We start from the raw sequence: 57,671 nt of genomic DNA, 5'->3' as shown, positions 1-57,671 counted from the left end.
TATTCACACCTACAACTTTGACATAATTCTGATAAAGTTGTGATGCCACCTTGTAATTGGCTTTTTGTAAATTTAAATTCGACAACTCATATAACGCAATTGCTGAATTCGGATTGACTTGTAATGCGCTTATAAATGCTTTTTCTGCATTGACCTGATCATTAAGCTTTAAATACGTTTGACCTAAATTTTCAAGTGACCAAGCGCGTTGATTATAACCTAACGTGGTTCCTGCTATTTTAAATTCTTTAGCCGCTTCAGTATAACGACCCATTTGATACAAATAACGACCATAATTATTACGAATTTGTGCATCACTGCTGTTCAGTGAAACTGCACGTTTAAAATATTCGTCCGCTTTCGCCAAATTGGTTGGACTGCCCTCTTGTTGTAGCAACACGCCCATCATCATATGCGCCAATGGGTCATAGCGATCTTTGGCTAATGCTTCATCTAAAGAGCGTTTGGCAGCATCAAGTTCGCCTGTACGAATATATTCAGCAGCGATTTGCGTGCGTACTTCTGCCGATTTACGCGGATCTGCTTTATTACCATCGCTGGTTGTTTGACAACCTTGCAGTAAAAAGACAGCGATTAAACCACAATGAACTGCAAGCGCATATTTTATTCGTTTCATTTAGGCACCATTTTAATCCCAACAATTATCCTTGAGAGCGAACAATTTCATTTTGCTGGGCAACTTTCTTTTTCCATTGCTCAGCACGTCGCGTTCGGTCTGCAACTTGACCTACCAACTGACCACATGCTGCATCAATGTCATCACCACGGGTCTGACGAATGGTACATACAAATCCTGCATCAGATAAGATTTTTTGAAAAGTCATGATCCGATTTCGACTTGAACGCCCGTATGGCGCATGTGGAAATGGGTTAAACGGAATCAAATTAATCTTACTTGGTAAGTCTTTTAATAAACGTACCATTTGCTGTGCATGAATATCTTGGTCATTTACACCTTCTAACATAACATATTCGATGGTGACATGCTTACGTGCGCTCTCATTACCATCTTTACGTATATAACGTTGTGCAGCAGAAATAAGTTGTTGTAAAGGATATTTTTTGTTAATTGGCACAAGTTCATTGCGTAATTCATCATTTGGCGCATGCAATGAAATCGCCAATGCTACATCTAATTCTTCTGATAACTTATCAATCATTGGCACAATACCTGATGTTGACAAGGTTACACGGCGTTTTGACATACCATATGCAAAGTCATCTAACATAAGAGACATCGATTCAACCACAGGTTTAAAGTTCAACAGTGGTTCGCCCATGCCCATCATCACCACATTTGTGACTGAGCGCGTGCGCTCTGGAATATCAACATCTTCCATGTAAGATTGATTGGCAATCCATAACTGACCGATAATTTCATCGGTTGATAAGTCGCGTTGAAAGCCTTGCTTACCTGTTGAACAGAAGGAGCAATCTAAAGCACAGCCCACTTGTGATGAGATACATAATGTTTTTCGTGCACCTGATTTATCATCTGCGGGGATCAGTACTGTTTCAACCAATGAGCCTGCGCCTTCGCCAACACGAAATACCCATTTACGTGTGCCATCTTTTGAATAATGACGATGCACCACTTCAGGTGCTTTAATTTCACAGCGCTGTTGTAATTTTTCTCTCAGCTTGCCTGAAATATTGCTCATTTGAGCAAAATCAGTGACAAAGTATTGGTGAATCCATTTAATAATTTGCCCTGCACGAAACTTTTTTTCACCGATTTCTTCAAAAAAGCGCTCTAAATTCGCACGCGACATTCCCAATAAATTAATTTTTTGGGTGCTATGTTGAACAGGCTGAGTCGATGTGGTATCGCTGCTTTGTTCATCTACCAAAGACGAACGAACTACGTCATGAGCCATAATATTACCTAATCAAATTGATAAATGTGGAAAAGCGTGCTCGGATATGAGCAGCAAGAAAATGAAGAGAATAAAAAACCAGATAAGTATTATAGCACTTATCTGGTCTTCTCGTCTCGGAATTAACGAGTACGTGGATACACTTCAGTTTGTGCAAAGAAGTAAGATACTTCACGTGCAGCAGATTCAACTGAATCTGAACCATGTGCTGCATTTTCGTCAATGCTTACTGCAAAGTCAGCACGGATTGTACCAGGTGCAGCATCTTTAGGATTTGTTGCGCCTAGAATATCACGGTGTGCAAGTACTGCATTCTCGCCTTCTAATACAGACACAACAACAGGACCTGATGTCATGAATGAAACAAGGTCAGCAAAGAAACCACGTTCTTTGTGCTCAGCATAGAAGCCTTCAGCTTCAGCTTGAGACAAATGCTTTAATTTAGTTGCAACAATTTTTAAACCCGCTTTTTCGAAACGAGAAAAGATGTCACCAATGTGGTTTTTACCAACAGCATCTGGTTTAACAATTGATAATGTACGTTCAATAGCCATTGATCGGCTCCTTAAAGTCACTGTAAAAAATTTTTTGCATTATAACGAGATCAGCTAAAATAATCTGCTTACAATATGTAAAAGTTTGATTTTTTTAATCCGTTTCGTCAATCCAAGCCATTTGAATCGCCTCAAGCACCCCTTCTGTTGATTTTGCAGGGTCATCTTCAAAATGAGGCAAAGCACAAATCCATGCATGTAAATCTGTAAATCTCACCCACTGCGGATCAACATCTGTATGAATCTCTGATAGCTCAATTGCGATATCTAATGTATCTGTCCAACGTAATCCCATTAATGATTCCTTTGATTGATGTTCAAAATAAATTTGAACGACTTTAATAAATTTTAAAATTATTTCATATATGACATCGCGCTGTTATAACAAAATCTGCGCATAGCTGGCAAAACCAATCACACCAAAAGACAGCAATGTACCAAGTAAAGCACCTACCAAGACATCTGTTGGATAATGTAAGCCCAATACCATTCTTGAAATGGCAACTAAAACTGTAAATGGCAACATAATTAAAAGTAAGGCGGGCTGTATATAACCAAATACAATGGTGGAAATCACAGCATGTAAAGTATGTCCTGATGGAAAGCTAAAGTGATCAAGCGGGCGCTCACCTAAAATAATGACTTGGTGAACTTGATACGGTCTAGGTCGCGTTGTTTTATGTTTTAATGCTTTATATAACAAGGTTGTTAAAAAGCTCGCACTGGCCAAATACATCACTTGAATGTAATAACTTTTAGGTTGCGACAAATAGATCAAACATAAAATCGCAAACCAAAATGTGCCATCACCTAAGCGACTAATTAATTTAAAAAATAAGGCAACATGATGATTTCTAGAAAGTTGATTTAAGTAGATACAGCCTTTTAAGTCCAATGCTTGAATTTTTATGATGAGTGTTTGTAACATAAATCACCCCAACTTTTATTGTTTTGTTTTTATGTTTTGCCTTAGTTTTTCAATAACAAGGTCGATCATTCATTACTTTTGCTACATGGCTATCATAACTAGATTTATATGATAGTGATATGACATCTCAAACAATCATTACAATAAAAAACCCCACTGAGGTGAGGTTTTTTATTGCTCAAAAACGACTTAGTTTTTATCTTTATCGATAATTTTGTTCGCTTTGATCCAAGGCATCATTGCACGCAATTTATTACCTGTTACTTCAATGCCATGCTCTGCATTTTGACGGCGACGAGCAGTCATTGATGGGTAGTTTAAAGCGCCTTCTTGAATGAACATTTTTGCATATTCACCTGATTGAATACGCTTCAATGCATTACGCATTGCTTCACGTGATTGTTCATTAATCACTTCAGTACCTGTTACATATTCACCATATTCAGCATTATTTGATACTGAATAGTTCATGTCAGCAATACCGCCTTCGAACATTAAGTCAACAATCAGTTTTAACTCATGTAAACATTCAAAGTAAGCCATTTCAGGTGAATAGCCTGCTTCAACTAGGGTTTCATAACCCATTTTTACAAGTTCTACTGCACCACCACAAAGTACAGCTTGCTCACCAAATAGGTCAGTTTCTGTTTCTTCACGGAATGAAGTTTCGATAATACCTGTACGACCACCACCTACACCAGACGCATAAGATAATGCAACATTACGTGCATTGCCTGAAGCATCTTGATGAATTGCGATTAAGTCAGGTACACCTGAACCACGTTGGAATTCTGAACGTACTGTATGACCTGGTGCTTTTGGTGCAACCATAATCACGTCTAAATCTTTGCGTGGTACAACTTGGTTGTATAACACAGAGAAACCATGAGCAAATGCAAGCGTTGCACCTTCTTTGATATTTGGCTCGATCACATCGCGGTATAATTGTGATTGGAATTCATCTGGCGTTAAGATCATTACCAAGTCAGCACCTTGAACTGCTGCAGGTACTTCAGATACTTTTAAGCCTGCGCCTTCAGCTTTTTTCCATGAAGCAGAATTAGCACGTAAACCCACAGTTACATCAACACCAGACTCTTTTAAGTTCAGCGCGTGTGCGTGCCCTTGTGAACCATATCCAATAATCGCTACTTTTTTGCCTTGGATGATTGAGATGTCACAGTCTTTATCATAGAAAATTTGCATTTGTTATCTCCAGTAAAAATTTATTTATTTAAATACTTAACACTTTTTCGCCGCGTGCAATACCCGATACGCCTGAACGAACCACTTCTAAAATGGTATTTTCAGCAAGCGCATCGATAAAGCCATCAAGCTTTTCAGTTGTCCCTACAATTTGTACCGTATACGTGGTTGGGGTCACATCAATAATGCTGGCACGAAAAATATCTGCTGTACGCTTAATTTCATCACGTGCTGATCCTTGTGCTTTCACTTTAATCAACAACAATTCACGCTCAATATGTGCGCCATCGCTTAAAGCCACCACTTTAACCACTTCAACCAATTTATTCAGTTGTTTGGTAATTTGTTCTACTTTATGGTCATCGCCATATGTTGTTAGCGTCAGGCGGGATAAAGTTTCATCTTCAGTCGGCGCAACATTTAATGTTTCAATGTTATAACCGCGTTGGCTAAACAAACCAACCAAACGAGATAACGCACCAGATTCATTTTCAATCAATACTGAAATAATATGTCTCATGCTGTACGCTCCCCTTTGCTTAACCACATATCTTTCATTGCTTGAGCAGGAACTTGCATTGGATAAACATGCTCTGAATCTTCAACCATGACTTGAATAAATACACATTTATCTTGAATTGCCATTGCTTCAGCAAGTTTCGTCTCTAACTCATCAGCATGATGAATAGTGATTGCAACATGGCCATAAGCTTCCATCAATTTGGCAAAATCTGGCAATGATTCAACATACGAATGTGAATGACGACCTTCATAGTTCATATCTTGCCATTGGCGAACCATGCCTAATGAACCATTGTTTAAGCATAAAATTTTGACGTTAATATCGTATTGTTTACACGTCGATAGCTCTTGAATACACATTTGTATTGAACCATCGCCTGTGACACATACCACTTCCTGCTCAGGGAATGCAACTTTTGCGCCCATTGCATATGGCAATCCAACACCCATAGTGCCAAGACCACCAGAATTGATCCATTGACGAGGGCGATTATATTTATAATACAGTGCACTAAACATTTGATGTTGACCCACATCCGATGTAATGATGGCATCACCATCTGTCACTTTATATAACGCTTCAATCGCTTGCTGTGGTTTAATTAAGCCATCTGTGTTTGACCCATAGCGCAACCCATGAAATTTACGCCACTCATTAATTTGTGTCCACCATACTGCCAAATCATCTGGATTTGGTTTAGACACATTCAATTGCTGTAGTTGTGCAAGCATTTCTTCTAATACTGGCTTAACAGCACCTACAATTGGAATATGCGCTGAAATGGTTTTAGAAATAGTTGCAGGGTCAATATCAATATGAATGACTTTTGCATTTGGACAGAATTTAGTTGGGTTATTGGTCACTCGGTCATCAAAGCGTGCACCCACTGCAAAAATTACATCTGCATGATGCATAGCCATATTGGCTTCATAATAGCCATGCATACCAAGCATGCCTAAAAATTGCGGATCAGTCCCCGATACTGCACCCAAGCCCATGAGTGTGCTTGTCACTGGGTAGTTCAGTAAATGTGCAATTTCTCGAAGTAACTCAGAACCATCACCTTGTACTACGCCGCCGCCGGTATAGATAACAGGACGTTTTGCTGACAAGAGCTCATCAACCGCTTTACGGATTTGACCTGAATGGCCACGGTAAGGAGGCTGGTAAGAACGCATTTTAACTTTTTCAGGATACGCATACGAAAACTTATCAATTGGGTTTGTTACATCTTTTGGAATATCAATCACCACAGGACCTGGGCGGCCACTTGATGCGATATAAAAAGCTTTTTTAATGATTTCAGGAATTTCGCTGGCATGACGCACTTGAAAGCTGTGCTTTACAATCGGACGTGACACACCAATCATATCTGTTTCTTGGAATGCATCTTCACCAATTAAATGCGATGCAACTTGCCCTGACAAGACAACCATTGGAATTGAATCCATATATGCTGTTGCAATTGGTGTGACTGTATTGGTTGCACCTGGGCCTGATGTCACAAGGACAACACCTGTTTTACCCGTCACACGCGAATATGCGTCTGCCATATGACCTGCAGCTTGCTCATGACGTACAAGGTAATGTTGGATACGGTCTTGCTGATATAACGCATCGTAAATATGCAAAACAGCGCCGCCAGGATAACCAAAAATACACTCAACACCCTCGTCCGCAAGTGCGCGAACAAGCATTTCACCACCAGAAAGAAGTTCCAACGTGATTCACCCTATTTGTTTTTTGCACCATTAAAGGTACGCTTAATTCTCAAAAGTGACTGTACTACTTTGTTATAGCAGAGCCGAAATCATGTATCTTGCAATAGGAGTAACAAAGACGCAACAACAGATTAAGCTGATGAAACATCGACTAAATATAAAAACATGCTGGGATAAGCATCCTTTTCAAACATAACATCTCGGCTAGAGTGACATGCCTATTGCAACCATTTTATTTAAAGGGTGGTTAAACAAAATAATTACCTTGCATTTTTGTTGTTTCAGCTAGGATTGTCAAGGCTTAAGGTGATATTTCGTAATTCTTATGATAGAAAGTGATATATACGAAAAATAAGCGAAAGAAGGTCAGAATTAATTCATACCTTTCGTAAAATTTACATTAAAATAAATAGAACACAGAAATTTTTATCGTGTTTAAAGAAAATGCTTTTTAAAATGAATTTTTATGGGGAAAGTAATTCAAATGGTTAAAATAAATATCTTGCTGCTTCCGATTCTCTGCCTAATGAGCATGTCTCATGTTTATGCACAGTCTTTTTATAAATGGGTTGATGAACATGGTACAACGCACTACACAGAAACGCCCCCTCAAACAAAAAAAGGGGTAAAAACCAAAGGACAAGTAAAAACATATGGCCAAACTGCACAGGGTTCAAATCAAATGCCTGTCACGTTGCCAACCAAAAATGATGTAGCGCAGGTAAAGCAACCCGTTGTTGAAAACAAAGCGACACCAACAACACCGCTGCTACCGCCGAAAACAGCCGATCAGAACGGGCCAGTTTCAAATTTTTAAAAAAAAGCCTCTTACACAGACAATTTATTCGGCAAAATTCACTTTTTAGTCCATTTTGCGCTATGCTGTACCTCAATTATTTCACTTTACTTTGTCGTCGATTAAATTTTTATGACTACATCAACTATTAATCCAGAATATCAAGCCAATACGATTGAACCTCAAGTCCAAGCAGACTGGGAACAGCGTAAAGTATTTAAAGTCGCCAACACGGTTGAAAACAAACATCGATATATCCTGTCTATGTTTCCATATCCAAGTGGCAAACTGCACATGGGTCATGTGCGTAACTATACGATTGGCGATGTGATTAGTCGTTTTTATCGACTGAAAGGTGAAACTGTTTTACAGCCTATGGGTTGGGATGCTTTTGGCTTGCCTGCAGAAAATGCAGCTATTGCTCATCAAATTGCACCTGCAAAATGGACCTTTGATAACATTGCTTATATGCGCAATGAGTTCAAACGCTTAGGTTTATCGGTTGATTGGGACCGTGAAATTGCAACATGTACACCTGAATATTACCATTGGGAACAATGGCTATTCGTCCAATTGTATAAAAAAGGGTTAATTTATCGAAAGTTATCAACAGTGAACTGGGACCCTGTGGATCAAACTGTACTTGCAAATGAGCAAGTCGAAAACGGTCGTGGTTGGCGTTCAGGTGCATTGGTTGAAAAACGCGATATCCCAATGTATTACTTCCGCATTACAGATTATGCACAAGAATTACTTGATGATTTAGACCAACTCAAAGACGGTTGGCCACAAAAAGTATTAACCATGCAAAAAAACTGGATTGGTCGTTCAGAAGGTATGGAAGTGGTATTTCCTGCTGCTGATACAACGATTTATTCAGATCCACTGACTGTTTACACCACACGCCCTGATACCTTAATGGGGGCAACTTATGTTGCAGTTGCTGCTGAACATCCTTTGGCCAAAAAAGCGGCCGAATTGCGTCCTGAATTAAATGCATTTATAGATGAATGCCGCCAAGGTTCAGTTTCAGAAGCAGATGTTGCAACCACAGAGAAAAAAGGTGTAGATACTGGTCTTTTTGTTCAGCATCCTATCACTCAAGAACATATTCCTGTATGGATTGCGAACTATGTCTTGATGTCTTACGGCTCAGGCGCTGTTATGGCGGTACCTGCCCATGACGAACGTGACTTTGAATTTGCTAACAAATTCGGGTTACCAATTCAACAGGTCATTCAAAGTCCAAATGCAGAAGACGCCTACTCATCTACAGCATGGCAAGAATGGTATGGCACAAAAGATGGCACACTCATTCATTCAGGTGAGTTTGATGGTTTAACCTTCCAAGCAGCATTTGATGCATTAAATGAGCGTTTAAGCGCAAAAGCACTTGGCAACAAAAAAGTCCAATTCCGTCTACGTGATTGGGGCGTTTCTCGTCAACGTTATTGGGGTTGCCCAATTCCAATGATTAACTGCCCATCATGTGGTCAAGTACCTGTTCCTGAAGAGCAATTACCTGTTGTATTACCAACAGATGTGGTTCCTGATGGTTCGGGTAATCCTTTGGCAAAAATGCCTGAATTCTATGCAACCACATGTCCATCTTGTGGTGCTGATGCACGCCGTGAAACAGATACACTTGATACCTTTGTCGAGTCATCTTGGTATTATGCACGCTATGCATCACCTGAGTTCACACAGGGTTTGGTTGAGCCTGAAGCTGCAAAAACATGGTTACCTGTCAATCAATATATTGGTGGTGTTGAACATGCTATCTTACATTTACTATATGCCCGCTTCTTCCATAAGTTAATGCGCGATGAAGGTGTGGTTCAAGGTGATGAGCCATTTAGCAAATTATTAACCCAAGGGATGGTACTTGCTGATACATTCTACCGTGAAGATGCACAAGGCAAAAAAACATGGTTCAATCCAACAGAGATTGAGTTTGAACATGATGACAAAGGCCGTGTATTGGCTGCACATGCCAAAGCAGATGGCTTGCCTGTGGTCATTGGTGGCCAAGAGAAAATGTCAAAGTCTAAAAACAATGGCGTAGACCCTCATGCCATCATTGAACAATACGGTGCCGATACTGCACGTGTATTTACCATGTTTGCAGCTCCGCCTGATCAATCATTAGAATGGTCAGATTCTGGTGTAGAAGGTTCAAATCGCTTCTTAAAACGTGTATGGCGTTTGGCAGCAGGTTTTGTTGAAGCTTATCCAAATACAGTTGTACTAGATCAAAGTCAGTTGTCTAGCAATGCACAAGATTTACGTCGTAAAACACATGAAACCATTGCTAAAGTGGGTGATGACTTAGAACGTCGCTATGCTTTCAACACAGCGATTGCAGCACAAATGGAATTTTTAAACAGCATTACCAAGTTTGAAATTCAATCTGAGCAAGATGCTGCTGTTGCACGTGAAGCAATTGTGACTTTACTGACATTATTATCACCATTTGCACCACATTTAAGCCAAACCTTATTGGCATACTTTAACCTTGATTTAACTGATATGCAGTTCCCTACAGTTGATGAAAGTGCATTGGTTAAAAATACACTGACCATTGTGGTACAAGTCAATGGTAAACTGCGTGGTAAACTTGATGTTGCAATTGATATTGCAAAAGATGAGTTGTTAACCCGCGCAAAAGCACTCCCTGAAGTGCAGCAATTTTTAACTGGTCCAACCAAAAAAGAAATTGTGGTGCCAAATAAACTTGTTAATTTAGTTGTGTAATTAAGAGGAAGACGCATGCACTTGGTCCATCGTTTATCAGCGGTCATTTTAACTTTAGGTCTAAGTGCAAGCTTAGTCGGCTGTGGCTTTCACTTAACTGGTGTCGGCCCTAATGCAACCCCTATTGCATATCAGCATATGCAATTAAACTTACCAACAGAAGCAAAGCGTTTAGGTGACAAACTGACCATTTACCTCACTGGCAGTGGTGTTAAATTTGATAAAGCACCGAACGCCTACACGCTGCGTGTTCTTGATTATACCTATCGTCGTCAAAAGTTAAGCGGACGGGTAGCAGAAGTTATCCTACACTTAAATGTCACTTTTCAGATTGAAGATCGTCAAGGCCGCCCTGTCACCCAACCACGAACCATTGCTGGTGTTAAAAACTATCAATACAACGTAGCTACCGTGAATGTTGATGACAATGAAGAAGAATACTTGGTTGATTTACTGATTGATGATGTTGCGCAGCAAATGACACGTCAGATTTCAAGTAATCGCCTACCTGCAGCCAATTAATTGATTTTCTTGGCTATAGATTGATATGAAGATTGATTATTTTCAAGCACTCAAAAAAGTAAATGGTTCCTTGGGTGCTTGGATTTTACATGGTCAAGAACCGCTTCTTGAACAAAATCTACTTGATCAATTTCGAACATATTGGCAGTCCAATGATGTGGAACGCCAACGTTATGACCTTCAAAGTGTCAGTGATTGGAAAACGATATTCCAAGCTTTAAACAGTTTGTCTCTATTTTCACAAAGCTTAGCCATTGAAGTACATGGCAATATTAAACCTGATGCACAGCATCTCAAATTACTTAAACAATTCATTCAAACCAATGAGCTTAATACGCTATTGATTGTCATGCCTAAGCAAGATAGCCAAAGCATGAAAAGTGCGTTTTTTCAAACTGTTGAAGCAAATGGTACCGTGGTTGCCTTGAGTGCACCCTATGACAAAGACAAACAACGTATTTTAGATTTAGAAGCACAAAAAATTGGGCTTCAGCTCGCGCCATCCGCTTGGCAATGGTTATTAGACCATCATGAACATAATTTATTGGCTGCAAAAAACAGTCTATTACGTTTAAGTGACCTCATCCCTGAGCAAAAAACCATTCAAGCAGAAGATTTAATCAGCCATTTACAAGATCAATCTCGATATAGCACATATGATTTAAGCGATGCACTCCTTGCAGGTGACTTGGCGCATGCAGTTAAAATTTACCAATATTTAATTGCTACAGGTGAGCCAATGAGCTTGATATTATGGACACTAAGCAAAGAAATGCGATTACTGATGCAATTATTTGAGCAACCACACCAAGCCACGCAATTGGGCATTTGGCGAAATAAAGTGGGTTTATATCAAAATGCGCTAAAACGTTTTCAGCCGCAACAGTTCTTGCAATGGCCACAATTATTATTGCAAATGGACTTGGCAATCAAAGGCTATTCACACCAACATGCAGAGCTACTGATGATTCAAATTATTGGTGAATTGTGTGGCAAACCTATCTTGAAATAAAACTTCTTTAAAATCATAATAGATTAAAATATTCATACAATATTCACGATTCTTAATTAATCTCGTTCGTTATTTATACTTTTATTGGCGTTGTTGGTATTCATGTTAAAAAAAATTAAGCCGATTAAACTGGTCATTCTTATTTTTGTATTTCTTCTTGTCAGTTTCTTTTTATGGCAATGGCTAAAACCCAAAAATGAACAACCACAATATATTACTGAAGCTGTGACTCGGGGTGATATCGAAAGCACTGTTTTAGCCACAGGTACATTAAATGCTAGCCAAACCTTGAGCGTAGGTGCGCAAGTCTCAGGTCAAGTTAGACATATGTATGTGCATTTAGGTGATCAAGTTAAACGTGGTCAAGTCATTGCTAAAATTGACTCTGAAACCCAAGAAAATACTTTACAGAACAGCAGCGCCAATATACGCAGCTTGCAAGCACAGCGTTTACAGCAAGAAGCTTTACTCCAAGAAGCACGCCTAGCTTATGTTCGCCAAAAATCAATGTTGTCACAAGATGCAACATCGCGTGCTAATTACGAAGGTGCAGAATCAAAATTTAAAGCAGCTGCAGCGCAGCTTAATGTGATTGATGCACAAATTGAACAAGCACGCTTATCAGAGTCAACAGCACGTACCAATCTTGGTTTTACACGTATTATTGCACCTATGGATGGTACCGTTGTTGCCATTGTGACCAATGAAGGGCAAACCGTAAACGCCAATCAAACCACACCGACCATTGTCAAATTAGCCAAACTCGATCAAATGACAATTAAGTCACAAGTCAGTGAGGCCGATATTATGAAAATCGAGAAAGGCCAACAAATTTACTTCACCACATTGGGTGATGAGAAAAAGCGTTATGCCACGCTCACCCAAATTGAACCTGCGCCAGACTCCATTACCAGCGATACAACCTCAACCACCAATACTGCTGTCTATTATAATGCACTTTTTGATGTACCCAACAGTGACGGCAAACTGCGTATTAACATGACAGCACAAGTGTATATTGTGTTAAATGCAGCGAAAGATGCTGTTTTGGTGCCCTCTTCTGCTTTGAGTTCTTCAAAATTGGTTTTAGGTGCGAATGGCACTGCTGCATCAGACCCGAAAAACAAACCTAAAGTAAAACCGCTTGAATTAACAGCTGCACAAAAAAGCTTAATTCAAGCAGGCAAAGCGTCCCTTAATAGTGTGCGAGTGTTTGATAACGATCAAGTGTATCCACAACAAGTTCTCATTGGTATTAACAACCGTGTTAGCGCTGAAGTTCTAGCAGGGCTCAAAGAAGGTCAGCAAGTTGTGATTGCTGATAGCAGTGACTCATCTGCTGCAAATGCCAAAGCCAGTAATAACCGTAAACGCAACGGTCCACCAATGGGAATGTAACCATGACCAAACAGGCATTGCTTGAAGTCAAAAATTTAATTCGTGAATTTCCTGCTGGTGAAACAACCATTCAAGTCCTGAAAAATATCAATCTCACCATTTATGCAGGTGAGTTGGTCGCAATTGTTGGGCAATCAGGGTCAGGAAAATCGACTCTCATGAATATTTTGGGATGCTTGGATCGCCCAACTGAAGGCTATTATGCAGTCAATGGACATGAAACTGCACAATTACAGCCGGATCAATTGGCAAAACTACGGCGCGAATACTTTGGTTTTATCTTTCAGCGTTATCACTTATTAAATGACTTAACCGCAGAAGAAAATGTTGAAATTCCCTCCATTTATGCAGGCGTAGAACCTTCCATTCGTCGTGAGCGTGCACAGCAACTGCTAAAAGAACTTGGACTTGCCACTAAATTACAGAATCGACCTAACCAACTTTCAGGTGGGCAACAACAGCGTGTATCTATTGCACGCGCACTCATGAATGGTGGTGATGTCATTTTGGCAGATGAACCCACAGGCGCACTTGATTCGCAAAGCGGTATTGAAGTGATGCGTATTTTAAAACGCTTAAATGCTGCAGGTCATACTGTCATTTTAGTTACGCATGATATGGATGTTGCAAAAAATGCCACACGAATTATTGAGCTTAAGGATGGTGAGGTCATCGCAGACCACCCCAATACGCCATCTCATTCTGATCCACAGCCTACTGAGGAAAACATTGTCCAAACAGTGACTGATCAAACCTCTGTTTTGGCTTATAGTCAGCAAAAAAGTGCTAAAGCATCGCCATTACAATTAATCATTGATGGATTATCTGAAGCCTTTCGTATGGCACTGTTGTCAATGAATGCCCATCGCATGCGTACCTTTCTGACCATGCTTGGTATCATTATTGGTATTGCATCGGTCGTAACCGTCGTCGCTTTAGGACGTGGTACACAAGAAAAAATTCTCAGTGACATTAGCAGTTTAGGCACCAACACCATTACAGTGTTTCAAGGCAAAAACTTTGGGGATAATTCAAAAACAGCCAATCAAAAGACATTGGTTCCAAGTGATGCCGATGCGCTACTCTCGCAGCCTTATGTCACTGCTGTCAGCCCTGTTGTGACATCTTCACGTACTATTCGTTTTCAAGAAAATGAGGCCAACGCAACGATTAATGGGGTCAGCAATGATTTCTTTTTGGTTAAAGGCTTAGTGTTTAAAGAAGGGCAAAGTTTTGATCGCTCAAGTATTCGAACACGTGCACAAGATGTCGTAATAGACACCAATACTGAAAAACAATTTTTTGGTCATTTACACAGTGCAATCGGTCAAGTGGTTTTATTGGGCAGTGTACCTGCTCGGATTATTGGTGTGGTTGAACCACAAAATAGCAATATGAACAGCAGTGATACATTAAATGTTTATATGCCCTACACTACAGTGATGAGTAGAATGCTCGGTCAGTTACATATCCGAAATATTGTGATCTTGGTGAATGATAAATATTCAACCGATGCAGCAGACAACGCGATTGTTAATTTAATTAGTTTACGTCATGGCAGCCAAGATATTTTCACCATGAACAGTGACAGTATTCGACAAACCATTGAAAAAACCACCAATACCATGACCCTGCTTATTTCAGCGATTGCTGTCATTTCTTTGATTGTTGGCGGCATTGGTGTGATGAATATTATGTTGGTTTCAGTCACTGAACGAACACAAGAAATTGGCGTTCGAATGGCTGTTGGTGCAAGGCAAAGCAATATTTTACAACAGTTTTTAATTGAAGCCATTTTGGTCTGTTTATTGGGTGGTGTACTCGGTGTATTACTGTCATTGGGGTTAGGGCAATTGATCAGCCACTTGTCTAAAGGAACATTTGTACTCTCCTACTCGACCATCTCCATTGTTTCAGCATTTATTTGCTCTACTTTAATCGGCATGATTTTTGGTTATTTACCTGCAAAAAATGCAGCAAAACTCGACCCAGTGGCCGCATTAGCAAGAGAATAAGGAAACCATCATGCAAGCTTTTAAATTGGCAGTCATTACCAGTTGCCTGTTAAATCTAGTTGGCTGTGCTGCCTTGATTAAATCACCGTATCAAGCACCTTCAGTACAAACCCCAAATGCATTTCAATATAGCCAACCACAACGTAACCCCATCAATATTGATGTCTATGCTGACCAATGGTGGACATTATTTAATGATCCTCAGTTAAATGAATTGGTTGCTCAAGTTTTGCTGAGAAATAATAATTTAGCAGTGGCAGGACTCACTTTAAAACAAAGTCAAATCCGAGTTGGTTTAGCAGAAAATCAGCAAGGGTTACGTGTCAATGCATCAAGCAACACAGGTCACCGCTTCACCCCTAAAACAGGTGAGGATGAATCTCAAGGACTTTCAATCAATGCAGGTGTAAGTTATCAATTAGATTTGTTTGGTAAGTTAAGCCGACAAACTGAAAGTGCCCAATGGGAAGCATTGGCCACTGAAGAAGACTTACAAGCGACAGCACAAACGCTCATTGGTACAACAGCATCATTATATTGGCAATTGGCATATTTACATGACAGTTTATCAACAGCACAATTTAGTTTAGATACCTCAAAAAAACTCTATAACTTGGTCAATATTCAATATCAAGCAGGTGAAGTATCTCGTGTTGAAGTGACCCAAGCAGCACAAGCTGTACAGAGCCAATTGGCAAATTTAAGCCGAATTGAACAAAGCTTGGTAGAGACCCGAACAGCAATTGCTGCGTTATTGCATCAGCCTGTACAGCAGTTAAAGTTAACTGAGCCGCAAAAACTGCCTGTGCTTCGATTACCTGAAATTTCTGCAGGACTGCCTGCTGAATTGATCTCAAGACGACCTGACCTACAAGCTGCTGAATTGCGCCTGCGTAAGGCATTGGCCGATAAAGATGCCGTCAAAGCAGGTTATTATCCTTCTATCAGCTTAACGGGTAATTTAGGTGCGAGCAGCACGTCTTTGACTGAATTAATTAAAAATCCAATTCTCACCTTAGGCGCAAATTTGAGTCTACCGTTTTTGCAATATAACGACATGAAACGAGATATTGCAATCAGTCAAATCGAATATGAAAAAGCCATTCTGCAATATCGACAAACCTTGTATGAGGCTTTTTCAGATGTGGAAAATGCTTTATCCAATCGATTGCAATTAGACCGACAAGTTAAGATTCAGCAAGATAATTTAGCGTTATCAGAAAAAGCAGAAGCACTCATTTTAGTTCAATATCGTTATGGTTCTGTGCCGCTTCGGAATGTTTTAGATCAACAAGAAACCACACGTCAAGCGCGGCTAAGCTTGGTGAATACCAAACAGAACCAATACAACAGCTATGTGACGCTCATGCAAGCATTGGGTGGAAGTCCAATAAAAGCACTTTAAATGTATAAAAAAGTGGCCATCAGGCCACTTTTTTATTTAGACATGATTTACTTAATCATCGCCCATCAAATCAGGGCTCATACCAACAGTGTTAAAGCCACCGTCAACATACAAGATTTCACCTGTAATACCTGACGCCCATGGTGAGCATAAAAACAATGCTGCATTGCCCACTTCTTCAATCGTGACATTACGTTTTAATGGAGAAATTTTTTCATTCGCATCTAACATTTTACGGAATGATTTAATCCCTGATGCCGCTAGAGTACGAATTGGTCCAGCTGAGATGGCATTCACACGAATACCCTCTTGACCTAAACTTGATGCCAAATAACGTACACCTGCTTCAAGTGATGCTTTTGCCATGCCCATCACGTTATAGTTTGGCATAACACGTTCAGCACCTTGATATGTCAATGTTAATAAACATCCTTGACGTGCTTGTAATAATGGCTTTGCTGCACGAGCCATTTCTACAAAACTATAAGCACTAATATCGTGAGCAATTTTAAAGCCTTCACGATCAGTCACATCAGTAAAATCGCCATCTAGTGTATGTGCAGGGGCAAAACCAATCGAATGCACAACACCATCTAAGCCATCCCATGTTTTTGCAAGTTCAGCAAAAGCAGCATCAATATGTCCATCGACACCAACATCACAAGGAAAAACCAGTGTTGAACCAAAAGACGCTGCAAAATCATCAACACGCTTTTTTAATTTGTCATTTGGATAAGTGAATGCAAGCTCTGCGCCTTCACGGTGTAATGCTTGAGCAATGCCATATGCAATTGAAAGTTTGCTTGCAACGCCAGCAATTAAAAAACGCTTACCCGTGAGTAATCCTTGTGCCATCTTGTTGTCTCTCATCAAAGATAATTATACATTGAGTTAATCATGCCAATTTTGTGATGCATTGCAAATTGCAGAAAGCATCTTTTTTCATATTTTCAACATAGAATCGAAAAGAGCTGCTTTAATTCATCATTAAAGCAGCTCTTTGGGAAGACTAAATCATATTAGTCATTGGATATTAAGCCAATCAAACGTAAAAATGAAAAGTACATCCATACCAAGGTTGCAAGTAATGCAACTGCACATGTCCATTCAAATGTTTCAGGTGCTTGTTGAGCAACTGCATTTTCAATTAAATCAAAATCTAAAATTAGGTTTAAAGATGCAATTACTGCAACAAATGCTGCAAAACCAATTCCTAACCAATTGCTTTCAAACACATAAGGTATAGAAGAGGAAAATGCTAAGCTCAATACAAACTGAGCCAAGAACACCACAGCGATTGCCATAGATGCAGAGATCACTACTGCTTTAAATTTCTCTGTTGCGCGAATAATTCTCTTTTGATAAAGCGCAAACATAATAAATGTGGTTACAAAGGTTGCCAATAAAGCTTGTAATGGCGCACCTGGATATTTCATTTGGAAGATAAAAGATACACCGCCTAAAAAGGCACCTTCAAATAAAGCATACGGTATTGCTAAAGAACGCGTACTATTTGACTTAAATGTAATAATTAAAGCCAAAATAAATCCACCAATTCCGCCTACAAGAGCTGACATATAAGCAATACCAGCTTGCATGGTCAGAATGGTGTAGAAAAACACGGCTAAACCCACCGCTGCAGAAACAGCCGTAAGCAATACTGACTTACCAATAGTGCCCTGAATAGACATTGGCTTTTCATAATTCGCGTATGTTTCAGCACGCGTTAAAATCGGATTATTACTTTGCATTATTCAACTCGTCGATCTTAGTCGTTGATGTCAACCTATTTTAAAAACAGGTTTACACCAATAGATATTAGTTTACATATTAATATTTGTAACTTTATCGAACGATTGCAAAATAAACAACCTACTTAGTCACAAAAACACCAATAAAAGTGAATAAATGCCAAATTAATCTTGGTTGGTAATGAAAAAGTATTCACGATAATACTTTAATTCACGAATTGAATCTCGAATATCGTCTAAAGCCAAATGCGATGCCTCTTTCTTCAAACCACTCATAATTTCAGGACGCCAGCGTTTTGCCAATTCTTTTACCGAAGAAACATCAAGATGACGATAATGAAAAAACTGTTCAAGCTCTGGCATTAAACGGTGCATAAAACGACGATCCTGACAAATCGAATTACCACACATTGGTGATGATTTTGGCGAGACCCATTTCTTTAAAAACTCTAAAGTTTGTTTTTCAGCATCTTCAACTGTCAGTTGACTGCGACGTACCCGCTCAAGTAAGCCTGATTGACCATGATGACGGGTATTCCACTCATCCATGGCATTTAAAATTTGATTCGATTGGTGAATAGCAAGAACTGGACCTTCAGCAAGCACATTTAAGTGATCGTCCGTGACAATCGTTGCAATTTCAATGATTTTATCATTGTCTGTATCTAACCCTGTCATTTCAAGGTCAATCCAAATTAACCGTGTGTCTAATGTGCTGCTCATGAACTCAATTCTTATCACCTGAAAACATGAATAGTAGCAAATTTCTTCTGTCTTGGCTGTAATTGAACACGTCTTCATGCTATTTTGCAGCTTCTTCTTTTTTGTTTTAGGGTTTGAATGGCTCTCATCCGTAAACGTCGTTTGACAGACCAACAAAAACGCCGCATTGAAAAGCAGCAACAGTCTCGTCAAGACGAATATGATACATCGAATGATTTAGATGGTTTAGTTGTGCAACATTATGGTCGTCAGCTAGAGGTCAAAGCCCTCTCGACACCCAAAGAACACCCATTAAGACCTGTCATTCAACCTGGAGAGCCAGAACCTTTTTGGAAACCCATTGAACTTGGTAGTGTATGGCGCTGTCATACCCGTACCAATTTAGAACTTTTGGTCACAGGTGACCGAGTAACATGGCAAGCCGACCCCAATACTGGTTTAGGTATTATTACTAGCATTTCACCAAGAACATCACTGTTAACCCGCCCTGACCGCTACCATAAGGTTAAACCTGTTGCGGCCAATATCAGTTTAATTGTGATTGTATTTGCAGCGCTACCTGAGCCTGCACCCATGCTCATTGACCGTTACTTGGTCGCATGTCAACATGCCAATATTCCAACCCTCTTGGTACTAAATAAAGTCGATTTGCTCGATGCCAATAGTCATATTTACACCTTATTAAAAGAATATGAAGATTTAGGCTATGACACCATCACGACCGAAGCCAAAGGAGATATTCAAGATTTCATCGAACGTTTAGACGGTGAAACTGTTGCCTTTGTAGGGCAATCAGGTGTCGGCAAAAGCTCATTGATTAATGCCATTTTGCCGGATGCCGATCAAAAAATTAATATCATTTCTGAAAATTCAGCTTTAGGGCAACATACCACGACTTCAACTCGTTTAATCCATTTTGGTGAACATGGTGCGTTGGTGGACTCGCCTGGTATTCGTGAATTTGGTTTATGGCATTTAACTGAACAAGCGATTTATGATGGCTTTCCTGAAATTTACCGCTTAATTGGGCTCTGCCAATTTAGAAATTGCACCCACAAACAGGCTAAAAACTGCGCTTTAGAAAAAGCAGCTCAAAATGGTGAAATTTTACCAAGACGCCTTGAAAGCTTCTTACGATTATGTGATGAAATTGAAGAAGCTCAACAAAAAAACTAATTTTATTTACGCTAGCCCTTGAAGCTAGGTTTTTGATCACGATTAATATAGGCTATACTCTAGCTCATTTTTAATGGTAGTAAGGTGAATTGTGGAACGTTGGTTCGAATTCATGGGGAATCACCCATTTTTATTTGGTCTTCTAGCAGTCCTTGTTGTACTGTTTTTTGTACTTGAAAGCAAACGTAACGGCCGTAAGATTGCTCCACAGTCCCTTGGAATTTTGGTTAAAGCTAAAAATGCAATGCTGATTGATTTACGCGATGCCAAAGATTACCGTGCTGGCCACATCAGTGGTAGCCGTAATATTCCATATAGTAAACTTGCAAGTCATATTGAAGAGCTTAAAGATGCTGGACGTCCATTGGTCTTCATTTGTAACTTAGGTCAAGTTGCTGGCAGCGCACTTTCACAAGTGGGACATGCAGACAGCTACCGTTTAGATGGCGGCGTAGCCAATTGGAAAGCTCAAGGTTTACCTTTAGTTAAGCCAAAATAACCATCAAACTTCAGGAAAGATTTATGGCAAATGTTGTTATATATTCAACCACAGTATGTCCTTATTGTGTTCGTGCAAAACAATTGCTTGAGCGTAAAGGCGTGGTGTATAAAGAAATTAACTTATCACAAGAAGCACCTGAAGTACGTGTTGAGCTAATGCAGCGCACACGTCAGCGCACTGTGCCACAAATTTTCATTAATGATCAATTCATTGGTGGATTTGATCAACTTTACGCATTAGAGCGTGAAAATAAACTTGATGAACTACTGACTTAATTTAACCAATATTTATTAAGGATTTTACAATGAGCGAAGAGAAACAACCACAATTGGCGCTTGAACGTCTTTATACAAAAGATGTTTCGTTTGAAATTCCTGGGGCACAAGTTTTTACCAAAGAATGGCAACCTGAATTAAACATTAACTTGTCATCTACTGCAGATAAAATTGATGCAACCCACTTTGAAGTCACATTAAAAGTATTGGTTGAAGCAAAAAATGCAGGCGAAGTTGCATTTATTGTTGATATTACCCAAGCGGGTATTTTCTTAATTGATGGTGTTGAAGAAGACCGTCTACCGTACATTTTGGGTGCATACTGTCCAAACATTTTATTCCCATTCTTACGTGAAGCGGTGAATGATCTTGTGACTAAAGGCAGCTTCCCACAATTGCTTTTAACACCAATTAACTTTGATGCAGAGTTCGAAGCCAATGTTCAGCGTGCGCAAATGGCTGCTGCTGAAGGCGAAGGCAAAGCATAATGTAAATAAGGGCACTGAATCATTTCACTGCCCTTTTTTATTCGATCTATGAAAACAGTATTGTTAACAATCTGACAAAACCGTCATCAATAGACCAAAGATTAGACAAAAAATTTAACAATTATAAAGCACACATTTCGAACAAAGCTCGTTATGATTTATTGAACATATTGAATTTACTTAAATACAAAAGGCAAAAATATGGCAAAGTCAACAAGCTCTCCTAGCCGGCGCTTTTTGAAGCTCGCAAGCATGACTGCAAGCATTGCCACCAAAACAGTTTCCAATTCAATTCGTCACATGACTTCTGATGAAGATAAAAAAGTCTCGGCACGTCAGCAACTATTCCAAGATATTGGTTTGCAAATTGCTGATACCTTAGGGGAAATGAAAGGTGCTGTGATGAAAGTAGGGCAAATTGCATCACAATATAAAGATGTTTTTCCACCTGAAATTTCTAAAGCAATTTCAAAGCTACAACGCCAAGCCCCACCTATGCCGTATGCTGAAATTAAGCAGCAAGTCGAAAGTGAATTAAAACAGCCGATCCAACAACTCTTTAAACACTTTGATGAAGTTCCTTTTGCAGCAGCATCCATCGGTCAAGTTCATAAAGCCACCTTGCTAAGTGGTGAAAATGTGGTGGTGAAAGTACAATATCCGGGCGTGGATGAAGCATGTGAAAGCGATTTAAAACAAGTCCGTTTAGCACTACGCATGATGGGCATGCTAAAGATTGATAAAAAATTACAAGACCAATTGTTTGATGAGATTCAAGACAGTTTATCAAATGAACTAAATTATGAAATTGAAGCTCAAAACCTTGAAGTTGCAGCCTCATTTCACCAAGCGCTTGACTCTCATATTGTGATTCCTAAAGTCTACAAATCACTATCTACACGTCATATTTTGACATTAAGCTATGAACCGGGCGAAAGCATAGAAACTGCAAGTACATGGCCACAAGATCTGCGCAACACATTAGGTCGACGCCTGTTCCGTGCTATGGGATATGAAATCTTCCATTTACGACGCTTTCACTGTGACCCACATCCGGGTAACTTTGCATTTAGAGAAAATGGACAAGTGGTTGTCTATGACTATGGCGGTGTCAAAGTTATTTCCCCACAAATTATTCAAACATTTAAAGCATTAATTAATGCATCACAGCAAAAAAATATTGCTGAAATTGAAAACCAAATGGTTGAGCTACATGCCCTGTCTGAAAAAGGGGTATTTCCTGAAGACCTGTATCAAGAATGGTTAGAAGTTCTATTACGCCCATTAACCACCTATTATGATTTTGAAGAAAACAGTGCGCATCATGATGGTGTTAAATTAGGCAAGCGCTCATTAAAATATTGGGATTTATTTAAACCATCTCCTGATACCTTAATGATTAACCGAACTGTGTCTGGGCATTATTGGAACTTGATTCACTTAAAAGCACATGCTGACTTAAGCGATATATTTACAGAGATTATACCTTCAGCACAAAATCATAAATAATTGTCATATATATGTAGTGTTTCCGCGTTACTATAAACTTTAAGAAGCCTAAGTCCTCCAAATTAGGCTTCTTTTTTTATTTTCAGCGCAATATAATATTTCTTTAAAATAATATTTGGCAGAACAACATGGCTCAAGAATTACTGAATCAATTAAAAAACAAACAAGCCCAATTTGCAGATGTAATTGCATATATTGATGAACGTTTTACACATACGCCAACTGCATTTCAAAATGGTGAGCAATCCAACGCAATCACTGAAAATCAAGGCAGTGCCAAAGTATTCACTTTCGCTCATTTTCATAAATTAAATAAAGAAGATACCTTGGCTTTATTTGCTGAGCATTATCAAAGTGTATTGGCGTCACCAAATGGCCAAGATCATCAAAACATTCGTCAATTTATAATTCACGGTTGGGATGCACTACGTTTTGATGGTACAGCATTGGCGCAAAAGCACGCTTAAATTCAATTAGTTTTGGCTGATCCATTGATATGTCAGCATACCTAAAAAGGTAAATGCCAAAGCACCAATCACATGGATACTAATGGCAGCCATTGCCATGCCAAAACGTCCTTGTTGTAACAACGCCACAATTTCAGCTGAAAAAGTTGAAAATGTGGTTAAGCCACCACAAAAGCCTGTAATTAAAAATAATTTATAATTTGCACTCATTTGGCTTTGAGCAAAAAATGCAATTGCAAAACCAATAATAAAGCCGCCTACCAAATTCACACATACTGTACCAAGAGGAATAGCAGGATAAATTGTGTTTAATCTTAAACCAATGAACCACCGTAACCAACCACCAAGCACAGAACCTAAAGCAATTGCCAATAAAGGGTAAAACATATCTTTTTCCATATGACAGCTAATACAAGGGTTATAGCCGATTGTTTATTATTAGAAGATTTTAACCAAAGCAGCTTAATTGGAATTTAAAGCATTAGATTGGGTTAGAAATTGAATAACGCCCTCACCTGCAACACGTCCACTTGCAAAGCATGCTGTCAATAAATAACCACCTGTCGGTGCATCCCAATCAAGCATTTCGCCACAACAAAACACACCTTGATGGCTTTTTAACTGCAAATGCTCAGTGAGTGCATCGCTTAACACGCCACCTGCACAACTGATGGCTTCATCAATCGGGCGAAAACCATCTAACGGAATGGCGAGTGCTTTAATATGTTTTGCCATTTTTTCAGCAGATGACCAATCCGATTTTGTAACCAACTCTCTAAGCAAGCCCGACTTTACCGAATCCAAGCCTACTTTACGCCATACATTTGCAATAGATTGCTTATTCTTTGCTTGCAATTTGGTGATGAGTTCTGCTTCTGTCAGTGAAGGTAATAAGTCTACATAGAGCACTTTTGGCTGATTAACTGCCCTTAAATAACGATTTAAACGGTAAATGACCCCACTTTCTAAGCCATAGTGAGTGATAACCACATCGCCTGTTATCATTTCTGTATTTGCCTCAGCCGTCCACGCAGTAATGCGCTTTAAAGGATGACCAAAAAAAGGCTGCATAAATTCAGACCATGGCCGAGTTACACCAACATTACTGGCTTGAAATGGTTTAAGTTCAGATGGCGAAAGCCACTGCTGCCATGCACCATCACTGCCTAAACGTGGCCAAGAGACTGCACCACAAGCTAAAACAATGGCATCGAATGCATAACGATGCTCTACCTCTACTTTATTTTTTACATACAATTGTAAGTTTTGAATACCTATACACTGATGACGGTAATGAAATTGAACACCTGCATGACCCAAGCGTGCTAACCATGCACGCAATAAAGGGGCAGCTTTCATCTCTACAGGAAAAATACGCCCTGATGAACCAACATAAGATTCGACCCCCAATGTTTTCATCCATGCTTGAATCCACGGTGCATCACATCGCTGTAGCCAAGGTGCGAGCCATTGCGGTTGATCATAACGGCGAATAAAAGCCGTCAATGCTTCAGCATGTGAAATATTTAAGCCGGTTTTCCCTGCCATTAAAAATTTACGTGCTGCAGATGGCATTTGTTCAAATACATGCACATCATATTGATTTGATGCACTTAATACCTCTGCTGCCATAAGCCCTGCTGGCCCTGCACCAATAATTGCAACCGATGGCTTATTCAGCATGCTGTTTCCCATGTAATGGTAAAAACGTATCAAATCGAGTGTGATAGCCATGGGGTTTACTGATCACCAATTGCTGACACAATTCACCACGTTCTAAATATTTCACTTCAAAGTGTGTCCGTGCAGAGTCGCTCGAAATTTTTTCTTTAACATAAGGCAATTGCCACACCCTGTTTAATTGGGTTTCTGCCTCTGCAATATACTCTGCAATATTACTTGCTAAAATAATTGTGCCGCCTGCACGCACTCTTGATAATAACAATTCAAAGAAAGGCATATTTAACCAACGTTGTGCGGAATTATGCGGCTCAGGATTAGGATACAAAATAAAACATGTGTTGACCTGTTCAGGGAAAATCGCATGTGTAATCCAAGGAATAGCGTCCGCATGAATAGGATGTAAATTATCTAAGGCTTGTGTTTGATGTGTTTTTGCCATGAAATTGAATTTTTCTTTTGTTCTTTCAATTGCATATAATGTACTTTGTGGATGACCTTCGCAAAACATCACTGCATGCTTCCCTTTACCTGCGCCAATTTCTAAATCTATTGGACGATTTTCAATTGGTTGAAAATCACGAGGTGCAGACATACGCTGTACTTGAAATTGACGAATTTGCATAATCAGATCAAAATATAAAAATGATGATCAGTCTAGCAAGAGCTAGCTTGATTTCCTATATTCCTTCATCAAAGATAGGTCATTTATGAGTCGTTCTTTTCCCTGTTCGCGTTGTGGTCAGATGACCACTTGGCAAGATAACCCATTTCGACCATTTTGTTCAGATCGTTGTAAATTGATTGATTTGGGTGCATGGGCAAACGAAGAATACCGTTTACCCACACAAGACTCGCCGCAATCTGAAATATCCCGCGAGAAAGACGAATATTAATTCGTTTGAATAAATGGGTTATGTGCTCGCTCATGTCCAATATGGCTGACTGGGCCATGACCTGGAATAAACTGAGTTTCATCAGGTAAGCTTAAACATTCACGTTGAATCGAGTCTAATAATTGCTGATGATTTCCTTGCGGAAAATCAGTCCGTCCAATTGACTCTTTAAATAAGACATCGCCTGCCCACAGTAATTGCTGTGCCTTGTTATAAAACATGACATGTCCTGGCGTATGCCCGGGCGCAAAACGTATTTCAAAGGCATGTGAGCCCAAATGAATGACATCACCACCATTTAGCCATTGATTAACAATCACAGGTTCAGGTGTAGGTAAACCGTAATTTTTACATGCAGCTTCAAGTTGATCTAACCAAAATTGGTCTGCTTGATGCGGACCAACCACAGGAACCTGCCAAATTCGTGCAAGCTCGCCTACAGCGCCTGCATGATCTAAATGACCATGCGTAAGCCATAGCTGCTTTACTGTTAAACCAAGATCATGCACCTGTTTTTGAATTTTATCCGCATCACCGCCTGCATCAATTACAACAGCCTCTTTGCTCTCACTGTCCCATACAATCGAACAGTTTTGTGCAAATGGGGTTACGGGTACAATTTGTACGTGTAACATGACGTCTCCGATGTCAATCTTAATGTGCTAAAGTAACATTCACTGCATCAAGATGTGCATTGACTAATGTTTCAAAAAATTTCAAATGCAATTCATCTGTATTTAAAGCTGGGATATAGTCAAACGATTTCCCACCTGCTTTTTTAAAGTTCTCTGCATTTTCAACTGCAAGCTCTTCTAATGTTTCTAAACAATCTGCCGAAAATGCAGGGCTCATAATTTGTATTGACTCTACACCATTTTTTGCCCATTCATCTAACAGTTCATCGGTATATGGACGTACCCATTCTTGCAATCCAAAACGAGATTGGAAACTGATCGCCCATTCATGGTCTTGAAGTTTTAATTCTTCAGCCACTAAACGTGCTGTGGTGCGGCAACGCTCTGGGTATGGATCACCTTTGTCTGCAAACGGCTGAGGAATACCATGAAATGACATTAACAGTTTGTCTGCTGTGCCATGGGCTGCACGATAGCGACGTACGCTTTCTGCAAGCGCTTGAATAAACAAAGGATGCTGATAGTAATCGCGAATAATCGTAATACCCGGTAAATTACGCTGTTTAAGTGCCCAACGTGACAACATATCATATTGTGGCGCAGTCGAAGTCGCTGAATATTGCGGGTATAACGGAAATAAAATAATGTGGTCAGTATCACTACCATTTAATTGATTTAAAAAAGGTTTTAAACCGGGATTGCCATATGTCATGGCAGGAATAATATTTAAATCTAAATCAGGGTATTTAGCAGGTACATTTTCTTGAATGTATTTCACTTGCTCAAGCATAATTTCACGCATTGGTGAATCTTTTGACCACACCGAGGCATAAGCTTCTGCAACACGCTTTGGACGTCTTGGTAAAATAAATAAACGTAAAATAATTTGCCACAGTATTTTTGGAATTTCAATTACACGTGTGTCAGATAAAAATTCTTTTAAAAAACGACGTACTGCAGGTGCAGTCGGCTCATCGGGTGTACCTAAATTGGTCAAAATAACAGTTACTTTAGGTTTATTCTGTGTAGTCATCGCTGTCATCGCTCATTGTACTTATCTTTAATGTAACGTTTTTTAATTTTGAATAAAACAAAACTGTTACTCATTTTTTTGCTTAAAATAATCGTAATTTACAATATCTGTTATTGCCGTGCTTCTTGCTCTTTCTTGAGGAGAGCTTGCGTTTCACTTGTCACCTGCCAAATCAATTTATAACGATGGTCCCGACCAATGGGAATAATCCACTCGTTTTGTTTCATTTGGATTTTAATGGTGTAAAGCGATTTCACATGGACTTCAATATCAGAAATCCCTGTAATTTTAGCATCAAATAAATAATGCTCATTCCATACCATTTGGGTTAAATAATAATTTAAACATTGCTCAAACTGTTCTTCTGCTTGTGGCTGAATAAAACATTGCCCCAATATTTTGACTAAATCCAACCAAACAATACGCTTGCTGCATTTAATTTTTTGATAGCGATCGCTTTCATTTTTATATGCATTGACATGATATTCTAAATCAAAAATATCCGTGAGCTGAACAGATGTAAATTGGCTAACCAATCCCGTTTGCAACGCTTGCCGACGTTCAAATTGTTTAATACGGTGTTTCAACTGCTGAATTTCGTCATGTAATGCACGCGTATTGGCTGAACGAACCCAACCTTGTGCAGGATAGTAAATATCCATTTCTGGCATTCTTGCTCGAACTTTTGACTCTAAGTCATCTAAACCATAATACGGAAACACACAGGTTAAATCATGTTGAATTAAATGTCGAAATACAGGCAAAGGTTGTCGCTCATCACGCTTATACTGTGCATCAATTGCAAGACACGCATCAGACATGTCAATAAAAGCAACCACAGGTTTCTGCCGTGCCATGGCATAAATATATTCTAACTGCATATAACTTAAATGTGATGATGAGAGATCCCCATAAGATTGACTAATCAACACCACAAAATAATCACACTCATCAATTTGACGGCGTGCAAAGTGCTCTGTGTCTTCACAGCGCTGCTGCAAACCCCATGCAAAATAACCCATGGTCACCAATGTCTGACAGAGTATCGAATATTCAGGCGCCATTTCTGGGCCTGAAGTCGATATAAATACTTGAAATTTTCTATCATCCATGAGGAAAACTCGGGCACATACCGTGCTGGTTATAAAAACAATTTATTAAAATTAGAATACGAATCAATATGCTACAAATGGTGCAATATCCCAAGTAATTTCTTGTATCAATAAACGTTTTAGCGTCAATTGAAGTGAAGCATGCATTCCGCCTGTAAAATAACAGGTCACTTGCGGTTGAAAAAATGTCTGCACAGGTGCCATAAGCTTGTGTTGTGCAAGTGTTCGACCAAGATGATGTGCCACAGCACGACCTGAATCTACTGTGGTAAATTGCGATGCAAATACACTTTCAATAGTGGTTTTTAAAAATGGGTAATGCGTACACCCCAATACCAAGTAATCTGCATTACGGTCAACAGCAGGCTGTAAAATGTTTTGCAACAGTTGTGCTGTGGTTGCATCACGTTCACGCCCTTCTTCAACAATAGGAACCAACTCTAAACTGGTGATTGGCAACACATCTACACCCAATGGCTGCGCAAATGCTTCAATCACATCATGAATTAACCGTCCTCGAAAAGTCGCTGGCGTAGCAAGCACAGCCACAACTTTACTTTGACTGTTTAACACAGCAGGCTTTAATGCAGGCACTAAACCTAGAATTGGGAAGTCAGGCCCATATTTTTGTCTTAAAAAATCTAAACTAAATGCAGATGCTGTATTACAGGCAATCACAACTGCTTTACAGCCTTTTTGATATAACCAATCTACCGCGCGTGCTGTTAAATCTTGAATATCTTCATCTAACCTTGCACCATACGGTACATGTGCAGTATCTGCTAAATACACCATACGTTCATGAGGTAAGTGTTTAAAAATTTCATCCACTACCGATAACCCACCTACCCCTGAATCAAACACACCAATCGGTGCAAAAGCACGGTCTTTGGGTGGTTGCATCACGGTGTCTATCAAGTGAACTGCATTTTTCATTATACGGAAAAGAATTAATATGAATAGCTATGAATCTTAAACTTCAGGAATGTAAATGCAAGCAAAAATCACCACTTTGTAAAATCAGAATGGTTTCACCTGCTTCATTCTCAATCAACTCACCTTCTTCGATCAAATGATAAAAGGCATGGCGCTGAATTAAAGCCAATAAGCCATGACGAATATAAATATAAGGGCGCATTTCACCCTGATAATCACGCATAAATGGTGCATGGGTTTCATCAATGACAACATGATCATTGTCTGTGGTCGATAGACAAATGAGTGCTTTGCCATCAACCATGATACGTGCAACACGATCGACAAATAAAGCTTCATCTTCGACGTGGATTAACATTTTTTCTGTCGGCGTTTTTAAATAATATTGCTCTTGTTCTTTACACAGAACACGAGAAAATAATTGAATTAAACTTGTTCTGTGAATTTGACGACCTTCATGCCACCATTCCCCATTGGCACGAATGCATAAATCCATCTCACCACAATGCTTCGGTTGCCATTGATCTAAAGGTAAACGAGCCTGATATGCGCTATCATAGGCAAGTTGACCAAAGCGAAGTTGTAATTCATTTTCATTCATGGGTGAATTTGTTTCTTTTTTGCACAACTCAGGATAAATATCATGATTTACCATCGCTTTTATACCTCATTTGACAGAAAATACACAACGATTCAGTGTGAATTTCAATCATGCATTATTGGTCTAGTTTAACTTAAATCATCTTAGGCATAAAATCTATGCCTATGATTCATAGAAAACACTCATGGCAGCACCAATTGATTTGGTTGCCACCTTTTGTAGTATGAGGAGTCCTACATGGAGCACATCGAACGCGAATCGATGGAGTTTGACGTTGTGGTAGTTGGTGCTGGACCTGCGGGTCTTTCTGCTGCCATTAAACTGCGTCAATTGGCAATAGAAAGCAACTTATCCGATTTGACGGTGTGCGTTGTAGAAAAAGGGTCTGAAGTTGGAGCACATATTTTATCTGGTGCTGTGCTTGAAACACGTGCATTAGATGAACTATTTCCAAATTGGAAAGAACTCGGCGCCCCGCTACATGTCCCTGTCACAGAAGATCGTACTTACTTCTTGACCTCTAAAGATGCTCATCAGCAAGTGCCTGATTGGGCAGTGCCAAAAACCATGCACAATAAAGGCAATTATGTCATTTCATTGGGCAATGTGGTGCGTTGGTTAGGTGAAAAAGCAGAAGAACTTGAAGTCGCTATTTTCCCAGGCTTTGCAGCATCAGAAATTTTATATCATGAAGATGGCAGCGTAAAAGGCATTCAAACTGGTGACATGGGTGTTAGTAAAGAAGGCGAAGCTACTGCTAATTTTACACCAGGCTATGAATTGCATGCCAAATACACGATTTTTGCTGAAGGCTGTCGTGGTCATTTAGGCAAACAACTGATTGAAAAATTTAAGTTAGATGAGCATGCTGATCCACAACATTATGGAATTGGTATTAAAGAGCTTTGGGATATCGACCCTGTCAAGCACCAACCAGGTCTAGTCATGCATGGCGCAGGTTGGCCATTGTCTGAAACCAAATCATCTGGTGGTTGGTGGTTATACCATGCTGAGAACAATCAAGTTACGTTAGGTGTCATTGTTGATTTAGCCTATCAAAACCCGCATATGTATCCATTTATGGAAATGCAGCGCTGGAAAACTCATCCTTTAATTAAGCAATACTTAGATGGCGGAACACGCGTATCTTATGGCGCACGTGCAGTGGTCAAAGGGGGGTTAAACGCGCTACCAAAGCTAACTTTCAATGGTGGTTGTTTGGTAGGTGATGATGCAGGATTCTTAAATTTTGCAAAAATTAAAGGCTCACATACCGCCATGAAGTCAGGTATGCTTGCAGCTGAAGCTGTATTTGACGCGATTGCACAAGGTGTTGAACAAGGCGGTGAGCTTGGCATAGCACGTGTTACAGAGGGTGAAGATGTCTTTATTCTTGAAACCAAAGCCTATACTGATAAATTCAATCAAAGCTGGTTAAAAGAAGAATTATATCAGTCACGTAACTTTGGCCCTGCGATGCACAAGTTTGGTCAATGGATTGGTGGTGCATTTAACTTTATTGATCAAAATGTATTTCGTGTTCCATTTACATTACACGACTTAACCCCTGATCATGTATTAACACCAGCATCTCAAGTGCACTTCAAACCTGACTACCCTAAAGCAGATGGTGTGCTGACCTTTGACCGTTTATCCTCTGTATTTATTTCAAATACAGTGCATGAAGAAAATCAGCCAGCACATTTAAAATTAAAAGATGCGACCATTCCTGTCAATGTAAACCTACCGACATGGGATGAACCTGCACAGCGATATTGCCCTGCAGGTGTATATGAAATTGTAGAAGATGGCGACCAACCACGGTTTCAAATCAATGCCGCCAACTGCGTGCATTGCAAAACGTGTGATATTAAAGACCCATCACAAAACATCACATGGGTGACACCTGAAGGTGGTGGTGGCCCTAACTATCCGAACATGTAATATATTAAAAAAGCCTCTTCACAGAGGTTTTTTTATGCCCCACCTTTTCTAACCAAATAGCGATAGTTTTTTTTACGATGTTCATCTAACTGCTCTTCTTGCAATAACAGTTCATGGTTCATATGCGTACAAAAACGTGGAATATCCCATGATGTTGATGGATCGGTGGCAATCACTTCCACCACTTCACCTGCATTTAGCTTTCGAATCGCTTGACGCAACATCATAATCGGGTCAGGGCAATATAGGCCACGAGTATTTAAATGTACCTGTGGTGAAATAGAGAGATCAGACATAAGAACATTGTGCCAACAAATAAAATTTATTTTATCACAAAGCATGCATTGACTTGAGATTTCTATAAATTCATGCTTTTCAAGCAATACATATGGTTTTATTAATGCAGAAGAGTTTTTTCTTCGGTATGATAATTCATACATTTGTATTCGAAATAATTACACCTATATTAGGAAGGATCATGCAAGAGGAATCAAGCCCATCTTGGGGCATGCGTGGATTAAGAAAGTGGCTGGGTACAGCTCCTGAAACACGCGATGAACTACTCAAAATTGTACAAGACTCTCGACGCTTTTTAGAACCAGATACTGTTGCTATGATTGAAGGCGTATTTGACCTTCCCGCAACAAAAATTCGTGAAGTGATGACACCACGAATTTCCATTGTAAGCTTACAAGAAGATGACCAACTCCTTGACATACTACCTGTCTTGATTGAATCTGCACACTCGCGTTTTCCTGTGTTTTCGATTGACCAACCTGACAACGTGATTGGTATTTTGTTGGCAAAAGATTTATTGCCTTTTTTATCGCAGCACACCACCACAGTAGATATTACCGCACTCATGCGTCAGCCACTGTTTATTCCAGAGAGTGCGCGAACAGACCAAGTGCTTCGTATGCTCAAAAATACACAAACTCATATTGCTGTGGTGATTGATGAGCATGGTGCAACATCAGGTTTAGTCACCCTTGAGGATATTTTGGAAGAAATTGTTGGTGAAATTGAAGATGAGCATGATAACTCAGATCAAGAAGCCCAATATATTGTGCCTGATACAACACAAGGTGCAAAACAAACATGGATCGTTCAAGCAAGAACACCTGTTGAATTCTTTAATGATCAGCTAAGCAGTTCATTTTCTGATGAAGAAGTTGAAACTGTCGGTGGTTTATTGTTGCAAGAAATTGGTCTTGTTAATGATTTACTTGGCCAAGTGATTGAAATTGACGACTGGACATTTACCATCATTGAAGCAGATGCCCGTACGATTCATCTGATTCGAGCGACGCGCCAATGAGTGTTACCACACACTCAAGTAAGAACACACTGCCTTTAGCGTTATGTTGTTTGATTGCACTGATCGCTGGGGGCGTGTTTAGTTTATCTTTAGCCCCTTATGGCTATTGGTGGTTGGCTTTACTGTCACCTGCTTTATTATATGTGTGTTTACATCAAAAGCGTGCCATTCCTGCTTTTTTGATTGGCTGGAGCTATGGGATCGGCTTATGGTTTATCGGTGCATTTTGGCTGTATACCTCTATCCATGAATACGGAGATAAAAGTTCTGCCGTATCTGTACTTTTAATTGCCATTCTCGCCATTATCATGGGCTTGTTTAGCGCAGTACAAACATGGTTTTATCGCCGCTTTTTCCCTGAAACCCCGTTAACTTTTGCCCCAATTTGGGTGTTATTTGAATGGCTGAAAACTTGGCTATTTACAGGGTTTCCATGGTTATTTGTCGGCTATGCCTTCACTGATGCCTATTTAGATCACTATGCGCCATTATTTGGTGTATTTAGTATTTCTTTTATTGCTGTTCTCATTGCTACTGCAAGCACAGAGATTCTCAAAAAACGTATTATTTGGGTTTGTCCTATTGCCATTGTTTTACTTGGCGCTTGGGTTGCATCAACCCTTCAATTTGTTACAGCAAAAAAACAAGCCCCGTTATCTGTTTCATTGATTCAAGGCAATATTCCTCAAGACGTCAAATGGCTGTCTGAATATCAAGACAAAACCCTTGAAATTTATGAAAACCTGAGTGCAAGTGAATGGGGCCGTGACTTAATCGTTTGGCCTGAGTCATCAATTCCGATGGCACAAACCACGATCCAACCGTTTTTACATGATATGACAACACAAGCCACACTTACAGGTTCAGCTTGGGCAGCAGGCATGTTGTATTATGATGAAGCCAATTCTTCAGAAGCAGGTAAAATGTTGTTTTATAATGCACTGATGGCAACAGGCAAAGACAGCTCTGGTTTATATCAAAAACAACGTTTGGTGCCATTTGGTGAATATGTACCTTTGCCAAACTTGCTTAAATGGGTTTTGCCTGCATTACAAAACGACCCCACTGGTGGTGGTTTATCAGCAGGCCATTCTGGGCAAAAAGCACTTGATATTCATGGACATCCTTTGGGTGTATCAATTTGCTATGAAGTCGCCTACCCTAACTTAACTCGGATTAATAGCCAAAATACCGAGTTTATGGCAACGGTTTCAAATGATGCATGGTTTACAGGAACTGCGGGGCCTTGGCAACATTTACAAATGGTACAAATGCGTGCCAAAGAAAATGGACGTTGGTTTATTCGTGCAACCAATACTGGGGTGACTGCATTCATTAATGAGCAAGGCCATATTGTGGCCCAAGCGCCATTAGATCAACCTTTTGTATTGCGCCATGATCTGCCTGCATTTGAAGGACAAACGCTTTATAACCGTTTAGGAGACTATCCTATTCTGATTTTCTCTGCTTTGTTGTTAGCATTAGGACTCTATTACCGACCAAAAACGATTGATGTTTCTTTTAAATCAAGACGTTAAATAAGAGGCTTCGATAAGAAGCCTTTTCATATTTCAGCTTCACTTAAATTTATATATTACTGTTTAATTTACATATCACTTCGAGTATCCATGACGCTGCAATCTCTAAATAATCTTCCATGTCGTATTCGTGTTGCAGTACCTGTCCCGATCTATGATTGCTTTGACTATCAGGTGACAGAACAGCAATATCACACCGTCATGCCGGGCATGCGCGTGGTGGTACCATTTGGTCGGCAGCGTTGTATTGGGGTGGTGATCAGCAAAGTGCCGCATGACCAACCTTGCACGTTTAAACTAAGACCGATTGAAGACATTTTAGATGCTGAAGCACTGATTGATGCAGAGATGCTGAAATTATTATCTTGGGCTGCACAATATTATTTTGCGCCCATTGGTGACGTGATTCAAAGCGCATTACCCACCAAACTAAGACAAGGTGGCTCTAATGCACGCTCAACCACAGTTTGGCAAGTTACACCGTCTGCTGACCCCTTCATTACACGTTCTGCCAAACAAAAACATGCTTATGCTGTATTACAATCTCAGCCACATGGCATCGATGAACAGCAACTGACTCAGCATGATATTGAACTAAGTACATTAAAAGCACTCGAAAAAAAACAACGGGTTTATGCTGAAAAACGGCCGCTTGAAATTCTAAATTTACCTACAAAATTGGCCGAGCCTGCGTTAAATGCCAACACAGAACAAGCCGCTGTCATTCAACAAATCACACAACACCTTTCTAATTATCAGGCTTATTTGTTAGATGGTGTCACTGGCAGTGGTAAAACTGAAGTCTACCTACAAGTGATTCATGCTGTATTAAAACAAGGTAAACAAGTCTTGGTGTTGGTGCCTGAAATCGGCTTAACACCTCAAACTGTGGCACGCTTTCAATCACGATTTCATTGCCATATTGTGTTACTTCATTCTGGTTTAAATGACAGCCAACGTTTACATGCATGGCAAGCTGCACAAAGTGGGCAAGCTGATATTATTTTAGGCACTCGATCTGCCATTTTCACCCCTATGCCACGTCTTGGCTTAGTGATACTTGATGAAGAGCATGACCTGTCTTTTAAACAACAAGAGACCTTTCGTTACCATACTCGCGATGTCGCCTTATACCGTGCCCACTTGGCAAAATGCCCAATTGTGCTTGGCTCAGCGACGCCAAGCATTGACAGCTTGGCATTGGTTCAACAAGGCAAAATGCAACATCTTTTTTTAAACACCCGTACAGGTGATGCGATTCTGCCCAAAGTTCACATTCTTGATGCCAAAATTGCTAAAAAAGTTCATGGCTTAAGTCAAGTCTTAATAGGTCATATTCAGCAGTGCTTAGACCGACAAGAACAAGTTTTAATTTTTCTAAATCGACGCGGATATGCACCCGTTTTAATTTGTGAGTCGTGTGCATGGCAAGCAAACTGTCCAAACTGTGATGCTCATTTTACATTACACACCCAGCCTTATGTTCATTTGCATTGTCACCACTGTGGTACTGTGCAAACCAAGCCCAAACAATGCCCTGCATGCCAACACGATACGCTAAAACCAATTGGTATGGGGACAGTGAAAGTTGAAGAAGGACTCAAAGAACTTTTTCCTGAACATGACGTGATTCGTGTAGACCGTGACAGTACCCGTCATGTCGGCAGTCTAGAAAAAATTTATCAAAAAATACATCAAAATCAGCCTTTAATTTTGCTTGGCACACAAATGTTAGCAAAAGGACATCATTTTTCATATGTGACGTTGGTTGCTATTTTAGATATTGATGCTGGGTTACTAAGTGTAGATTTTCGTGCACCTGAGCGGACAGCACAAATGATTACTCAAGTTTCAGGACGTGCTGGACGCGGTGAAAAAAATGGTGATGTCTATTTACAAACATTAAGACCAGACCACCCACTGCTTAAAACCTTGGTCCAATTTGATTATCGTGCTTTTGCAGCAAAAACCTTACAAGAGAGACAAAGTGCCTGTCTTCCGCCTTACCGCTATAGTATTCTAATTCGTAGTGAAGCAAAAACTGAGCATGACGCAGTCAATTTCCTGAAAGAACAAGCACAGATTTTAACCACATGTAGCCAAAATAGTTTACAGATTTGGGGGCCTATTCCTGCACCAATGCAGCGAAAAGCAGGCAAATATCATGCACATATGCTGCTCTTTGCCGATCATCGTGCTCATCTCCACTATTACACACAACAATGGTGGTATGACATGCTAAAAACCGTGCCTAAACACATTAAAATTTCAATTGATGTTGACCCTCAAGAGTTAAACTAATATTCATTATTCGACATTAAATACACCAAATGCTGATTCAATCATTATATAACGACACAAAAATCACACGTATAGTGGTCGTCAGCTGAGTCAATACTTCAAGGAAGCCGTATGTCTCTATTGCTTCAAATTATTATATTTTTAGGGGCCAGTTTAATTATTGTGCCATTAACCAAAAAGTTGGGTATCTCCACAGTGCTTGGCTATTTAATTACAGGGGTTATTTTAGGCCCCAGTATTTTAAATTTGGCACATGACTCAGCTGCCATTATGCAATTGGCCAATTTTGGTGTGATTTTTTTAATGTTTCTAATTGGGCTTGAGTTACGCCCACAACGCTTGTGGCAAATGCGAGAAGCTATCTTTTTTATGGGGAGCTTACAAGTATTCATCACAGGTGGCATATTCATGCTCATTTTATGGTTGCTCTTACAACAATCGATTGCTGCAAGTTTTGCTTTGGGCTTTGCTTTGGCCTTGTCATCGACCTCATTTGTTTTACAATTGCTGACTGAAAAACAAACCTTAAACACCACGTATGGACAAAGTTCTTTCTCGATTCTCTTGTTTCAAGATATGGCTGCCATTCCTTTACTTGCAGTGATTCCTTTATTGGTGGGCACTTCATCTGCACATCATGGTATTGCTTATTTTGCAGCAATTATTGCCACATTTAGCGGATTGTTTTTATTTAGTCGATTTGTGATGCGTCCTTTTTTCCGCTTTGTTGCACAAAGTGGTGCAACAGAACTCATTACGGCGGTTGCTTTATTTATCGTCCTAGCTGTGGTGTTGCTGATGGATACTTTAGAAATCAGTACCACTTTAGGGGCATTCCTCACTGGGGTATTGTTGGCTGACTCTGAGTTTAGGCACGAATTAGAAGCAAGCATTGCCCCTTTTAAAGGGCTACTTTTAGGTCTATTTTTTATGACCGTGGGTATGATGACCCAATTGTCTGTACTATTTACCCACCCTATTTTAATTCTTGGTGGTGCCCTTGCCCTCTTGTTAATTAAAATGGCAACGCTCACTGCAATTGCACGGTATTATCGTTATAATTGGAAAAATAGTATTTTAATTGGTGCTGCATTGGCACAAGGTGGAGAATTTGCCTTTGTAATTTTTAATGCAGCCTATGGCGAAAACATTATTTCTCATGCCATCTTAGAGCCAATTACATTAATTGTGACTTTATCAATTATTCTCACACCGTGTTTACTGTGGTTACTTCAGCGCTTTGTGATGCCTAGAATTGAATCTAAACCGACCAATATGCCTGAAGTCGAGGACGTACCAAACCCTCACCCACCAATGATCATTGCTGGATTTGGTCGTGTCGGTCAAATTATTGCGCGAATTGCCCATTTACAACATATTCCATTTACTGCAATCGACTCCAATTTAAAACAAATTGATTTTGTGCGAAAATATGGCGGTACACTCTATTATGGTGATGCCACACAACCTGATTTACTGCGTGCTGCAGGTATTGAGCATACTCAAATTTTAGTTTTAGCCATTGATGATGTGGAAGATGCATTAAACACTGCACGCCATGTTTTACTCCATTACCCACATGTCACAATATTGGCACGTGCAAGGGATCGCCATCATGTCCACTTATTAAAAGACTTGGGCGTACATCATATTTGGCGTGAAACATATTTATCATCATTAGGGATGGCACATCGCGTGCTTCGTGTTCTTGGTGTAGATGAGAAAGAAGCGATGCAAAAAATTGATCTTTTTCGTGATGAAGACGAAAAGCTTTTGGCTGCACAGCAACAAGTTTATACCGATGAACATAAAGTTTTTGAAACTTATCGCGATGCATTGGCTGAACTAGAGCACTTATTTGAAAGTGATACACAAAAAGCCATTTCAGAGCAAGATCATTTAGAATCATCAGACACTCACCCTAAAGAACGTATCCGCATTGCAAGAAATCAAGCAGAATAACTTGTGTTTTAACGCAATGACTCCATGTAGGGTACATATTGGAGAATTTTATGTCGAACTTACGTCAACGTTTTTTTATTGCAGATTGCCCAATTCGTGGTGAAGTTGTACAGCTTAAAGATGCTTTACACACGATTTTGAACCAACGCACGTACCCACAAGCGATACAGGTCTTATTGGGTGAAATGCTCAGTGCAACCGCATTATTGGCAAGTACGCTTAAAATTAAAGGACGTATTAGCTTACAAATTCAAGCCGAAGGCAGCTTTAAATGGGCTATGGCTGAATGTAACCATTTGGGTGAAGTTCGTGGCTTAGCAGATTTTGAAAGTGACCCACGTTTCGAACAAGCAACAGACAGCAGCACTGTATTGGCAACGCTAAAAAACCCTGTGCTTTTTATTAATATTGAGCCTGAATTTGGTGAGCGTTACCAAGGAATTATCAGTCTAGACCAACCTACTTTGGCTGGCTGTTTGATGGATTATTATGCCCGCTCTGCGCAAATTCCAACGCATCTTGTACTTGCAAGTGATCCGCAATCTTCAGGTGGTTTGCTTATTCAATTGCTGCCAAGAACAGAAGAAGAAAAAACCACCATTGATGAAGATCTTTGGCCGCGCCTTATTATGCTGACGGATACCATTAAAGCAGATGAGTTAAAACAGTTAGATGCACAAGAGATTTTATATCGTCTGTATAATGAAGAAGAAGTACGCTTACCTGACATAGAGCAGCTTTCTTTTGCATGTACATGCTCGAAACAAAAATGTGAAAACGCACTGATCCAAATTGGTGAACAAGCGGTACAAGAAACGCTTGACCATCAAAGTCCAATTGAAATGGATTGTCAATTCTGCGGTGCGCAATATAAATTTAATGCGGAAGAAGCACTAAGTTTATTTGGTAAGCATTTGAGCTAATTTTAAATACCATAAAAAAAGACGATGCATAAGCATCGTCTTTTTATTTATGAGTTCAAGAAATTATCAAGAGGTGCTAACTGATTGAGTACCACCAACTTCTGACCCAACTCATCATCTGACTTGGCTTGCAACACAGCATCAATCACATCAAGCACTGTTTCCTCTTCATTGTGTCCAACAATATAGTCTGCAACTTTTTTAAGCTCAGGAATGCCATTATCAACCGCAATGCCATATCCTGCCATGGTGACCATTTCGATATCGTTATTGTTATCGCCAATTGCTAAAACTTCATGGTCTGCAACATTCCAACGCTTTTGTAAAAAAGAAAGACCATATGCTTTATGCTGGTTAGGCACAATTAAATCGATAAATCCAAAACCGCTTGATACCATACGAACTTGACCATTTTGAATATATGGCTTTTGGCTTAAATGTTCAGTTAAATCATCAAAGTCATAATCACTGGTATTAATTGTAATTTTGCACGCTTGATCGTCAATTTGCAGTAAATCATCTACAGATTTTAAACGTTTGAAATATTGATGTAACTTTGGCATCGCATGTTCAGGTGTTTGAGGACCAATGTATGCCCCATCTTTACCACAAAAAATAATGCCTTCCGCATAATCATGCGACAAATCGGTCAGCATGGTTACGGTTACATCATGATCAAAATGCGCAAAGTTAATTTCCTCAGTTTGATCAACAACAAAAGCACCATTTTCTGCAACATACGCAATTTGATCTTGAATATCTGAAAAATAATTTTTTAAGGTATAAAGCTGATTTCCACTTGCAGCAACAAAGTGTATCCCTTGCTCTTTTAACTGCAGAAACTGCTGTAAAAAGCGCTGCTTGTTGTACTGCTTTTCTCCATTGAGAAATGTACCATCCATATCCACAGCGATTAATTTAACTGGCATTTGTACCTCGATTTCAGATGAAATATTTAAAGCATATTTGTCATATTTTGAAACTTTCCTTAAAATTATCTTAGCAAAAGATGACTATTTCATGAATGTTATTCTACGAAAGATGACAAAATGATTCCAATTGTTACAGTACTTTATCGATAGGCTATGTAAGTTTACAAATGCATGCGCAGATGATGAACTTACATAACTCATTGAGGTCATTCCGCTTGAAAACCACCTCAAACAGAATAATTTTAAATTAAAGATGCAGCTTTTAATTCCCAATAATTCACATCAAGTACAGCATCACCGCTTAGCTCTAACAACAGCTCATGCTTTGGAAAATAACGTGATGTCATCACCCCTAAACCATCATTAATAAAAATCTCAACACTTGAGCGATCAATTAAAATTTGTAGCTTTTCAACATCACCATCCCAATAACGGACTTCTGTTTCATCAAGGCTCAATGATTGACGCTTTAAAGTGATTCCTTCTGCACTACGTTGAATCCATAACGTATTTGAAATAGTGACTTCATAATCATCCTGACTGTGTATGATGATTTCTGCACTAGATGAATCAAATGTTGGCAAGCTGTTAGCAATCCCTTTGACATGTTGATGATTGACTCGTAATGCCTCTAACTCTTTAACAGGCGATTGATATATTTGACCTTGTTTAATGCTGAGCTCACGTGGTGCAGTCATAATATGAATCCAGCCATGCTTGAGTGTTGGCTGAGAAAATTCATCTTGATCTGGTACGCCCATCCATCCCACAATTAAACGGCGACCATCTTCTGCTAAGGTCGTCTGTGGTGCATAAAACTCATGCCCGTAATCTAATTGAAAAAATTTACTATGTGGATAATGACCTGTCTCATAGTCTAATGTACCCAGTAAATAGCCTGCTTGATGAAGATTCAAATAACGTCGGCCTTCAGGCTCAATGCCTTGCGGACAGCTAATTAATACATCATGACCATCTAAATGAAATAAATCAGGGCACTCCCACATATAACCAAATAAACCCATATCATTGAGTTCACTGCCTGCAATTTCACCCACCAATGTCCATGCTTCTAAATCTGTTGATTTAAATAATAAGACTTTGCCTTGCTTTTTTGGCGCTTGTGCAGCAAGTACCATGTACCATAAATCATTATGCTTCCATACTTTTGGATCACGAATATGCCCTGTATAGCCATCTAATTGACCAATAACCGCTTTTTTCTCAAATGTACCATCTGATTGTTGACGAGCAATACATTGCCATGCCGTTCGATGTTCTAAGTCTTTACCATCTCCTAGCATCACATTCCCTGTGTATACAAGCACTAACTGACCCTGATCATCTACTGCAGATCCAGAAAAACAGCCATCTTGATCAAAGTCCTCACTCGGTAACAACGCAACTGATTCATTGCTCCAATTGACTAAATCAGATGATGTCCAATGTCCCCAAAACTTATTACTGTGGTCAGCAGCCAATGGATTCCACTGGTAAAATAAATGATATTGACCCTGAAATTGAATAAAACCATTGGGGTCATTCAATAAACCCACAATAGGTGATAAATGCCACACGGGGCGATACTGATCATCAGGATGATGCTTATAGTTTTTAATGACAGCGTGTAATGTTTTCCTAAGCAATGGTAATTCTTTCATTATTCACTCTCTTTATCGTATTTAAATGCTAAAGATATAAAAAATGCGAGTCCAAATGAGATCGCTAAACCAATGAACTGATTAATTAATGATGATGCTTGAATAATGGCCAGTCCTGGTAACCCTGTCAAACCAACCCCTGTGGCATATACATGATTAAATACAACCCATGCCCCACCTGCACCACCACCGATCATGCCAGCAATAAATGGTTTTACAAACCTTAAATTCACGCCAAACACGGCAGCTTCAACCGAACCAATCATGGCAGAAAATGTAGCTGGAATCGCAATTTTACGTATTTTATCGTTACGCGATCGAAACCAAACTGCAAGACATGCTCCACCTTGTGCAACATTCGCCATGGACCAAATTGGCAATAAATAATTTACGCCAATGTCTGGGTTACTCAGCAAACCCGCTTCAATCGCATGAAAACTATTTTGAATGCCAGTCATTGCAACAACGGAATATAAAGCACCAAATAGTAGTCCAGCAATCCAACCTGTTTGATCAATAAGAGAAGTTAAAGAAAATGCAATGCCATCACCTAACATACGGCCTGCTGGACCAATCAGTAAGACAGACACAAAACCCGAAATAATTAGGGTTAAAAAAGGCACAAAAATAACTTCGACAGCCTCTGGAATAAAACGTTTGAAAAACCGTTCGATATAACTCATAAACCAAACTGTCAGCAATATAGGAAACACTGTACCTTGATAGCCAATCATTGCAATTTGAAAGCCATAGATATCTAAAGTTTGATAATCTCCTAACCCTCCCCAAACATTTGCAAAACTTGGATGAACTAAAATACCGCCAAGAGTTGCACCAATGTATGGATTACCTTTAAAAATTCGTGCTGCATTAAAGCCAATGAGTACAGGTAAAATAATAAAAGCTGCAGAACTAAAAATTTCCAATAAAGTATAAATTGGGTGTTTTGTATCTAGCCAACCATAATTTTTAATTAAGCTTAATAACCCCATTAATAAGCCTGATGCAATAATGGCAGGAATCAATGGAATAAAGATTTTAGATAAGGTATTTGCAATGCGCTTGAAGTAGCCTAAATTTTTCTCAGACTCTTGGCTCGCTGACTCTTTATTCGCAACCTCATTAATTTGAGTGAAATTAATAAACTCATCGTAAACCTCATTAATTACGCTTGTACTAAACGCAACTTGAACTTGGCCTGACTTACGAAAGCTGGCTTTAACGCCTTTAATTTCATCAATTGCATTTAAATCTAATAAACTATCATCAATTAATACTACTCGTAACCGAGTTGAGCAATGAATTGCTGAATGAATATTATCCTTTCCTCCTAAAAGCGGAACAAGTTGCCTTACGACGTGTTTCACATCCATACTGTTGTATCACCAATGCTAAGTTAATTTAATTTTTATACGTTTTATTGATGCAATTCTTATTCAAGCTTGTGATTAACTGGAATTTATAAATATAAAGTTCACCAATTTACTGAGCTTGTTAACGATCATACTTGAACACATCTCATCTAAATAAATAATATTCTTAATGATGATGTATATATATTCAACAAAAGTATGTGATGTAAAATGTATGATTTAAATATCAATCATTCAATGTATAGATAATTTTATGATTTATTCTAAATAGACCAATTTATCTATTTTCATCATACCACAGTTAAAAACAAACAAATTTAATATGAATAGTTGAATAATTCACTGACTGTAAAAGTACTGTGATGTTTAAACGGTAAATGCTTTTCAGCCGTATTTTTGTTCTTCTATGCTCTACTATCGGCTTTACTATATGACTAATGACAGCTTTTTATGAGTGTCTAATCACTCATATTTAATTCACCACAAATACTCGCCTTATTAATTCTTTCATTAAAAGTTATAATTTAGCCACTCAGTAAAAATATATAAAATAGAATTAAATATTAAATACTTAAAATCTAAAATCCATAAATTAGCATCAAAAAAATCTATATTCTGATGCTAGTTATTTATTCTTTATCCAACCTGTATTTGCATTTTTTTTCATAGCAATATAACCTACCTTTAGTAATATACTAAAGGTAGGTTATGAGTTTCACTCATAAAATAAAGCAAGTGCTTATGACATAAAGCAGGAAAATAAAATGAAAAAGTATGATTTAGCAGTGATTGGTGCAGGATCTGGTGGTTTAAATTCGGGTTTTACTGCTGCAGCTATGGGTAAAAAAGTGGTTATGATTGAACGTCATCAACCTGGTGGTGAATGTACATGGTCAGGTTGTATTCCAAGTAAAGCCATCATTCAAATTGCTAAAGATGTTAAAGCTGCTCAAAAGTTTACAGATATAGACATTGACTCAACAGCGATTATGAATAAAGTGCGGGCTTTAATTCATGAAGCCAATCAAGCAGAAGCTGTACCTGTACTTGAAGATGCAGGTATTGAATATCTTCAAGGTGCAGCACAATTTAAAGATGCGCATACCTTAGAGGTTAACGGACAAATCATTGAAGCTAAAAACATTATTATTTCAACAGGTTCATCTGCCATCGTGCCGCCTATTTCAGGTTTAAACACCATTCCCTATTTAACCAATGAAAATATTTTCGATCTTAAAATTTTACCAAAACGTTTAATTGTCCTTGGTGGCGGTGCCATTGGAATTGAACTGTCCCAAGCATTACAACGCCTTGGTGTACAAATTCAGTTGGTTGAAATGGCTGACCATATTTTAATTAAAGAAGAAAAAGAATTTGCTTTGGCTGTGCAAGAATATTTATCCAGTGAAGGCGTTCAATTTTATACAGTAAGTAAAGCCATTGAATTTAAACAGTCAGATGAAGCTATTGAACTGACCATAGCAACAGCATCAGGTCATCAACACATTATCGGTGATGCTGTGTTATTGGCGCTTGGTCGTAAACCCAACACAGATACCTTAAATTTAGATGATATTGGTATTCAATATGGGCCACGTGGCATTGAAGTCAATGAATATAACCAAACCACTGTGCCACATATTTATGCCATTGGTGATGTCGTTGGGCCTTACCTTTTCTCTCATTCAGGAGGACATCAAGCACGAAGCGTAGTTCGCAATTTGTATGCTAGCAACAAACGAGCTGTTAATTTAGACAGTATTGCATGGTGTACTTTTGTTGAACCTGAGCTTGCACGTTGTGGATTTACCGAAGAAGAAGCCCGTCAAAAATATGGCAACGATATTTTGATATTTACCCAAAATTATGCTGATTTAGACCGAGCAGTGGTCGATCAGAAAACCTTTGGTATGGCAAAAGTGATTTGTGATTCTCAAGGTCATATCTTAGGTGCGAGTATTTTAGGCGAGCGTGCTTGTGAGCTGTTATGTGAATTACAAGTTATGAAACAACATGGTATTCCCTTACAAGGTCTTCAAGACGCAATGCATCCATATCCTGGCTATAGTGAATTATTACTTGCACTCAGCTTAGATGCATATTCCCAATTGTGTATGCCTCATTAACTGTATCCATTTAGCATCATCTAGGTGAGTTGAAGCAGCTTCACCTAGTTATGCTATGATCAGCCTTTTTTAATCATAGGTGAGATGAATGCGTAAACGCATGTCAAAAAGCGACCGCCGAGAACAGCTATTATTGGTTGCTGAAGACATTGTCAAAAACCAAGGCACAGATGCTTTAACATTAATTACGCTTGCTGAGCAGGCAGGGGTCAGTAAACCTGTCACTTATGAACATTTCACCCACCGTGAAGGGTTGTTTGTCGCATTATACCAACGTTATGACCATCAAGTGATTCAAGCAATTCAACAATCCATGCTCACTGCCTCATCCTTAGATTTGGCTGCTCAAGCTGTTGCAACTGCTTATTTACACTGTGCCTTCAATTATGGGCAACAATATGAAGCAATTGTCGCTGCATTACAGGGGTATATCGGTTACAGTGATCTAAAATTTCGTATCCGAAATTATTTTGTTGATGCATATTCAACCATCTTTACACCATTTTTAATTGGTTCAACGCCTCATATTCAAATGAAGTTAATAGCAATTTATGGAGCAACCGATGAAATTGCTATGGCTGCTGTACAAAACAATATGGATCATGAAATTGCGATAGAGCTGATGAAAAAGATGATTTTGGCTATTTTAAATAGTGATTAAGTTTTCACTTATCTAACAAGTTAGCAAATAAAATAATTTAAAATATAAACCACAATGAGTTTTGTAAATGAACTCATTTTTGACAATTCAAAATTTTACTTTCGCTCAATGCTAAATACTCAAAATACACCATCATGAATTTCGCTCATATTTTTGTGAAATAAAATCATTTTTATTCATGTACAGTTTACTGTATAAAATAAACATGTTCTTCTGAATCGCTCAGTTGTTGTATCAATACAAACAGATATCTCACTTCACAGCACATGGTTTAGAAGATGGTGTAAGACACTCAAGCTTCATTTACAAAAATTAGGGTCCAAAGTCATGAGTCAAGAATTTACATTTGCGATTGAAAGCATTAATTTCGATGAAAACTATCATCCCTCAGACAACACGCGTATCACGACTAACTTTGCGAACTTAGCAAGAGGCGAAAGTCGTGAAGAAAACTTACGCAACACCCTAAAAATGATGAACAACCGTTTTAATGATTTAGCACATTGGGACAATCCTAACGGCGATCGTTATTCTGTTGAGCTTGAAATTGTCACCGTGAATTTAAATATTGACTATGAAGGACGCCAAGATACCTTCCCTAGCATTGAAATTTTAAAAACCAATATTGTTGATCACACCACCAACAAACGTATTGATGGCATTGTGGGTAATAACTTTTCGTCTTATGTTCGAGATTATGATTTTAGTGTTTTACTATTAGAACATAATAAAAACCAGCCTAAATTTACTGTTCCAGAAAACTTTGGTGATTTACACGGTAAGTTATTTAAAGGTTTTTTAAATTCAGAAGTCTACCAAGACCATTTTGCAAAGCCTCCTGTCATTTGTATCAGTGTTTCTGATACTAAAATTTATCAACGAAGTGAAAATCATCACCCTGTATTGGGCGTAGAATATATACAAACTGAGCCATCATTAACTGAAAAATATTTCAATAAAATGGGCTTACAAGTTCGTTACTTTATGCCACAAAACAGTGTTGCACCACTCGCGTTTTTCTTCTGTGGTGACTTACTCAATGACTATAGCAATCTTGAATTAATTAGTACGATTAGTACGATGGAAACATTCCAAAGAATTTACCGTCCTGAAATTTATAATGCCAATGCCGCAGCAGGTAAACATTACCAACCAAGCTTAAAAAATCTTGATCATTCACTTACACGTATTGTTTATGATCGCGAAGAACGTAGCCAATTGGCAGTAAAACAAGGCAAGTTTACGGAAGAACAATTTATTAAACCATATCAAGCCTTACTTGAACAATGGGCTGCAAAACACGTTCTTTAAACACTCAAACTGAATAAGATGATTGATTATGAAAAAATTATTACCAACCTCAACTGCAGGTAGCCTACCAAAACCATCTTGGCTTGCAGAACCTGAAAAGCTATGGTCGCCATGGAAACTTGAAAATGCAGGCTTAGTTGAAGGCAAACAAGATGCGTTACGCTTGTCTTTACAAGAACAGCAACATGCAGGAATTGATATTGTTAGCGATGGTGAACAATCACGCCAACACTTTGTTACCACGTTCATTGAGCATTTAAACGGCGTTGACTTTGAAAAGCGTGAAACAGTAAAAATCCGTGATCGTTATGATGCAAGTGTGCCAACAGTTGTTGGTCCAGTCAGCCGTCAAAAACCTGTTTTTGTAGAAGATGCTAAATTTTTACGTCAACAAACTGACCAACCTATTAAATGGGCACTGCCTGGTCCAATGACCATGATCGATACATTGTATGATGATCATTACAAAAGCCGTGAAAAGCTTGCTTGGGAATTTGCAAAAATTCTAAATGAAGAAGCACTTGAACTTGAAGCTGCAGGCGTTGATATTATTCAGTTTGATGAACCAGCCTTTAATGTCTTTTTTGATGAAGTCAATGCTTGGGGTATTGCTACTCTAGAGCGTGCGATTCAAGGTTTAAAATGTGAAACAGCAGTTCATATTTGCTATGGTTATGGTATTAAAGCCAATACAGATTGGAAAAAAACATTAGGTACCGAATGGCGCCAATATGAAGAAGCGTTTCCGAAGTTACAACAGTCAAGTATTGATATCATTTCACTTGAATGCCATAACTCACATGTACCAATGGATTTACTTGAGCTGATCCGTGGTAAAAAAGTCATGGTTGGTGCAATTGATGTCGCAAACCATGCCATTGAAACACCAGAAGAAGTGGCCGATACCTTACGTAAAGCATTACAATTTGTAGATGCAGATAAACTTTACCCTTGCACAAACTGTGGTATGGCACCACTTCCACGTGACGTTGCACGCGGGAAATTGAATGCTTTAACTGCAGGTGCAGAGATCATTCGTAAAGAACTTGCAAAATAACGCAATCTTCATCAGGTGACTGAATTGATCACAATCAAATCAGTCACCTTTCTCTTGACTGATAAAATGCGTTATTTCTGCGCAACGCGTATTTAAGTGATATACCTCGATCACTAAATCATGTTATAGCTCAAGCTCTAGACAAGGTACGGTTCAAACTAGGAACAAAGTAATGATTGAAGTAACAGACTTTAGAAATGCAATGTCTTTGCTCACAAGTGCAGTCAGTGTCATCACCACAGCAGGAGAATCGGGACGTTATGGATTCACAGCATCTGCCGTGTGTAGCGTGACAGATACTCCACCTACATTACTTGTGTGTATGAATACTGCATCTAGCTCTCATGTTCATTTTGTTAATAACAAAATTTTAACGGTCAATGTTTTAGGTGCACACCATCAAGACATCTCGAATGCCTTTGCTTCTAGACTCAGTCCTGCTGAACGCTTTGCATGTGGTACATGGAGTACCTTAACCACAGGCGCACCCGTGTTAGATGATGCCTTAGTCAGTTTTGATTGTGAAATTAAAGAAATTCAAACCGTAGGTACACATGCTATTTTCATGTGTCGAATTGTCGCTATTCAGCAAAGTGAGCATAATCATAGCTTGGTCTATTTTAATCGTGCTTATCACTATATTGGACAAACTAAAGTTCTTTAAACTGCAATTGGCTTGTTTCAATCTGTCTTGAGATCTATATCTTGGTATCAATTTTGCTGCGATATTTATATGACCTCTAAACACTTTAACGTGTATGTATTCAAGCTACAGAGTATTTCAAGACATTGATGAACAGTCCGATGTCTTAACACAACTGAATCAAAGCTATAAACAAATTGAATCGGGACAATACCGAGGAACGCTTTGGTCAATGTATAGTGATCAACATATTGCTGTGCATATTGAATCTGCAAACAGTTCTATGCTGCAAGCAGGGATGACTCCAGCAGACCAAATTTGTTTGGGCATTATGCAACGACAATCTCAAAGCTGTTTAATGAATGGGTTATTGTTGAGTCAAGAGATCGGCATAATATTGCCGCCCAACACCTATTTTGATACGCGTTTTAATGATTCAACACAATTCATGCTGATGTGCTTCCCTGCCCATCTTATTTTGGACAGCCATACGTCTTTGCCATCCTCCATCAAGCCGATTCACCTTGACCTATTGCCTGATTTATCACGTAAACAACTGATATCTGCATTACCATTTCATTTGCTAGACGCACTGACTGACCCTCTTATTTTTGATGAAATACGCACCTGTATTATCGATCAATTCAATGAGCTACCTGTTCTCAGAAAGAATTCAAAAAATGACTATAAGCTCTATTGTAAATTTCATGATTGGATCATGGCGCATATTCAAGATAAGATTTTGATTGAATCTGCAAGTCATGATTTAGGCATATCTAGACGCCATTTAGAAATTTGCTTTAAAGCGATTACCGGCATGAGTCCGCAAAAATATATCTATATGTTTAAACTCAATGCGATTCATCGAATACTAAAGCAGCGTTCAGATAAAAATATTACTGAGCTTGCACATGAATGGCATGTACCACATTTAGGTCGTTTTTCACAAGATTATAAACGATTATTTGGTGAGTCTCCGTCAACAACAATACGTAGGCTGCATACTTACTCACCATAATATAATTCGGGACGATGCCATACCAATAACATCGCACTCATGAACACTGCACTCATGGTGGACCACATCACTTGCGAATATGAGAACTGAAATAATGAACAACACATAATGACAGCATCTACTGTTAGCTGACTTCGCCCCACGGGAATACCATACTTTTTATACAATACAATGGTTAAAATTCCTGTACCGCCCATGCCAAATTGATGGCGTGTCAGTGCCAAAGCCCCCATTCCGACTAAGGTTCCCCCCATCATGGCGCCAAAGAAATAAGAATGAATGGTAATGTTAAAGATATCAGGTGCAATGCTTAAGGTCAGTGAAATACAAATGCTTGTAAGTATAGACTTCAACATAAATTGAAGTCCCAATGCAAAATAAGACAAAATAAAAAAAGGGGCATTGACCAATGAAAAGATGAGCCCCACATTCAAATTTGAATGGTATGAAAGTAATAAAGCAATCCCTGCAACACCACCTGTAATAATATTGCATGCTTTCAAAATCGAAATACCAATAACAATAAATATAATGCCAATCAAAAAGGCATAAATATCTTGAAAAGCTGAATGTTTTACTCTGTTCATAGGTATCGTACTGTATAAAAGAAAGACCAAAACTACAGTACAGAAGATTAAACTATATTTTATTCATAAAGTTTAAAAGTTCCCGATTAAATTGTTCAGGTTCCTCTAAAAACGGACAGTGACTGCTTTGCTCAAAGATGATGAGTTCTGACTGTGTCATTTGCTGTAAAAAATAATCTGCTGCGCGTAAAGGGACAATTTTTTCATCACGTCCAAAACAAATTAATGTCGGCACAGTAAAATGAATTAACTGCTGACGAAAGTCTCTTGTGGTTTGGTCAAATAAAATTGCACCTGCTGTCGCAGGATTCACTTGTTTCATTTGGGCTTTCATCCATGCCAAATCATCCGCTTTTAATTCAGCTTTAAACATGAGTGGTAAAAAGCCATCAAGTAATGCGTCTTGATCTGTTTGAACACTTTGCATTAAATGAATTAAGGTATCCAAGTCAGCAAAACCATATGACCAATCTTTCCATTTAAAATCAGATGCAGACTCATCAATAATCACTGTACCTTTAATGTTGTCTGTCCCAAACTGCGTGACATATTCCCATGTCACAAAGGCACCCATTGACCAGCCGACAAGCACCACATCTTTTAGTCCAAGCGCATCAATAATCTGTTTTACATCATCTGCATATTGCGGCACAGTATGCCCTGTATGTGGGTCATCTGATTGCCCATGACCACGAAAATCAATGGCAATGACACGGTGTGACTGTGACAAGACTTCAATTTGTTTTTGAAAAATACTGAACTCATCCACACACCATGCAACAGTACAATAGGTGTTCCTTGTCCCTGATCGAGATAATAAATTGTGGTTTGATTAACATTGATTGATGGCATTGCTGTATCCCAAAACAAATAAACTCATAGTGTTACATTAAATTGATTTGTTTCAGGTCACTATCCAAATTGCGCAGAGTTCAGTTGTTCTTACCCTTGAACATAAAAGTAACGTTGAATTAGCGATTTCTTTTTTTCGATTGAATTAAATCAATGTCTAAAATAGCAAAAATATTAATGCGTTTTTGCTCTTGAGATTGTGACAATAAATCAATCACGCTTTTCTCACCTCGACCGACCAAATGACGCTGATGAAAATACAGCATCAGCAAAACCGTGGTCACCAACATGGCAGCAACCATCACCCAAAAACCTTCAGGTGATTTTAGCCCAGGAATGGTTTCAAAGTTCATCCCATACATTCCTGTTAATAAGGTCAATGGCGCAAAAATGGCGGTGATAATCGCTAAGATACGCATGTTTTCATTGGTTTGATTGGATATTGCTGAAAAATGTAAATCAATAGCCGATTGAATGGCATTTCGCAAACGTGCAGTATGTTTTTGGATGCGCTCAATATGGCTCACTAAATCATTTATTCGGACTAAGATTAAGTCCAATGAATCTGTATGATGTGAATCAATGCCATGATGGTAGTCTTCAACGGTTTCGTCTCGCAAATCTTGTAAAATTTCTATTTGCTCTTCACATAAATTTTCAACATGCTGAAATGCCATATTTTCTTGTAATAATTGCTGCCATTGTTTGAAGTATTGTTTGCCTTGCAATAATTCAGTTTGCCAATACTCAACACGCTGTGTTAATGGTGTACGAAGTCCTAAATAATCATCTACCATACTATTTAATAAACGCAGGGCTAAATTTAAAGGCGTGGTAGGTGGTTTACGCAACCTACTTTGATCTATAGATTGTTTATCAATCGCTTGTTCTAAACGTTCTAAGTAACTTTGAATAGAGTGGTTACCCCGCTCTCGTACAGTAACCAAAACACGTTCAGTTAAAATAAAGTTCACAGGTGTTGTCATCAAACCGAATTCCATCACATGCTGTTCAGCATCTGCATGATCCATCAAAATTTGGTCATCAGGTGTTACCAATTTTCTAAATACCAAAAAGTCATAATCTTCCATGGCATCAAAAGCACAAGGATGCTCAATATTTAGAATATCAGCCACATGAAATTCATTAATTAAAACATCTGTGTGTTGGTAAATCTTGTTTTGCCACTGCTCGCTTTGATCAACAATATCTTGGCGTAAGCAATCTAGCCAAATAAAATTTAACACCCCATCTGCACGTGGTGTTTTCGAAACCAAGAGCTTTTTTTCATTGGGATGATGATAAAAATAATATGTTTGCATGGGGCTTATATGGTCCTTATACAATGTGTAAAGCCCGCAATATGCGGGCTTTACAATAAAACAAAGTGTATTTAATTACGCTTGTTCAATGTCTTTCATGCTGAGCTTAATACGACCACGGTTATCAACATCTTGAACTTGAACTTTAATTTCTTGTCCTTCTGTTAATACATCAGTCACATTTGCAATACGCTCATTTGAAATTTGTGAAATGTGTAATAAACCATCCGTACCCGGCATAATATTTACAAACGCACCAAATTCAACAATACGAATCACTTTACCTTGGTAAATTGTACCAGGCTCAATCTCAGCAGTTAATGCTTGGATTTTTGCGATAGCTGCTTTTGCAGCTGCTTTGGTTTCACCAAATACACGTACTGTACCGTTGTCTTCAATATCAATCGCTGCTTTAGTTTCTTCAGTGATTTGACGGATGGTTGCACCACCTTTACCAATCACATCACGAATCTTGTCAGGGTTAATGCTGATCACTTCGAATGTTGGCGCATGTGCTGAAATTTCAGGACGAGCACGAGAAATAACTTTGTTCATTTCATTCAAGATATGCATACGACCAGCATAAGCTTGATTTAAAGCCACTTCCATAATTTCTTCAGTGATACCTTCGATCTTGATATCCATTTGTAAAGCTGTGATTCCGTTTTCAGAACCTGCAACTTTAAAGTCCATATCACCTAAATGATCTTCATCACCTAAAATGTCAGAAAGTACAGTAAAACGCTCACCTTCTTTCACAAGACCCATCGCAATACCAGCAACAGGTGCTTTTAATGGTACGCCTGCATCCATAAGTGACAATGATGCGCCACATACTGATGCCATTGATGATGAACCATTTGATTCAGTAATGTCAGACACAATACGAATCACATACGGGAAGCGATCTACAGGAGGAAGTACCGCTTGTACACCACGACGCGCTAAACGACCATGACCGATTTCACGACGCTTTGGACCACTCTCACGACCAGTTTCGCCCACTGAGTATGCAGGGAAATTATAATGCAACATGAAGTTGTCAGTTTTGGTACCCGATAGGCTATCAACCATCAATGCATCACGTGTATTACCAAGCGTTGTTGTAACAATCGCTTGCGTTTCACCACGAGTAAACAATGAAGAACCATGTGCACGGTCTAATACACCCACTTGTACATCTAAAGCACGTACAGTTTTATTGTCACGACCATCAATACGTGGTTTACCCGATACGATGTTGTCACGCACTGTGCGGTATTTTAAATCTTCAAATAGATCATTAAGCTCATCAGCAACCACATTACCTTCATCTTCTTCAGGCACGAATTGCTTCACAGCTTCTTCATAGAGTGCATTTAATGCAGCATAACGATCTTGTTTGATCGCAATGGTATAAGCTTGTGAAATTTTGTCTTCAAATGCTGTTTTTAACTGTGCTTTTAAAGTTTCATTTTGAACAGGTGCAGCCCAAGGGGTTTTCGTGTTGCCCACTGCCGCTACAAATTCATTGATTGCTTGAATTGCAACTTGCATTTCATCATGGCCATATAATACAGCGCCAAGCATTTGGTCTTCTGATAATTCTTTTGCTTCAGATTCAACCATTAATACAGCTGAGTCTGTACCTGCAACCACAAGGTCAAGATCAGATTCCTGTAATTGGCTATATGATGGGTTTAAAATGTATTCCCCATTAACCAAACCAACACGTGCTGCACCAATTGGACCATTAAATGGGGTATCTGCAATTGCAAGAGCAGCAGATGTACCTAGCATTGCTGCAATATCAGCTTCCATGCTTTTGTCTGAAGACACAACCGTTGCTGTCACTTGAACTTCGTTATAATAACCTTCAGGGAACAGTGGACGAATTGGACGGTCAATCAAACGTGAAGTTAATGTTTCACCTTCTGTTGCACGGCCTTCACGCTTACCATAACCGCCTGGAATACGACCAGCAGCATATTGTTTTTCTTGGTAGTTCACTGTTAATGGGAAGAAGTCAGAGCCTGCTTTTGCTGTCGGCTGTGCAACCACAGCAACTAGAACAGTTACACCGCCCATTGTTACTAACACTGAGTTTGCCTGACGAGCAACACGACCTGTTTCTAAAACAACTTGGTATTGTCCATATTGAAATTCTTTACGCGTCACATTAAACATTGACATATATTCTTATTTCCTAGTTTGTGCTAGTGGAGACCCCTAAAGTTTGTCATTGATCATATCGTATGATTAATAATAATAAATGACAAAGCTTAGAAGTCGATCTCACTAGGATTTAGACACAAAGAAGGAGCGAACAATTCGCCCCTTCCTCAAATAGCTTAGCCAACTAAGCTTTGCTTTTTTCTCAGCGACGATGTCATAACACTGAACATTCGATAAACCGAAAATAGAGCTTGTATCGAATTAACGACGTAAACCTAAAGCGCCAATTAACGCTGTGTAACGACCGTGGTCTTTACCGTTTAGGTAGTCAAGTAACTTACGACGTTGGTTAACCATACGAATCAAACCACGACGACCATGGTGATCTTTTTTGTGTGCTTTGAAATGACCTTGTAGGTAGTTAATTTGTGCAGTTAATAAAGCCACTTGTACTTCTGGTGAACCAGTGTCATTTTCAGCACGAGCAAATTTTGCAATGATTTCTGCGCGATCTGTAGTAGTTAAAGCCATTCGATTTCTCCGAGATGCTTAAATTAAATAAATTGATTAAGAACAATTTTAAAAAAACTGTCTGCCGTGCATCACTACAGCAGGTCCGTATTTTAAGCCAAAAAGCAATGAATTGCAAAACGAAAGCTGCCAAATTCAAGGAAAGTCATTATAAATATGCAAAGTCAGTTTATTTTTGAATTCTCAATAAAAAAAAGCCCAAGTCTCCTTGGGCTTTTTTGTGCGCTACCTCTACAAATTATTATTATTATTTATCTTTTTTATTAGTATAATATTTTTATAATTTATTATATATCCAATTTTTTTCTTTTATCTCGTTCCCACACTTGTTATCTTGCCATGATTTCAAACTGATCATAGACGAATTTTACCTTACACACTGTAAGTCATGTCTTACAAATTTAAAACACTTCTAATTCATTTAAATAATCCATAAATATAATGCAGTTAGATTTATCTAAAACAGAATTTTTTTAGTATAATTTTAAAAAAATATTTATATATATTAATTGGCTAAGCGATATTATTCCGAAATAAAAATATTATTCCAACTGGTTCACAGATTATACTAATTTAACATTTCAACTATACTTAAAATAAATCGTTATAAGCTAAAATACTCGGTTAAACATTTACTGAAATATTTTTTAAAATTAATATCTATATTTTCAAAAAATTAAAATTTTAACTTTCAATATAAAAAACACTTGCATTTACTCAAAAAAATAAAACTATAATTTTATTTATCAATAATTTAAGTTAAATATAAGTTTATTTAATCTAAATCTTTAATTTATAAAATGAGGTAAAATTAAATCTATTAAACTTTATCGCTCATCAAATAGTCGATACAACTTATTATGATCAAATCAATTGCTGTAACTAAATAGCTATATTTAAATTTTAAGTCTTATTTTTTAATTTATTTAAGCCAAATACTT

The 57,671-nt window shown here is 38.7% G+C and carries 54 protein-coding genes (1 of these 54 running past the window's edge); 26 read left to right on the top strand and 28 right to left on the bottom strand.

Annotation, left to right across the window (positions count from 1 at the left end; all coding sequences use genetic code 11):
- The 8 genes from pilW to CFY84_RS09035 all read right to left on the bottom strand — a co-directional run.
- On the bottom strand, window positions 1–637 hold the 5' portion of the coding sequence (pilW, locus tag CFY84_RS09070; RefSeq protein ID WP_088823926.1) for a type IV pilus biogenesis/stability protein PilW. The gene continues 167 nt to the left of window position 1, outside the view; only the first 637 of its 804 coding nucleotides appear in the window; it begins with the start codon at window positions 635–637; its stop codon lies off the left edge, out of view.
- Between the two features lie 25 nt (window positions 638–662).
- Entirely contained in the window at window positions 663–1,898 is a 1,236-nt protein-coding gene (gene rlmN, locus CFY84_RS09065) for a 23S rRNA (adenine(2503)-C(2))-methyltransferase RlmN (RefSeq protein WP_088823924.1), read from the bottom strand.
- A 122-nt stretch (window positions 1,899–2,020) separates the two neighbouring features.
- Window positions 2,021–2,452 (bottom strand): nucleoside-diphosphate kinase, encoded by a 432-nt coding sequence (gene ndk, locus CFY84_RS09060; protein WP_088823922.1) that lies wholly within the window; start codon window positions 2,450–2,452, stop codon window positions 2,021–2,023.
- A gap of 94 nt (window positions 2,453–2,546) precedes the next feature.
- Entirely contained in the window at window positions 2,547–2,747 is a 201-nt protein-coding gene (gene iscX, locus CFY84_RS09055) for a Fe-S cluster assembly protein IscX (RefSeq protein ID WP_088823920.1), read from the bottom strand.
- A gap of 84 nt (window positions 2,748–2,831) precedes the next feature.
- Window positions 2,832–3,380, bottom strand: coding sequence for a phosphatase PAP2 family protein (locus CFY84_RS09050; protein ID WP_088823919.1), 549 nt, complete (start codon window positions 3,378–3,380; stop codon window positions 2,832–2,834).
- Window positions 3,381–3,569: 189 nt separating this feature from the next.
- Window positions 3,570–4,586: a ketol-acid reductoisomerase gene (ilvC, locus tag CFY84_RS09045; protein ID WP_088823917.1), complete on the bottom strand. Its 1,017-nt coding sequence runs from the start codon at window positions 4,584–4,586 to the stop codon at window positions 3,570–3,572.
- Between the two features lie 28 nt (window positions 4,587–4,614).
- A complete protein-coding gene (gene ilvN, locus CFY84_RS09040) occupies window positions 4,615–5,106 on the bottom strand; it encodes an acetolactate synthase small subunit (RefSeq protein WP_088823915.1) in 492 nt (163 codons plus the stop codon).
- Window positions 5,103–6,830, bottom strand: coding sequence for an acetolactate synthase 3 large subunit (locus CFY84_RS09035; protein WP_088823914.1), 1,728 nt, complete (start codon window positions 6,828–6,830; stop codon window positions 5,103–5,105). The genes ilvN and CFY84_RS09035 overlap by 4 nt, the downstream gene beginning before the upstream one ends.
- Window positions 6,831–7,296: 466 nt before the next feature.
- On the opposite strand from CFY84_RS09035, the gene CFY84_RS09030 reads away from it, so the two are divergent.
- From CFY84_RS09030 to CFY84_RS09000, 7 genes are all read left to right on the top strand, one after another.
- Window positions 7,297–7,647, top strand: a complete 351-nt coding sequence (locus tag CFY84_RS09030) for a DUF4124 domain-containing protein (RefSeq protein WP_228149629.1) — start codon at window positions 7,297–7,299, stop codon at window positions 7,645–7,647.
- Between the two features lie 111 nt (window positions 7,648–7,758).
- Window positions 7,759–10,380: a leucine--tRNA ligase gene (leuS, locus tag CFY84_RS09025; protein ID WP_088823912.1), complete on the top strand. Its 2,622-nt coding sequence runs from the start codon at window positions 7,759–7,761 to the stop codon at window positions 10,378–10,380.
- Window positions 10,381–10,395: 15 nt separating this feature from the next.
- On the top strand, window positions 10,396–10,902 hold the full coding sequence (locus tag CFY84_RS09020; protein WP_088823910.1) for an LPS-assembly lipoprotein LptE: 507 nt from the start codon (window positions 10,396–10,398) through the stop codon (window positions 10,900–10,902).
- Between the two features lie 25 nt (window positions 10,903–10,927).
- A complete protein-coding gene (holA, locus tag CFY84_RS09015; RefSeq protein ID WP_088823909.1) occupies window positions 10,928–11,914 on the top strand; it encodes a DNA polymerase III subunit delta in 987 nt (328 codons plus the stop codon).
- A gap of 102 nt (window positions 11,915–12,016) precedes the next feature.
- Window positions 12,017–13,312: an efflux RND transporter periplasmic adaptor subunit gene (locus tag CFY84_RS09010; RefSeq protein ID WP_088823907.1), complete on the top strand. Its 1,296-nt coding sequence runs from the start codon at window positions 12,017–12,019 to the stop codon at window positions 13,310–13,312.
- 2 nt (window positions 13,313–13,314) lie between these two features.
- Window positions 13,315–15,327, top strand: coding sequence for a MacB family efflux pump subunit (locus tag CFY84_RS09005; RefSeq protein ID WP_088823906.1), 2,013 nt, complete (start codon window positions 13,315–13,317; stop codon window positions 15,325–15,327).
- A 10-nt stretch (window positions 15,328–15,337) separates the two neighbouring features.
- Window positions 15,338–16,732 carry an efflux transporter outer membrane subunit gene (locus tag CFY84_RS09000; protein WP_088823904.1) on the top strand — a complete coding sequence of 465 codons (1,395 nt, stop codon included), beginning with the start codon at window positions 15,338–15,340 and terminating at the stop codon, window positions 16,730–16,732.
- Window positions 16,733–16,783: 51 nt separating this feature from the next.
- Here CFY84_RS09000 and CFY84_RS08995 read toward each other — a convergent pair whose 3' ends face one another.
- The 3 genes from CFY84_RS08995 to orn all read right to left on the bottom strand — a co-directional run bounded on the left by CFY84_RS08995 (window position 16,784) and on the right by orn (window position 19,206).
- Window positions 16,784–17,587 (bottom strand): enoyl-ACP reductase FabI, encoded by an 804-nt coding sequence (locus CFY84_RS08995; protein ID WP_088823902.1) that lies wholly within the window; start codon window positions 17,585–17,587, stop codon window positions 16,784–16,786.
- Between the two features lie 164 nt (window positions 17,588–17,751).
- Entirely contained in the window at window positions 17,752–18,483 is a 732-nt protein-coding gene (locus CFY84_RS08990) for a Bax inhibitor-1/YccA family protein (RefSeq protein WP_088823900.1), read from the bottom strand.
- Window positions 18,484–18,648: 165 nt separating this feature from the next.
- Window positions 18,649–19,206: an oligoribonuclease gene (gene orn / locus CFY84_RS08985; RefSeq protein ID WP_088823899.1), complete on the bottom strand. Its 558-nt coding sequence runs from the start codon at window positions 19,204–19,206 to the stop codon at window positions 18,649–18,651.
- A gap of 117 nt (window positions 19,207–19,323) precedes the next feature.
- Between orn and rsgA the strand changes: the two genes are divergently transcribed.
- From rsgA to CFY84_RS08955, 6 genes are all read left to right on the top strand, one after another.
- Entirely contained in the window at window positions 19,324–20,382 is a 1,059-nt protein-coding gene (gene rsgA / locus CFY84_RS08980; RefSeq protein WP_088823897.1) for a ribosome small subunit-dependent GTPase A, read from the top strand.
- 91 nt (window positions 20,383–20,473) lie between these two features.
- Window positions 20,474–20,881, top strand: coding sequence for a rhodanese-like domain-containing protein (locus tag CFY84_RS08975; protein ID WP_088823895.1), 408 nt, complete (start codon window positions 20,474–20,476; stop codon window positions 20,879–20,881).
- Window positions 20,882–20,904: 23 nt separating this feature from the next.
- Window positions 20,905–21,159, top strand: coding sequence for a glutaredoxin 3 (gene grxC / locus CFY84_RS08970; protein ID WP_088823893.1), 255 nt, complete (start codon window positions 20,905–20,907; stop codon window positions 21,157–21,159).
- A 29-nt stretch (window positions 21,160–21,188) separates the two neighbouring features.
- Entirely contained in the window at window positions 21,189–21,647 is a 459-nt protein-coding gene (gene secB, locus CFY84_RS08965) for a protein-export chaperone SecB (RefSeq protein ID WP_088823891.1), read from the top strand.
- 201 nt (window positions 21,648–21,848) lie between these two features.
- The gene (locus CFY84_RS08960; protein ID WP_088823890.1) at window positions 21,849–23,156 is read left to right on the top strand and encodes an ABC1 kinase family protein; all 1,308 of its coding nucleotides are present in this window, start codon (window positions 21,849–21,851) and stop codon (window positions 23,154–23,156) included.
- 128 nt (window positions 23,157–23,284) lie between these two features.
- Window positions 23,285–23,623 (top strand): HopJ type III effector protein, encoded by a 339-nt coding sequence (locus CFY84_RS08955; RefSeq protein ID WP_088823888.1) that lies wholly within the window; start codon window positions 23,285–23,287, stop codon window positions 23,621–23,623.
- A gap of 6 nt (window positions 23,624–23,629) precedes the next feature.
- Here the strand turns inward: CFY84_RS08955 and crcB are convergent, their stop codons facing one another.
- From crcB to CFY84_RS08940, 3 genes are all read right to left on the bottom strand, one after another.
- Window positions 23,630–24,010, bottom strand: a complete 381-nt coding sequence (gene crcB / locus CFY84_RS08950; RefSeq protein ID WP_088823886.1) for a fluoride efflux transporter CrcB — start codon at window positions 24,008–24,010, stop codon at window positions 23,630–23,632.
- A 75-nt stretch (window positions 24,011–24,085) separates the two neighbouring features.
- On the bottom strand, window positions 24,086–25,306 hold the full coding sequence (locus CFY84_RS08945; protein WP_088823884.1) for a TIGR03862 family flavoprotein: 1,221 nt from the start codon (window positions 25,304–25,306) through the stop codon (window positions 24,086–24,088).
- Complete coding sequence (locus CFY84_RS08940) at window positions 25,296–25,928, bottom strand: class I SAM-dependent methyltransferase (protein WP_088823882.1); 633 nt, start codon at window positions 25,926–25,928, stop codon at window positions 25,296–25,298. The genes CFY84_RS08945 and CFY84_RS08940 overlap by 11 nt, the downstream gene beginning before the upstream one ends.
- Window positions 25,929–26,013: 85 nt before the next feature.
- On the opposite strand from CFY84_RS08940, the gene CFY84_RS08935 reads away from it, so the two are divergent.
- Complete coding sequence (locus tag CFY84_RS08935) at window positions 26,014–26,199, top strand: DNA gyrase inhibitor YacG (protein ID WP_088823881.1); 186 nt, start codon at window positions 26,014–26,016, stop codon at window positions 26,197–26,199.
- On the opposite strand, the gene CFY84_RS08930 is transcribed toward CFY84_RS08935, so the two are convergent.
- The 5 genes from CFY84_RS08930 to CFY84_RS08910 all read right to left on the bottom strand — a co-directional run bounded on the left by CFY84_RS08930 (window position 26,196) and on the right by CFY84_RS08910 (window position 30,570).
- Window positions 26,196–26,834 carry an MBL fold metallo-hydrolase gene (locus CFY84_RS08930; RefSeq protein WP_088823880.1) on the bottom strand — a complete coding sequence of 213 codons (639 nt, stop codon included), beginning with the start codon at window positions 26,832–26,834 and terminating at the stop codon, window positions 26,196–26,198. The genes CFY84_RS08935 and CFY84_RS08930 overlap by 4 nt on opposite strands.
- A 19-nt stretch (window positions 26,835–26,853) precedes the next feature.
- Entirely contained in the window at window positions 26,854–27,867 is a 1,014-nt protein-coding gene (hemH, locus tag CFY84_RS08925; protein WP_088824063.1) for a ferrochelatase, read from the bottom strand.
- A 110-nt stretch (window positions 27,868–27,977) separates the two neighbouring features.
- Window positions 27,978–28,979 (bottom strand): DUF4062 domain-containing protein, encoded by a 1,002-nt coding sequence (locus CFY84_RS08920; protein WP_088823878.1) that lies wholly within the window; start codon window positions 28,977–28,979, stop codon window positions 27,978–27,980.
- 63 nt (window positions 28,980–29,042) lie between these two features.
- Window positions 29,043–29,882: a glutamate racemase gene (gene murI / locus CFY84_RS08915; protein WP_228149628.1), complete on the bottom strand. Its 840-nt coding sequence runs from the start codon at window positions 29,880–29,882 to the stop codon at window positions 29,043–29,045.
- 76 nt (window positions 29,883–29,958) lie between these two features.
- Window positions 29,959–30,570, bottom strand: coding sequence for a DUF1285 domain-containing protein (locus CFY84_RS08910; protein WP_088823875.1), 612 nt, complete (start codon window positions 30,568–30,570; stop codon window positions 29,959–29,961).
- A gap of 183 nt (window positions 30,571–30,753) precedes the next feature.
- Between CFY84_RS08910 and CFY84_RS08905 the strand changes: the two genes are divergently transcribed.
- Complete coding sequence (locus CFY84_RS08905; RefSeq protein ID WP_088823874.1) at window positions 30,754–32,460, top strand: electron transfer flavoprotein-ubiquinone oxidoreductase; 1,707 nt, start codon at window positions 30,754–30,756, stop codon at window positions 32,458–32,460.
- A 32-nt stretch (window positions 32,461–32,492) separates the two neighbouring features.
- On the opposite strand, the gene tusA is transcribed toward CFY84_RS08905, so the two are convergent.
- Window positions 32,493–32,756: a sulfurtransferase TusA gene (gene tusA, locus CFY84_RS08900; RefSeq protein ID WP_088824061.1), complete on the bottom strand. Its 264-nt coding sequence runs from the start codon at window positions 32,754–32,756 to the stop codon at window positions 32,493–32,495.
- Between the two features lie 182 nt (window positions 32,757–32,938).
- Between tusA and CFY84_RS08895 the strand changes: the two genes are divergently transcribed.
- The 5 genes from CFY84_RS08895 (at window position 32,939) to hslO (ending at window position 40,502) form a co-directional block, all read left to right on the top strand.
- The gene (locus CFY84_RS08895; RefSeq protein WP_088823872.1) at window positions 32,939–33,778 is read left to right on the top strand and encodes a CBS domain-containing protein; all 840 of its coding nucleotides are present in this window, start codon (window positions 32,939–32,941) and stop codon (window positions 33,776–33,778) included.
- Window positions 33,775–35,316, top strand: coding sequence for an apolipoprotein N-acyltransferase (gene lnt / locus CFY84_RS08890; RefSeq protein WP_088823871.1), 1,542 nt, complete (start codon window positions 33,775–33,777; stop codon window positions 35,314–35,316). The genes CFY84_RS08895 and lnt overlap by 4 nt, the downstream gene beginning before the upstream one ends.
- Before the next feature lie 90 nt (window positions 35,317–35,406).
- Complete coding sequence (locus tag CFY84_RS08885; protein ID WP_088823870.1) at window positions 35,407–37,617, top strand: primosomal protein N'; 2,211 nt, start codon at window positions 35,407–35,409, stop codon at window positions 37,615–37,617.
- 111 nt (window positions 37,618–37,728) lie between these two features.
- Window positions 37,729–39,579: a monovalent cation:proton antiporter-2 (CPA2) family protein gene (locus tag CFY84_RS08880; protein ID WP_088823868.1), complete on the top strand. Its 1,851-nt coding sequence runs from the start codon at window positions 37,729–37,731 to the stop codon at window positions 39,577–39,579.
- Between the two features lie 50 nt (window positions 39,580–39,629).
- Window positions 39,630–40,502: an Hsp33 family molecular chaperone HslO gene (hslO, locus tag CFY84_RS08875; RefSeq protein WP_088823866.1), complete on the top strand. Its 873-nt coding sequence runs from the start codon at window positions 39,630–39,632 to the stop codon at window positions 40,500–40,502.
- A gap of 47 nt (window positions 40,503–40,549) precedes the next feature.
- Here hslO and CFY84_RS08870 read toward each other — a convergent pair whose 3' ends face one another.
- The 3 genes from CFY84_RS08870 to CFY84_RS08860 form a co-directional block, all read right to left on the bottom strand.
- Complete coding sequence (locus CFY84_RS08870; protein WP_088823864.1) at window positions 40,550–41,431, bottom strand: Cof-type HAD-IIB family hydrolase; 882 nt, start codon at window positions 41,429–41,431, stop codon at window positions 40,550–40,552.
- A 245-nt stretch (window positions 41,432–41,676) separates the two neighbouring features.
- The gene (locus CFY84_RS08865; protein WP_088823862.1) at window positions 41,677–43,095 is read right to left on the bottom strand and encodes a sucrose-6-phosphate hydrolase; all 1,419 of its coding nucleotides are present in this window, start codon (window positions 43,093–43,095) and stop codon (window positions 41,677–41,679) included.
- The gene (locus CFY84_RS08860; protein WP_088823860.1) at window positions 43,095–44,468 is read right to left on the bottom strand and encodes a PTS transporter subunit EIIC; all 1,374 of its coding nucleotides are present in this window, start codon (window positions 44,466–44,468) and stop codon (window positions 43,095–43,097) included. The genes CFY84_RS08865 and CFY84_RS08860 overlap by 1 nt, the downstream gene beginning before the upstream one ends.
- A gap of 764 nt (window positions 44,469–45,232) precedes the next feature.
- On the opposite strand from CFY84_RS08860, the gene CFY84_RS08855 reads away from it, so the two are divergent.
- The 6 genes from CFY84_RS08855 to CFY84_RS08830 all read left to right on the top strand — a co-directional run bounded on the left by CFY84_RS08855 (window position 45,233) and on the right by CFY84_RS08830 (window position 51,284).
- Window positions 45,233–46,594 (top strand): dihydrolipoyl dehydrogenase family protein, encoded by a 1,362-nt coding sequence (locus CFY84_RS08855; protein ID WP_088823858.1) that lies wholly within the window; start codon window positions 45,233–45,235, stop codon window positions 46,592–46,594.
- Window positions 46,595–46,682: 88 nt separating this feature from the next.
- Window positions 46,683–47,255, top strand: a complete 573-nt coding sequence (locus CFY84_RS08850) for a TetR/AcrR family transcriptional regulator (RefSeq protein ID WP_088823856.1) — start codon at window positions 46,683–46,685, stop codon at window positions 47,253–47,255.
- A gap of 327 nt (window positions 47,256–47,582) precedes the next feature.
- Window positions 47,583–48,566 (top strand): DUF1852 domain-containing protein, encoded by a 984-nt coding sequence (locus CFY84_RS08845; RefSeq protein WP_088823855.1) that lies wholly within the window; start codon window positions 47,583–47,585, stop codon window positions 48,564–48,566.
- A gap of 28 nt (window positions 48,567–48,594) precedes the next feature.
- Window positions 48,595–49,623, top strand: coding sequence for a methionine synthase (locus tag CFY84_RS08840; RefSeq protein ID WP_088823853.1), 1,029 nt, complete (start codon window positions 48,595–48,597; stop codon window positions 49,621–49,623).
- A gap of 172 nt (window positions 49,624–49,795) precedes the next feature.
- Complete coding sequence (locus CFY84_RS08835; protein WP_088823851.1) at window positions 49,796–50,287, top strand: flavin reductase; 492 nt, start codon at window positions 49,796–49,798, stop codon at window positions 50,285–50,287.
- 94 nt (window positions 50,288–50,381) lie between these two features.
- A complete protein-coding gene (locus tag CFY84_RS08830; RefSeq protein ID WP_088823849.1) occupies window positions 50,382–51,284 on the top strand; it encodes an AraC family transcriptional regulator in 903 nt (300 codons plus the stop codon).
- Here CFY84_RS08830 and CFY84_RS08825 read toward each other — a convergent pair.
- From CFY84_RS08825 to rpsO, 5 genes are all read right to left on the bottom strand, one after another.
- Entirely contained in the window at window positions 51,272–51,871 is a 600-nt protein-coding gene (locus tag CFY84_RS08825; protein WP_088823848.1) for a YitT family protein, read from the bottom strand. The genes CFY84_RS08830 and CFY84_RS08825 overlap by 13 nt on opposite strands.
- Before the next feature lie 52 nt (window positions 51,872–51,923).
- Window positions 51,924–52,640 (bottom strand): alpha/beta fold hydrolase, encoded by a 717-nt coding sequence (locus CFY84_RS08820; protein ID WP_213062830.1) that lies wholly within the window; start codon window positions 52,638–52,640, stop codon window positions 51,924–51,926.
- 202 nt (window positions 52,641–52,842) lie between these two features.
- Window positions 52,843–54,045, bottom strand: coding sequence for a magnesium transporter CorA family protein (locus CFY84_RS08815; RefSeq protein ID WP_088823847.1), 1,203 nt, complete (start codon window positions 54,043–54,045; stop codon window positions 52,843–52,845).
- A gap of 75 nt (window positions 54,046–54,120) precedes the next feature.
- Window positions 54,121–56,211, bottom strand: a complete 2,091-nt coding sequence (gene pnp / locus CFY84_RS08810; RefSeq protein ID WP_171289072.1) for a polyribonucleotide nucleotidyltransferase — start codon at window positions 56,209–56,211, stop codon at window positions 54,121–54,123.
- 249 nt (window positions 56,212–56,460) lie between these two features.
- Entirely contained in the window at window positions 56,461–56,730 is a 270-nt protein-coding gene (gene rpsO, locus CFY84_RS08805) for a 30S ribosomal protein S15 (RefSeq protein ID WP_088823845.1), read from the bottom strand.
- Window positions 56,731–57,671 lie beyond the last annotated feature (941 nt).

The sequence above is a fragment of the Acinetobacter apis genome, assembly GCF_900197575.1.
Taxonomy (GTDB): Bacteria; Pseudomonadota; Gammaproteobacteria; order Pseudomonadales; family Moraxellaceae; genus Acinetobacter; species Acinetobacter apis.
This window is presented reverse-complemented; position numbering and strand designations above follow the sequence as displayed.

Excerpts from the sequence above, each read along its gene's own strand:
- CFY84_RS08910 (WP_088823875.1), bottom strand. The coding sequence starts at position 30,570 with ATGGTAAATCATGATATTTATCCTGAGTTGTGCAAAAAAGAAACAAAT.
- pnp (WP_171289072.1), bottom strand. The coding sequence starts at position 56,211 with ATGTTTAATGTGACGCGTAAAGAATTTCAATATGGACAATACCAAGTT.
- CFY84_RS08870 (WP_088823864.1), bottom strand. The coding sequence starts at position 41,431 with ATGCCAGTTAAATTAATCGCTGTGGATATGGATGGTACATTTCTCAAT.
- rpsO (WP_088823845.1), bottom strand. The coding sequence starts at position 56,730 with ATGGCTTTAACTACTACAGATCGCGCAGAAATCATTGCAAAATTTGCT.
- CFY84_RS08855 (WP_088823858.1), top strand. The coding sequence starts at position 45,233 with ATGAAAAAGTATGATTTAGCAGTGATTGGTGCAGGATCTGGTGGTTTA.
- CFY84_RS08840 (WP_088823853.1), top strand. The coding sequence starts at position 48,595 with ATGAAAAAATTATTACCAACCTCAACTGCAGGTAGCCTACCAAAACCA.
- ilvC (WP_088823917.1), bottom strand. The coding sequence starts at position 4,586 with ATGCAAATTTTCTATGATAAAGACTGTGACATCTCAATCATCCAAGGC.
- secB (WP_088823891.1), top strand. The coding sequence starts at position 21,189 with ATGAGCGAAGAGAAACAACCACAATTGGCGCTTGAACGTCTTTATACA.
- tusA (WP_088824061.1), bottom strand. The coding sequence starts at position 32,756 with ATGTCTGATCTCTCTATTTCACCACAGGTACATTTAAATACTCGTGGC.
- hslO (WP_088823866.1), top strand. The coding sequence starts at position 39,630 with ATGTCGAACTTACGTCAACGTTTTTTTATTGCAGATTGCCCAATTCGT.
- CFY84_RS08935 (WP_088823881.1), top strand. The coding sequence starts at position 26,014 with ATGAGTCGTTCTTTTCCCTGTTCGCGTTGTGGTCAGATGACCACTTGG.
- CFY84_RS08990 (WP_088823900.1), bottom strand. The coding sequence starts at position 18,483 with ATGCAAAGTAATAATCCGATTTTAACGCGTGCTGAAACATACGCGAAT.
- CFY84_RS08850 (WP_088823856.1), top strand. The coding sequence starts at position 46,683 with ATGCGTAAACGCATGTCAAAAAGCGACCGCCGAGAACAGCTATTATTG.
- CFY84_RS08940 (WP_088823882.1), bottom strand. The coding sequence starts at position 25,928 with ATGCAAATTCGTCAATTTCAAGTACAGCGTATGTCTGCACCTCGTGAT.
- ndk (WP_088823922.1), bottom strand. The coding sequence starts at position 2,452 with ATGGCTATTGAACGTACATTATCAATTGTTAAACCAGATGCTGTTGGT.
- CFY84_RS08885 (WP_088823870.1), top strand. The coding sequence starts at position 35,407 with ATGACGCTGCAATCTCTAAATAATCTTCCATGTCGTATTCGTGTTGCA.
- CFY84_RS08895 (WP_088823872.1), top strand. The coding sequence starts at position 32,939 with ATGCAAGAGGAATCAAGCCCATCTTGGGGCATGCGTGGATTAAGAAAG.
- holA (WP_088823909.1), top strand. The coding sequence starts at position 10,928 with ATGAAGATTGATTATTTTCAAGCACTCAAAAAAGTAAATGGTTCCTTG.
- iscX (WP_088823920.1), bottom strand. The coding sequence starts at position 2,747 with ATGGGATTACGTTGGACAGATACATTAGATATCGCAATTGAGCTATCA.
- CFY84_RS08955 (WP_088823888.1), top strand. The coding sequence starts at position 23,285 with ATGGCTCAAGAATTACTGAATCAATTAAAAAACAAACAAGCCCAATTT.
- CFY84_RS09050 (WP_088823919.1), bottom strand. The coding sequence starts at position 3,380 with ATGTTACAAACACTCATCATAAAAATTCAAGCATTGGACTTAAAAGGC.
- lnt (WP_088823871.1), top strand. The coding sequence starts at position 33,775 with ATGAGTGTTACCACACACTCAAGTAAGAACACACTGCCTTTAGCGTTA.
- ilvN (WP_088823915.1), bottom strand. The coding sequence starts at position 5,106 with ATGAGACATATTATTTCAGTATTGATTGAAAATGAATCTGGTGCGTTA.
- CFY84_RS08825 (WP_088823848.1), bottom strand. The coding sequence starts at position 51,871 with ATGAACAGAGTAAAACATTCAGCTTTTCAAGATATTTATGCCTTTTTG.
- CFY84_RS09000 (WP_088823904.1), top strand. The coding sequence starts at position 15,338 with ATGCAAGCTTTTAAATTGGCAGTCATTACCAGTTGCCTGTTAAATCTA.
- CFY84_RS08880 (WP_088823868.1), top strand. The coding sequence starts at position 37,729 with ATGTCTCTATTGCTTCAAATTATTATATTTTTAGGGGCCAGTTTAATT.
- CFY84_RS08835 (WP_088823851.1), top strand. The coding sequence starts at position 49,796 with ATGATTGAAGTAACAGACTTTAGAAATGCAATGTCTTTGCTCACAAGT.
- CFY84_RS09030 (WP_228149629.1), top strand. The coding sequence starts at position 7,297 with ATGGGGAAAGTAATTCAAATGGTTAAAATAAATATCTTGCTGCTTCCG.
- CFY84_RS08930 (WP_088823880.1), bottom strand. The coding sequence starts at position 26,834 with ATGTTACACGTACAAATTGTACCCGTAACCCCATTTGCACAAAACTGT.
- CFY84_RS08920 (WP_088823878.1), bottom strand. The coding sequence starts at position 28,979 with ATGGATGATAGAAAATTTCAAGTATTTATATCGACTTCAGGCCCAGAA.
- CFY84_RS08960 (WP_088823890.1), top strand. The coding sequence starts at position 21,849 with ATGGCAAAGTCAACAAGCTCTCCTAGCCGGCGCTTTTTGAAGCTCGCA.
- murI (WP_228149628.1), bottom strand. The coding sequence starts at position 29,882 with ATGCAACCACCCAAAGACCGTGCTTTTGCACCGATTGGTGTGTTTGAT.
- crcB (WP_088823886.1), bottom strand. The coding sequence starts at position 24,010 with ATGTTTTACCCTTTATTGGCAATTGCTTTAGGTTCTGTGCTTGGTGGT.
- grxC (WP_088823893.1), top strand. The coding sequence starts at position 20,905 with ATGGCAAATGTTGTTATATATTCAACCACAGTATGTCCTTATTGTGTT.
- rlmN (WP_088823924.1), bottom strand. The coding sequence starts at position 1,898 with ATGGCTCATGACGTAGTTCGTTCGTCTTTGGTAGATGAACAAAGCAGC.
- CFY84_RS09020 (WP_088823910.1), top strand. The coding sequence starts at position 10,396 with ATGCACTTGGTCCATCGTTTATCAGCGGTCATTTTAACTTTAGGTCTA.
- orn (WP_088823899.1), bottom strand. The coding sequence starts at position 19,206 with ATGAGCAGCACATTAGACACACGGTTAATTTGGATTGACCTTGAAATG.
- CFY84_RS09005 (WP_088823906.1), top strand. The coding sequence starts at position 13,315 with ATGACCAAACAGGCATTGCTTGAAGTCAAAAATTTAATTCGTGAATTT.
- CFY84_RS08995 (WP_088823902.1), bottom strand. The coding sequence starts at position 17,587 with ATGGCACAAGGATTACTCACGGGTAAGCGTTTTTTAATTGCTGGCGTT.
- CFY84_RS08945 (WP_088823884.1), bottom strand. The coding sequence starts at position 25,306 with ATGCTGAATAAGCCATCGGTTGCAATTATTGGTGCAGGGCCAGCAGGG.
- hemH (WP_088824063.1), bottom strand. The coding sequence starts at position 27,867 with ATGACTACACAGAATAAACCTAAAGTAACTGTTATTTTGACCAATTTA.
- CFY84_RS08860 (WP_088823860.1), bottom strand. The coding sequence starts at position 44,468 with ATGGATGTGAAACACGTCGTAAGGCAACTTGTTCCGCTTTTAGGAGGA.
- CFY84_RS08815 (WP_088823847.1), bottom strand. The coding sequence starts at position 54,045 with ATGCAAACATATTATTTTTATCATCATCCCAATGAAAAAAAGCTCTTG.
- CFY84_RS08845 (WP_088823855.1), top strand. The coding sequence starts at position 47,583 with ATGAGTCAAGAATTTACATTTGCGATTGAAAGCATTAATTTCGATGAA.
- CFY84_RS08865 (WP_088823862.1), bottom strand. The coding sequence starts at position 43,095 with ATGAAAGAATTACCATTGCTTAGGAAAACATTACACGCTGTCATTAAA.
- rsgA (WP_088823897.1), top strand. The coding sequence starts at position 19,324 with ATGGCTCTCATCCGTAAACGTCGTTTGACAGACCAACAAAAACGCCGC.
- leuS (WP_088823912.1), top strand. The coding sequence starts at position 7,759 with ATGACTACATCAACTATTAATCCAGAATATCAAGCCAATACGATTGAA.
- CFY84_RS08905 (WP_088823874.1), top strand. The coding sequence starts at position 30,754 with ATGGAGCACATCGAACGCGAATCGATGGAGTTTGACGTTGTGGTAGTT.
- CFY84_RS08830 (WP_088823849.1), top strand. The coding sequence starts at position 50,382 with ATGTATTCAAGCTACAGAGTATTTCAAGACATTGATGAACAGTCCGAT.
- CFY84_RS09010 (WP_088823907.1), top strand. The coding sequence starts at position 12,017 with ATGTTAAAAAAAATTAAGCCGATTAAACTGGTCATTCTTATTTTTGTA.